Source organism: Kitasatospora sp. NPDC096077 (genome assembly GCF_040303245.1).
Lineage (GTDB): Bacteria > Actinomycetota > Actinomycetes > Streptomycetales > Streptomycetaceae > Kitasatospora.
This window is the reverse complement of sequence record NZ_JBEOSV010000029.1, coordinates 1-54,883: the sequence shown is the minus strand read 5'-3', so window position 1 is coordinate 54,883 and position 54,883 is coordinate 1. Positions and strand designations below refer to the sequence as shown.

53 protein-coding genes are annotated in these 54,883 nt (G+C 75.1%); 25 read left to right on the top strand and 28 right to left on the bottom strand.

Annotated features, from left to right (window positions below):
- Positions 1 to 104: 104 nt before the first annotated feature.
- Together ABTZ03_RS24275 and ABTZ03_RS24270 are read left to right on the top strand one after the other, a co-directional pair.
- Complete coding sequence (locus ABTZ03_RS24275; protein WP_350515164.1) at positions 105 to 476, top strand: zinc ribbon domain-containing protein YjdM; 372 nt, start codon at positions 105 to 107, stop codon at positions 474 to 476.
- Between the two features lie 245 nt (positions 477 to 721).
- Positions 722 to 2,479 carry a penicillin-binding transpeptidase domain-containing protein gene (locus ABTZ03_RS24270; protein ID WP_350515163.1) on the top strand — a complete coding sequence of 586 codons (1,758 nt, stop codon included), beginning with the start codon at positions 722 to 724 and terminating at the stop codon, positions 2,477 to 2,479.
- 41 nt (positions 2,480 to 2,520) lie between these two features.
- Here the strand turns inward: ABTZ03_RS24270 and ABTZ03_RS24265 are convergent, their stop codons facing one another.
- The 5 genes from ABTZ03_RS24265 to ABTZ03_RS24245 form a co-directional block, all read right to left on the bottom strand.
- Positions 2,521 to 3,018 (bottom strand): hypothetical protein, encoded by a 498-nt coding sequence (locus ABTZ03_RS24265; protein WP_350515162.1) that lies wholly within the window; start codon positions 3,016 to 3,018, stop codon positions 2,521 to 2,523.
- A gap of 163 nt (positions 3,019 to 3,181) precedes the next feature.
- The gene (locus ABTZ03_RS24260) at positions 3,182 to 3,589 is read right to left on the bottom strand and encodes an NUDIX hydrolase (protein WP_350515161.1); all 408 of its coding nucleotides are present in this window, start codon (positions 3,587 to 3,589) and stop codon (positions 3,182 to 3,184) included.
- Positions 3,586 to 4,086, bottom strand: coding sequence for a nucleoside deaminase (locus ABTZ03_RS24255; RefSeq protein WP_350515160.1), 501 nt, complete (start codon positions 4,084 to 4,086; stop codon positions 3,586 to 3,588). Before ABTZ03_RS24255 ends, ABTZ03_RS24260 begins: the two co-directional genes overlap by 4 nt.
- Positions 4,087 to 4,157: 71 nt before the next feature.
- Positions 4,158 to 4,628, bottom strand: coding sequence for a cyanase (gene cynS, locus ABTZ03_RS24250; protein ID WP_350515159.1), 471 nt, complete (start codon positions 4,626 to 4,628; stop codon positions 4,158 to 4,160).
- A 107-nt stretch (positions 4,629 to 4,735) separates the two neighbouring features.
- Positions 4,736 to 5,317, bottom strand: a complete 582-nt coding sequence (locus ABTZ03_RS24245; protein WP_350515158.1) for a carbonic anhydrase — start codon at positions 5,315 to 5,317, stop codon at positions 4,736 to 4,738.
- 124 nt (positions 5,318 to 5,441) lie between these two features.
- Here ABTZ03_RS24245 and cynR point away from each other — a divergent pair, with 124 nt between their 5' ends.
- Positions 5,442 to 6,353, top strand: a complete 912-nt coding sequence (gene cynR, locus ABTZ03_RS24240) for a transcriptional regulator CynR (RefSeq protein ID WP_350515157.1) — start codon at positions 5,442 to 5,444, stop codon at positions 6,351 to 6,353.
- Between the two features lie 129 nt (positions 6,354 to 6,482).
- Here cynR and ABTZ03_RS24235 read toward each other — a convergent pair whose 3' ends face one another.
- The 3 genes from ABTZ03_RS24235 to ABTZ03_RS24225 all read right to left on the bottom strand — a co-directional run bounded on the left by ABTZ03_RS24235 (position 6,483) and on the right by ABTZ03_RS24225 (position 9,083).
- A complete protein-coding gene (locus ABTZ03_RS24235; RefSeq protein ID WP_350515156.1) occupies positions 6,483 to 7,466 on the bottom strand; it encodes an alpha/beta hydrolase in 984 nt (327 codons plus the stop codon).
- A gap of 35 nt (positions 7,467 to 7,501) precedes the next feature.
- Complete coding sequence (locus ABTZ03_RS24230; RefSeq protein WP_350515155.1) at positions 7,502 to 8,074, bottom strand: TetR/AcrR family transcriptional regulator; 573 nt, start codon at positions 8,072 to 8,074, stop codon at positions 7,502 to 7,504.
- Between the two features lie 229 nt (positions 8,075 to 8,303).
- Positions 8,304 to 9,083: a VOC family protein gene (locus ABTZ03_RS24225; protein WP_350515154.1), complete on the bottom strand. Its 780-nt coding sequence runs from the start codon at positions 9,081 to 9,083 to the stop codon at positions 8,304 to 8,306.
- Between the two features lie 284 nt (positions 9,084 to 9,367).
- Here ABTZ03_RS24225 and ABTZ03_RS24220 point away from each other — a divergent pair, with 284 nt between their 5' ends.
- Positions 9,368 to 10,108, top strand: coding sequence for a class II aldolase/adducin family protein (locus ABTZ03_RS24220; protein ID WP_350515153.1), 741 nt, complete (start codon positions 9,368 to 9,370; stop codon positions 10,106 to 10,108).
- A gap of 71 nt (positions 10,109 to 10,179) precedes the next feature.
- On the opposite strand, the gene ABTZ03_RS24215 is transcribed toward ABTZ03_RS24220, so the two are convergent.
- The 4 genes from ABTZ03_RS24215 to ABTZ03_RS24200 all read right to left on the bottom strand — a co-directional run bounded on the left by ABTZ03_RS24215 (position 10,180) and on the right by ABTZ03_RS24200 (position 14,883).
- The gene (locus ABTZ03_RS24215; RefSeq protein ID WP_350515152.1) at positions 10,180 to 11,517 is read right to left on the bottom strand and encodes a tetratricopeptide repeat protein; all 1,338 of its coding nucleotides are present in this window, start codon (positions 11,515 to 11,517) and stop codon (positions 10,180 to 10,182) included.
- A 108-nt stretch (positions 11,518 to 11,625) separates the two neighbouring features.
- Complete coding sequence (locus tag ABTZ03_RS24210) at positions 11,626 to 13,020, bottom strand: alpha/beta fold hydrolase (RefSeq protein WP_350515151.1); 1,395 nt, start codon at positions 13,018 to 13,020, stop codon at positions 11,626 to 11,628.
- Positions 13,021 to 13,220: 200 nt separating this feature from the next.
- Positions 13,221 to 14,381 (bottom strand): PQQ-binding-like beta-propeller repeat protein, encoded by a 1,161-nt coding sequence (locus tag ABTZ03_RS24205; protein WP_350515150.1) that lies wholly within the window; start codon positions 14,379 to 14,381, stop codon positions 13,221 to 13,223.
- A 103-nt stretch (positions 14,382 to 14,484) separates the two neighbouring features.
- The gene (locus ABTZ03_RS24200; RefSeq protein ID WP_350515149.1) at positions 14,485 to 14,883 is read right to left on the bottom strand and encodes a heavy metal-responsive transcriptional regulator; all 399 of its coding nucleotides are present in this window, start codon (positions 14,881 to 14,883) and stop codon (positions 14,485 to 14,487) included.
- A gap of 81 nt (positions 14,884 to 14,964) precedes the next feature.
- On the opposite strand from ABTZ03_RS24200, the gene ABTZ03_RS24195 reads away from it, so the two are divergent.
- The 3 genes from ABTZ03_RS24195 (at position 14,965) to ABTZ03_RS24185 (ending at position 16,851) form a co-directional block, all read left to right on the top strand.
- Positions 14,965 to 15,285 (top strand): hypothetical protein, encoded by a 321-nt coding sequence (locus ABTZ03_RS24195; RefSeq protein ID WP_350515148.1) that lies wholly within the window; start codon positions 14,965 to 14,967, stop codon positions 15,283 to 15,285.
- A gap of 175 nt (positions 15,286 to 15,460) precedes the next feature.
- Positions 15,461 to 16,462 carry a phosphotransferase family protein gene (locus ABTZ03_RS24190; RefSeq protein ID WP_350515147.1) on the top strand — a complete coding sequence of 334 codons (1,002 nt, stop codon included), beginning with the start codon at positions 15,461 to 15,463 and terminating at the stop codon, positions 16,460 to 16,462.
- Positions 16,463 to 16,614: 152 nt separating this feature from the next.
- Positions 16,615 to 16,851, top strand: coding sequence for a hypothetical protein (locus ABTZ03_RS24185; protein ID WP_350515146.1), 237 nt, complete (start codon positions 16,615 to 16,617; stop codon positions 16,849 to 16,851).
- 12 nt (positions 16,852 to 16,863) lie between these two features.
- Here ABTZ03_RS24185 and ABTZ03_RS24180 read toward each other — a convergent pair whose 3' ends face one another.
- The gene (locus tag ABTZ03_RS24180; RefSeq protein ID WP_350515145.1) at positions 16,864 to 20,073 is read right to left on the bottom strand and encodes an AfsR/SARP family transcriptional regulator; all 3,210 of its coding nucleotides are present in this window, start codon (positions 20,071 to 20,073) and stop codon (positions 16,864 to 16,866) included.
- Positions 20,074 to 20,369: 296 nt separating this feature from the next.
- Between ABTZ03_RS24180 and ABTZ03_RS24175 the strand changes: the two genes are divergently transcribed.
- The 8 genes from ABTZ03_RS24175 (at position 20,370) to ABTZ03_RS24140 (ending at position 31,160) form a co-directional block, all read left to right on the top strand.
- On the top strand, positions 20,370 to 20,507 hold the full coding sequence (locus ABTZ03_RS24175) for a hypothetical protein (RefSeq protein WP_350515144.1): 138 nt from the start codon (positions 20,370 to 20,372) through the stop codon (positions 20,505 to 20,507).
- Positions 20,508 to 20,639: 132 nt separating this feature from the next.
- The gene (locus ABTZ03_RS24170) at positions 20,640 to 23,846 is read left to right on the top strand and encodes a lantibiotic dehydratase (protein ID WP_350515143.1); all 3,207 of its coding nucleotides are present in this window, start codon (positions 20,640 to 20,642) and stop codon (positions 23,844 to 23,846) included.
- On the top strand, positions 23,843 to 25,201 hold the full coding sequence (locus ABTZ03_RS24165) for a lanthionine synthetase C family protein (RefSeq protein WP_350515142.1): 1,359 nt from the start codon (positions 23,843 to 23,845) through the stop codon (positions 25,199 to 25,201). Before ABTZ03_RS24170 ends, ABTZ03_RS24165 begins: the two co-directional genes overlap by 4 nt.
- A gap of 257 nt (positions 25,202 to 25,458) precedes the next feature.
- Entirely contained in the window at positions 25,459 to 27,177 is a 1,719-nt protein-coding gene (locus tag ABTZ03_RS24160; RefSeq protein WP_350515141.1) for an ABC transporter ATP-binding protein, read from the top strand.
- 93 nt (positions 27,178 to 27,270) lie between these two features.
- The gene (locus ABTZ03_RS24155) at positions 27,271 to 28,065 is read left to right on the top strand and encodes a hypothetical protein (RefSeq protein ID WP_350515140.1); all 795 of its coding nucleotides are present in this window, start codon (positions 27,271 to 27,273) and stop codon (positions 28,063 to 28,065) included.
- A 107-nt stretch (positions 28,066 to 28,172) separates the two neighbouring features.
- Positions 28,173 to 29,141 carry a GlxA family transcriptional regulator gene (locus tag ABTZ03_RS24150; protein WP_350515139.1) on the top strand — a complete coding sequence of 323 codons (969 nt, stop codon included), beginning with the start codon at positions 28,173 to 28,175 and terminating at the stop codon, positions 29,139 to 29,141.
- Positions 29,142 to 29,197: 56 nt separating this feature from the next.
- Positions 29,198 to 29,872: a DJ-1/PfpI family protein gene (locus tag ABTZ03_RS24145; protein ID WP_350515138.1), complete on the top strand. Its 675-nt coding sequence runs from the start codon at positions 29,198 to 29,200 to the stop codon at positions 29,870 to 29,872.
- A gap of 73 nt (positions 29,873 to 29,945) precedes the next feature.
- Positions 29,946 to 31,160 carry a glycosyl hydrolase family 18 protein gene (locus ABTZ03_RS24140; protein WP_350515137.1) on the top strand — a complete coding sequence of 405 codons (1,215 nt, stop codon included), beginning with the start codon at positions 29,946 to 29,948 and terminating at the stop codon, positions 31,158 to 31,160.
- A gap of 30 nt (positions 31,161 to 31,190) precedes the next feature.
- Here ABTZ03_RS24140 and ABTZ03_RS24135 read toward each other — a convergent pair whose 3' ends face one another.
- From ABTZ03_RS24135 to ABTZ03_RS24115, 5 genes are all read right to left on the bottom strand, one after another.
- Positions 31,191 to 31,562, bottom strand: a complete 372-nt coding sequence (locus ABTZ03_RS24135) for a fic family toxin-antitoxin system, toxin component (protein ID WP_350515136.1) — start codon at positions 31,560 to 31,562, stop codon at positions 31,191 to 31,193.
- Positions 31,559 to 31,804: a plasmid mobilization protein gene (locus tag ABTZ03_RS24130; protein WP_350515135.1), complete on the bottom strand. Its 246-nt coding sequence runs from the start codon at positions 31,802 to 31,804 to the stop codon at positions 31,559 to 31,561. The genes ABTZ03_RS24135 and ABTZ03_RS24130 overlap by 4 nt, the downstream gene beginning before the upstream one ends.
- A gap of 72 nt (positions 31,805 to 31,876) precedes the next feature.
- Positions 31,877 to 32,749, bottom strand: a complete 873-nt coding sequence (locus ABTZ03_RS24125) for a glycosyltransferase family 2 protein (protein ID WP_350515134.1) — start codon at positions 32,747 to 32,749, stop codon at positions 31,877 to 31,879.
- A gap of 12 nt (positions 32,750 to 32,761) precedes the next feature.
- Positions 32,762 to 33,397, bottom strand: a complete 636-nt coding sequence (locus ABTZ03_RS24120; protein WP_350515133.1) for an ATP-binding protein — start codon at positions 33,395 to 33,397, stop codon at positions 32,762 to 32,764.
- Between the two features lie 60 nt (positions 33,398 to 33,457).
- Positions 33,458 to 34,441 (bottom strand): ArsR/SmtB family transcription factor, encoded by a 984-nt coding sequence (locus ABTZ03_RS24115; RefSeq protein WP_350515132.1) that lies wholly within the window; start codon positions 34,439 to 34,441, stop codon positions 33,458 to 33,460.
- Positions 34,442 to 34,497: 56 nt separating this feature from the next.
- Here ABTZ03_RS24115 and ABTZ03_RS24110 point away from each other — a divergent pair, with 56 nt between their 5' ends.
- Positions 34,498 to 35,790 (top strand): MFS transporter, encoded by a 1,293-nt coding sequence (locus ABTZ03_RS24110; protein WP_502894567.1) that lies wholly within the window; start codon positions 34,498 to 34,500, stop codon positions 35,788 to 35,790.
- Here the strand turns inward: ABTZ03_RS24110 and ABTZ03_RS24105 are convergent.
- Positions 35,780 to 36,436 (bottom strand): pyridoxamine 5'-phosphate oxidase family protein, encoded by a 657-nt coding sequence (locus ABTZ03_RS24105; RefSeq protein WP_350515131.1) that lies wholly within the window; start codon positions 36,434 to 36,436, stop codon positions 35,780 to 35,782. The two genes, ABTZ03_RS24110 and ABTZ03_RS24105, sit on opposite strands and share 11 nt — an antisense overlap.
- 262 nt (positions 36,437 to 36,698) lie before the next feature.
- On the opposite strand from ABTZ03_RS24105, the gene ABTZ03_RS24100 reads away from it, so the two are divergent.
- The 3 genes from ABTZ03_RS24100 (at position 36,699) to ABTZ03_RS24090 (ending at position 40,162) form a co-directional block, all read left to right on the top strand.
- On the top strand, positions 36,699 to 37,559 hold the full coding sequence (locus tag ABTZ03_RS24100) for an NAD(P)H-binding protein (protein WP_350515130.1): 861 nt from the start codon (positions 36,699 to 36,701) through the stop codon (positions 37,557 to 37,559).
- Between the two features lie 266 nt (positions 37,560 to 37,825).
- Positions 37,826 to 38,626 carry a slipin family protein gene (locus ABTZ03_RS24095; RefSeq protein WP_350515201.1) on the top strand — a complete coding sequence of 267 codons (801 nt, stop codon included), beginning with the start codon at positions 37,826 to 37,828 and terminating at the stop codon, positions 38,624 to 38,626.
- Between the two features lie 171 nt (positions 38,627 to 38,797).
- Entirely contained in the window at positions 38,798 to 40,162 is a 1,365-nt protein-coding gene (locus ABTZ03_RS24090; RefSeq protein WP_350515129.1) for an FAD-dependent oxidoreductase, read from the top strand.
- 35 nt (positions 40,163 to 40,197) lie between these two features.
- Here the strand turns inward: ABTZ03_RS24090 and ABTZ03_RS24085 are convergent, their stop codons facing one another.
- The gene (locus ABTZ03_RS24085) at positions 40,198 to 40,839 is read right to left on the bottom strand and encodes a TetR-like C-terminal domain-containing protein (RefSeq protein WP_350515128.1); all 642 of its coding nucleotides are present in this window, start codon (positions 40,837 to 40,839) and stop codon (positions 40,198 to 40,200) included.
- 140 nt (positions 40,840 to 40,979) lie between these two features.
- On the bottom strand, positions 40,980 to 41,510 hold the full coding sequence (locus tag ABTZ03_RS24080) for a hypothetical protein (protein WP_350515127.1): 531 nt from the start codon (positions 41,508 to 41,510) through the stop codon (positions 40,980 to 40,982).
- Between the two features lie 258 nt (positions 41,511 to 41,768).
- Between ABTZ03_RS24080 and ABTZ03_RS24075 the strand changes: the two genes are divergently transcribed.
- Positions 41,769 to 42,590, top strand: a complete 822-nt coding sequence (locus ABTZ03_RS24075; protein WP_350515126.1) for a lipase family protein — start codon at positions 41,769 to 41,771, stop codon at positions 42,588 to 42,590.
- 246 nt (positions 42,591 to 42,836) lie between these two features.
- Positions 42,837 to 43,550: a DUF2278 family protein gene (locus ABTZ03_RS24070; protein WP_350515125.1), complete on the top strand. Its 714-nt coding sequence runs from the start codon at positions 42,837 to 42,839 to the stop codon at positions 43,548 to 43,550.
- 71 nt (positions 43,551 to 43,621) lie between these two features.
- On the opposite strand, the gene ABTZ03_RS24065 is transcribed toward ABTZ03_RS24070, so the two are convergent.
- From ABTZ03_RS24065 to ABTZ03_RS24050, 4 genes are all read right to left on the bottom strand, one after another.
- A complete protein-coding gene (locus ABTZ03_RS24065) occupies positions 43,622 to 44,305 on the bottom strand; it encodes a response regulator (protein ID WP_350515124.1) in 684 nt (227 codons plus the stop codon).
- Positions 44,302 to 45,618 (bottom strand): sensor histidine kinase, encoded by a 1,317-nt coding sequence (locus ABTZ03_RS24060; RefSeq protein WP_502894565.1) that lies wholly within the window; start codon positions 45,616 to 45,618, stop codon positions 44,302 to 44,304. The genes ABTZ03_RS24065 and ABTZ03_RS24060 overlap by 4 nt, the downstream gene beginning before the upstream one ends.
- A 107-nt stretch (positions 45,619 to 45,725) precedes the next feature.
- Positions 45,726 to 46,574, bottom strand: a complete 849-nt coding sequence (locus ABTZ03_RS24055; RefSeq protein WP_350515123.1) for an ABC-2 transporter permease — start codon at positions 46,572 to 46,574, stop codon at positions 45,726 to 45,728.
- The gene (locus tag ABTZ03_RS24050; protein ID WP_350515122.1) at positions 46,571 to 47,521 is read right to left on the bottom strand and encodes an ABC transporter ATP-binding protein; all 951 of its coding nucleotides are present in this window, start codon (positions 47,519 to 47,521) and stop codon (positions 46,571 to 46,573) included. Before ABTZ03_RS24050 ends, ABTZ03_RS24055 begins: the two co-directional genes overlap by 4 nt.
- Before the next feature lie 190 nt (positions 47,522 to 47,711).
- Here ABTZ03_RS24050 and ABTZ03_RS24045 point away from each other — a divergent pair, with 190 nt between their 5' ends.
- Positions 47,712 to 48,224, top strand: a complete 513-nt coding sequence (locus ABTZ03_RS24045; RefSeq protein ID WP_350515121.1) for a GNAT family N-acetyltransferase — start codon at positions 47,712 to 47,714, stop codon at positions 48,222 to 48,224.
- Positions 48,221 to 48,664, top strand: a complete 444-nt coding sequence (locus ABTZ03_RS24040; protein WP_350515120.1) for a DUF5946 family protein — start codon at positions 48,221 to 48,223, stop codon at positions 48,662 to 48,664. Before ABTZ03_RS24045 ends, ABTZ03_RS24040 begins: the two co-directional genes overlap by 4 nt.
- Before the next feature lie 89 nt (positions 48,665 to 48,753).
- Here the strand turns inward: ABTZ03_RS24040 and ABTZ03_RS24035 are convergent, their stop codons facing one another.
- The gene (locus ABTZ03_RS24035) at positions 48,754 to 49,296 is read right to left on the bottom strand and encodes a hypothetical protein (protein WP_350515119.1); all 543 of its coding nucleotides are present in this window, start codon (positions 49,294 to 49,296) and stop codon (positions 48,754 to 48,756) included.
- Positions 49,297 to 49,511: 215 nt separating this feature from the next.
- Here ABTZ03_RS24035 and ABTZ03_RS24030 point away from each other — a divergent pair, with 215 nt between their 5' ends.
- On the top strand, positions 49,512 to 52,328 hold the full coding sequence (locus tag ABTZ03_RS24030) for an AfsR/SARP family transcriptional regulator (RefSeq protein ID WP_350515118.1): 2,817 nt from the start codon (positions 49,512 to 49,514) through the stop codon (positions 52,326 to 52,328).
- On the opposite strand, the gene ABTZ03_RS24025 is transcribed toward ABTZ03_RS24030, so the two are convergent.
- Positions 52,319 to 52,732, bottom strand: coding sequence for a winged helix-turn-helix transcriptional regulator (locus tag ABTZ03_RS24025; protein WP_350515117.1), 414 nt, complete (start codon positions 52,730 to 52,732; stop codon positions 52,319 to 52,321). The two genes, ABTZ03_RS24030 and ABTZ03_RS24025, sit on opposite strands and share 10 nt — an antisense overlap.
- Before the next feature lie 113 nt (positions 52,733 to 52,845).
- Between ABTZ03_RS24025 and ABTZ03_RS24020 the strand changes: the two genes are divergently transcribed.
- On the top strand, positions 52,846 to 53,715 hold the full coding sequence (locus ABTZ03_RS24020) for an alpha/beta fold hydrolase (RefSeq protein WP_350515116.1): 870 nt from the start codon (positions 52,846 to 52,848) through the stop codon (positions 53,713 to 53,715).
- On the opposite strand, the gene ABTZ03_RS24015 is transcribed toward ABTZ03_RS24020, so the two are convergent.
- A complete protein-coding gene (locus ABTZ03_RS24015; protein ID WP_350515115.1) occupies positions 53,666 to 54,718 on the bottom strand; it encodes a terpene synthase family protein in 1,053 nt (350 codons plus the stop codon). The two genes, ABTZ03_RS24020 and ABTZ03_RS24015, sit on opposite strands and share 50 nt — an antisense overlap.
- Between the last annotated feature and the right edge of the window lie 165 nt (positions 54,719 to 54,883).

The window sequence follows — 54,883 nt, the reverse complement described above, 5'->3', positions numbered from 1 at the left end:
GCCTACGCCCCCCGGGATGTCGATTTGAAAAATTCTTCAAGTTCATACAGGCTGGCGTGCCGCCGACCCCGGCGCCGACCGGACAGACAGGACAGCCAGAGCCCATGAGCGACGCCCTTCCCCCGTGCCCCTCGTGCTCCAGCGAGTACACCTACGAGATGAACGCCCTGATGGTCTGCCCGGAGTGCGGCCACGAGTGGGTGCCCGCCGAGGGCGGCACCGGGACCGGGGCCGGGCAGGAGACCGACGCGGGTGAGCAGGTCGTCCGGGACTCGGTCGGCAATGTGCTGAGTGACGGCGACACCGTCACCGTGGTCAAGGCGCTCAAGGTCAAGGGCAGCGTCTCCGGCATCAAGGCGGGCACCAAGGTCCGCAACATCCGCCTGGTCGACGGCGTGGACGGCCATGACATCGACTGCCGGATCGAGGGCTTCGGTGCGATGCAGCTCAAGTCCAGCGTGGTGAAGAAGGCCTGAGGCCCCCAGGGCCCCACGGCGGAACGGCCCGGACGAGCGACCCGCTCGTCCGGGCCGTCGGCGTCTCCACCACGCACCCCCGGCCGATCCGAACCCCAGGTCAAGCGCACGTAAAGACCCCGCCCTCGACCGGCCGACCGCCGCGGCTTAGGCTGTCCGGGCCCGAACGAGCCGACGGCCGCCGAGCGGCCGCCGGGGAGGGGGCGGGCAGCAGACACCGGATCGACACAGGGGGACACCACACCATGCACCGAGAGCACGAACCGTACGAACGGTACGAACCGTACGAAGAGCCCGGCCACCGGCCCGACGGCTACGACGACGACCACCTCGTCCACGGCGACCACGACCGGACCCCGCGCCGCCCGCGCTCCCGCCGGGTCTGGCTGGTGGCAGTCGGCGGGGTGTTCACCGCGCTGGTGGTGGTCGGCGGGTACGGCGCGTACAACGTCTTCAACGCCGTGTCCGGCGGGTCCTCCGCCGGCGGGGGCGGCAGCACCACGACCGCGTCCAAGGGGCCGCAGACGCCGCCCACCACCGAGCAGGCCGACGCCGTCGCCAAGGACTTCCTGGCCGCCTGGGGCCGTGGCGACATCGGTGCCGCGGCCGGCCTGACCGACCGGCCGGAGGCCGCCCGGATGGCGCTCACCTCCTTCCACGACGGCGTACCGGCCCGCTCGCTCACCCTGACCGGGACGGGCCCCGCGGCCTCCGGCACGCCGAGCGAACCCGTCCTCGGCTACCGGGTGCGGGCCGAGTTCGACGGCACCACCGAGGCCTGGGAGTACGAGAGCACCTTGGGCGTGCTGCGGGCGGCGGACGGGCGGGTGCTGGTGCGCTGGTCGCCGACCGTGGTCCACCCCAAGCTCTCCGCCGGGCAGAGCATCACCGTGAAGGCACTGCCCGACCCGGTGTCGAAGCCGACCGACCGCAAGAGCCGGCCGCTGGACGCCTTCCCGTCCCTGGCCTCCGTGCTGCCGCAGATCCCGCCGCCCGACGGGTCGAAGGCCGTCACCGGACAGGCCGTGGTGCTCAGCGGCGGCGGGCAGCAGTCGGAGCAGCTGTTCGTGCTGACCCCGCCGAGCGCGCCCCAGGTCAAGCTCACCATCGACGCCGACCTCCAGCAGGTCGCCGAGGAGGCGGTGAAGAAGCAGTCGGCGGGCGGCAAGCCCGCCTCGCTGGTGGCGATCCAGCCGAGCACCGGGAACATCCTCGCGCTGGCCTACGCCCCGCAGGGCGGCTTCAACCGGGCCGTCGGCGGCGGGCAGGCACCCGGTTCGACGATGAAGGTGGTCACCGCGGCCGCGCTGCTGGAGGCCGGGGTCACCCCGGACACCGTGGTGCCGTGCAAGGAGACCACCAACTCCCCCCGGAGCTGGCACAACGACGAGCCCGGCAGCCACCCCGACTACACCCTCAGCGACGACTTCATCCAGTCCTGCAACACCGGGTTCATCGACAAGGGCCTGGAGAAGCTCCAGCCCGGCACGCTGGCCGGCGTCGCGCGCGACCAGTTCGGCCTCGGCCTGCAGTGGCGGATCGGCATCCCCAGCCGGGACGCCACCATCCCGACGCCCGGCAGCAAGGACGAGGCGGCCGCCTCGTACATCGGCCAGGGCCAGATCCAGGTCAACTCGCTGGCGATGGCCTCGGTCGCGGCCACCGTGCAGAGCGGAACGTTCCGTCAGCCCGTCCTGCGCGAGGACGTCAAGCGGGTGTCCGCCCCCGGCAAGCTGCCGTCCGACGTCGCCCAGGCGCTGCGCTCGATGATGGCCCGGACCGCCACCCAGGGCACCGCCCGCACCCCAATGTCCGGGCTGAGCGGCCAGATCGGCGCCAAGACCGGTACCGCCGAGGCCGGTTCGGACGCCAACAACAGCTGGTTCATCGCCTACCGCAACGACCTCGCCGTCGCCGCCGAGGTCGAGGGCGGCGGCCACGGCTTCAGCGCGGCGGGCGTGGCGGCCGCCCAGGTGCTCAAGGCGGGCGGCGGCAAGGGCTGAGCCGAACCCGCGCTTGCGCTCAGAGACGCCAGCGCCGGCGCTCAGAGCGGCTGGACCTGCTCCGGGGTCACGCAGTGGGTGTCCTCGCCCACCTCGACGGTGTAGCCCCTCGGCGGCTCCAGCGCGCTCTCGGACCATAGTCCGGTGACGACCCCGACCATCACGGTCGGCCCGCCCTCCACGGCCGGGCCGACCGTGATCCGCACCCGGGTGCCCTCCGGCAGGTCGCTGCGGAAGCGCGGCGGCAGGTCCGTCCGACGGCCGCCCAGCGCGGTCAGGAACTCCGGCCGCAGCCGCCAGGGGCTTCCGTCCTCGGTCTCGACCTCGTAGACGGGCCCCTCGCCCTCGATCCCGCACCCGACCACCACGCCGCGGCTGCCGACCAGTTCCTCCCCCAGCCGGCCCAGCTCCGGCACCGGCGGCTCGGGCGCGGTCAGTGCGACCAGCGCGCCGTACGCCAACCTCGCCTGCTCCGGCCACGGCGTCTCGTCCAGTGGCCAGCGGTACCCGCCGTGCCCGCTCTCCAGGTCCTTGCTCATCACCCGTCGCCCCCTGCTCCCGTCCTCGATACGGCAGGGCCCCGCGCCGGTGGTCCGCCGACGAACCAGCGGGACACGGGCGGCATCGCCGTGAAACCCGGCCGACCTTACGCGGCCGCACCCACCGGCTCCAACCCGCCCTCCCTACGGGGTGCGGCGGGGTTCACCAGCGCAGCAGCCGGCCGGTGGCCGCGAGGCGGTCGAGGACCTGCCGGGTGGTGGCGCTGGCGCGGGGGTGGTCGCCGTGGGTGAGGTGGGCGAGCTCCGCGATCTCCCCGCACGGCTTCGGCGTGCCGGTGACGACGGCGGTGCAGCACACGGTGCGCACGGTCGTACCGGGCGCTTTGCCGTCGGCCGGGGCCTCCACCGTCAGCACGGGGGTGACGGTGGAGGCGTCCAGGGTGACGCCGAGTTCCTCGCGGATCTCCCGGACCAGGGTCTGTTCGAGGCTCTCGCCGGGTTCGGGCTTGCCGCCGGGCAGGTAGAACCGGTCGCGGCCGTGGCTGCGGGCGGCCAGCAGCCGTCCGTCGTCGAGGTGGAGCCAGGCCACCTTCTCGATCACCCGGTTCATGCGCCGGTGGGGGCGCCGGCCACCCGGCGCTCGCCGCCGTTGCGCTCCTGCCAGAAGCGGTACACCTCGACGGCGCCCGCGCGCTCCTCGTGCCGCATCGGCAGTCGGCGCTCCTGCCAGGGCTTGGCGAACTCCTCGTAGAAGGTGGCGAGTTCGAAGTACTTGCGGTCGTCCACGTAGTGCGGCTCGTAGGCGTCGCGGGTGGTGAGGAAGACGACCTCGTCCGGCGAGCAGTAGTAGAGCGAGCCCAGGCACATCGGGCAGGGGTGGGCGAGGACGTAGATGGTGGCGCCGGTCAGGTGCTCGGTGCCGAGCCTGGTGCAGGCCTCGCGGATCGCGAGGATCTCCGCGTGGGCGGTGGGATCGCCGGTCTGGGCCACCCGGTTGGGGCTCTCGGCGAGGATCTCGCCGTCCCTGACGATGACGGTGGCGAACGGGCGGCCGCCCTCGGCGACGTTCTGCCGGGCGAGGTCGATGGTGCGCTGGACGAAGTCCACGGGGTCCTCCAGGAGGGAGCGGGGTGGGCCGGCCGGGCTGCTTCCGGCCCACCCCTCGGTAGCGGCAGGGATCAGAAGGGCTTGGTCGGCAGGTACTTGCCGTCCAGGGTGATGACGGCGCGCTCGCCGCCCTCGGGGTCGGCGACCTTCTTCACGTCGAGCTTGAAGTTGATCGCGGAGATGATGCCGTCGCCGAACTGCTCGTGGACCAGGGCCTTGAGGGTGGTGCCGTAGACCTGGAGCATCTCGTAGAAGCGGTAGATGGTCGGGTCGGTCGGGATCCCGTTCGGGATCGAGCCGCGGGTCGGGATGGTCTGCAGCAGCAGCGCCGCGTCGGCGTCCAGGCCGAGCAGCTCGGCGACGGCCTCGGCGGACTCCTTCGGCAGCGGGTGCTGCCCGAGGACGGCGGCGGTGGTGAAGGCCACCGACAGACCGGAGGCGTCGGCGATCTGCTGCCAGGTCAGGTCCTTGCGGATCTTGGCGTCCACGGCGGCGGCGGCCAGGGCCTCGCGGGCGGTGGGGTCGAACTGGGCGTGCACCATGATCGGTACGTCCTCTCTGGGATGTGCCGTTCCCCGAGCGGGAAGCGGCGGGTGGGGTGGGGTCGGGTGGAATCGGGTGGCGTGGGGCGGGCTCCGGGCCCGGCGGGTCAGGCCGCGAGCGTGGCGGCGGTCAGGTCCTCGACCCGGCCGGTGGGGATGTCGTACACCCAGCCGTGCAGGGCGAGCTTCCGCTCCGCCAGCGCCCGGGCGACCGAGGGGTGGGTGGCCAGGTTCGCCAGTTGGGCGAGCACGTTCTGCCGCACCAGGGCGGGGACGTCGCCCCCGGGGGCGGTGCGGGCCCGGGAGGCGTCCGCGTGCCGCAGCCAGGCGGCCACCGCCGGGGCGCCGCTGAGGTCGTGCCCCTGGGCGAGGGCCGTCATCGCGCCGCAGGCGGAGTGGCCGCAGACCACGATGTCCCGAACCCCGAGCGCGGCGACGGCGTACTCGATGCTGGCCGCCACCCCGTCGGCCTCGGGGCCGTAGGCGGGCACCAGGTTGCCGGCGGTGCGGATGACGAAGAGGTCCCCGGGCTCGGTGCCGGTGATCAGCTCGGGGACCACGCGGGCGTCCGAGCAGCCGATGAACAGCGTGTGCGGTGCGTGGTGCGTGGCCAGGTGGGCGAAGAGTTCCGCCTTGGCGGGGAAGACGTCCCGCTGGAAACGGGCGACGCCCTCGGTGAGGTCCTGCACGGTCACTCCCTTCGGGTGGTGATCGGCCCTGTGGGCTGGTGAGATCCACCATGCATGACCTGCTCCTATAGTGTCCAAGAGTCAATGCCCATGAGAACGATCGATGACACCTATAGTTGCGGGCATGGCTGTCCTGGAACTGCGCCACCTGCGCTATCTGCTCGCCGTGGCCGAGCACGGCAACTTCACCCGCGCCGCCGAGGAGCTGCACATCTCGCAGCCCACGCTCTCCCAGCAGATCAAGCAGCTCGAACGGACGGTGGGCGTGCAACTGCTGGACCGCACCGGCCGCACGGTCCGGCTCACCGACGCCGGGGCCGTCTACACCGAGCACGCCCGGCGGGCACTGCGCGAACTCGCCTCGGCCGAACGCGCCGTCCAGGACGTCCAGGACCTCTCCCGCGGCCATCTGCGACTGGGCGTCACCCCCACCTTCACCGCCTACCTGATCGGCCCGCTCACCGCCGAGCTCCACCGCCGCCACCCCGGCGTCGGCCTCACCCTGACCGAACTGCCCCAGGAACGGATCGAGGCGGCCCTGCTCGCCGACGACCTCGACCTCGGCATCGCCTTCACCGGCCAGCACCTGGCCGGGGTGACCGCCGAAGCACTGTTCACCGAGACCCTCAGCCTGGTCACCGGCCCCGGCCACACCGACGCCGGACAGCCCCGGCCGCTCCCCGTACAGGCCCTGGACGGGCGCCAACTGGCGCTGCTGACCGGCGACTTCGCCACCCGGAGCCATATCGACGACTACTTCGCCCGGCACCGGACCACGCCCCGGATCGCCGTCGAGGCCAACTCCATCCAGGCCCTCACCGAGATCGTCCGGAGCACCCCGCTCGCCACCGTCCTGCCCGACGCCATCACCCACGACCACCCCCACCTCACCCCCGTCCCGGTCGACCCTGCCCTGCCGGCCCGCACCGTCGCCCTGCTCCGGCGCACCGACGCCTACCAGAGCGCCGCCACCCGCGCCTTCACCCGCCTCGTCCAGGACCTCGTGCGGGCCCGCGGCTACGTCCCGGCCCCCTGACGGCGCCCCGAGCGGTCCGGCCGTCGGGCGGCGCCTCCGGTGTCGCAGACCTCGCCACCGGCCGCCACGCCACGCCCGACCTGCGCCGGCGCGTCGGCAGCGTCACCAAGGCCTTCACTGCCGCCGGCCTCACCCCGCCGGACGCTCCGCGCACCTGGTGACGAAGTCGCCGATGGCCTCCTCCATCCGGGTGAGCCCCGGCTCCTCCAGCGGGTAGTGCCCCGCGTTCTCCAGCAGCACCGTCTCCACCGGCACCTTGGTGATCCGGGACAGGAACGGCACGCTCAGGTGGTGCGGGGTCCAGCGGTCCTCGGCGGGCTGGGTGAGCAGCACCGGGCAGGCGTCGAACTCCTCGGGCTCGACGGCGGGGGCGTAGTTCAGGTAGCGGTCGAGGAAGCGGACGCTCACCCAGTTCGCGGCCGAGGTGCGGTCCTTCATGAACACCTTCATCGCGCCCGGGTCGTTGGCCAGCGCGGACATCTTGGAGGCCAGGCTCATCGGGTACTTCAGCGCGGCGGCCGGGGTCCTGGCCGCCACCCCCATCAGCGGCACGCCCGCGCGGACGGTGAGCCTGTCATGGGCGGTCTCCTCGCGGACGGTCCGGTCGCGCTGGTCGAGGAAGGTCATGCCGACGATGCCGGCCAGGGTGCCGCGCGGGGCCTTGGCGGCGACATGGTACGTGACCATGCCGCCCGCGCTCAGCCCGTAGAGCACGATCGGGCGGTCGTCGCGGGTCCGCTCGTACGCGAGGAAGTCCACGACCAGGTCGACCCAGTCGTCGTACGAGGGGGTGCTGCCGGACCGGACCTTGGTGAGGCCGTAGCCGAGGTTGTCCAGGGCGACGGTCTCGAAGCCGCGGGCGGCCAGCGGGGCGCCCAGGATCAGGGACATCTGGCGGCCGTTGGTGCCGACCCCGTGGTGCAGCACCACCTTGGCCTTCGCCTCGGGGTTGCGGTAGCGGTCGAGGTGGACGCGGTGCCCGCGCCAGTTCCAGAACTCCTCGCCGGGTGCGGTGGCGTCGGTCAGCCGCAGCCGGGCGGGCAGGAATTGCTGGAGGTCGCGCCAGGCCTGCTGGTCGCGGTAGTGGGTGGGGGTGGCGGTGGTGGTGTTCATGGTCGGTGGCCTTTCGGGTGCGGCCCGCCGATGGGTCAGGCCGGGGAAGCCTCGGGGCGGTCGAGCGCCCCTCGGGTGATCATCCGTACGCCCTCGGCGAGGTCGCGGCGGGCGGTCCCGGCGTCGCGCAGGTCGTCCTCCAGCCCCCGGGTGAAGGTGAGCAGGACGGCGGCGGCCCGGCGCGCGGTGTCCGGGGCGGTCTCGGCGAGGGCGGCGGTCAGGAGCTCGGCCAGGTCGTCGACGTAGTCGGTGATCAGCTCGGGCGCCTGGGCGGTGGCGGCGTTCAGCAGTTCCTGGGCGTGGGCGGGGCTGTCCCGCCACAGCCGGATGGCGACCTCCAGCTTCACCCCGAGCACGGCGAGGACCTTCTCCTCGGGCGTGTCCGCGGCCGCCGCGGCCGTCCGGGCAGCCGTCCGGGCCCGCTCCAGTGCGGACCGGACGACCTTGACCACCGCCTCGTCCTTGCTCCCGACGTACTTGTAGACCGTCGGGCGTGACATCTGCGCCTCTTCGACGATGTCGGACACGGTGGTGCGGCGGTAGCCGTTGCGGGCGAAGCAGCGGTAGGCGGCTTCGAGCACCAGCTGTGCGGGTGGAACCTTCGGCATGCTACGAATTTAACACTCGATGCCAGATGTGTAAACGCGAAAGCGCCGACGAGGGCCCGAAGGCCACCCGTCCGGCAGCCGGACCACGGCCGGGAACGACGAAGGCGAGGAGTTCGGGAACTCCGAACTCCTCGCCACTACCGAAGCAACGCGCCAGGGGGCCTTGCGGCAAGGCCCCCCTGAGGGCGCAGACCATCGCCCTGGGCCGGACCTTCGGGGGGGTGGGCGGCTACCGCGGGGCGAGCTTGATCATCGCGAACGGGGCGCCCTGCGGGTCGGTGACCACCGTCATCCGGCCGGCCATCATGTCGAAAGGCGGGACGAGGACGTTGCCGCCGCTGCGGACCAGGGCGTCGACCGAGGAGTCCGCGTCGTCGACCGCGAAGTAGCTGAGCCAGTGGGCCGGGGTGCCGGGCGGGTCGTTGCTGAGCAGGGTGGCGCCGCCGACCGGGCGGCCGCCGATCTTCAGCTCCCAGTACTCGACGTCGCCCGCCATCCGTACGATCTCGATGCCGAAGGCCTCACCGTAGAAGGCGGTGGCGCCCTCGATGTCGCTGGTGTGCAGTTCGTTCCAGGTCAGCGCGCCGGGCTCGTTGACCACCTGGGCGCCGGAGAAGTCCAGCGCCTGCCAGACGCCGAACACCGCGCCCTGCGGGTCGGCCGCGATCAGCATCCGGCCGATGGTGCCGACGTCCATCACCGGGACCAGCAGGGTGCCGCCCGCCGCCACGATGGCGTCCTGGGTGGCCTGGGCGTCGGTGCTGGCCAGGTAGCTGGTCCACACCGTGGGCGGCTCCGGCATGCCCTCGGGGGCCATCGCCGGGCCGATGCCGGCGGCCGCCTTGCCGTTCAGCAGGCAGACGGCGTACCCGCCGAACTCGGCCGGGCCGGGCTGGCCCTGCCAGCCGAACAGGTCGCGGTAGAAGTCCAGCGCCGCCTGCTGGTCCTTCGCCATCAGATCGACCCAGCACGGGGTGCCGGTCACGTACGGGGTGGTGACTTCGGGCATGCTCGCTCTTCCTCTTCCTCTGAGGTCCCCCGAGTCACCCTCGCGTCCCGCCCCGGGATCCGCCACCCGAGATGCCCCCACGGCCCACCGCGGCCCTCCCCGGCCGGCCGCGCAGATCCAGCTGCGGCAGGTCGCCGAACCCCACGAGTCGCACCCCGTACCGCCCGCCCTGCGGCTGACCCCACCCCGACTGATCGTCAGGAAGCGCTCCCCCGTAGGTTCGTACCGTGACGGGCGGCCGCGATCGCAGCCGCCCGACGGAACCGCACGCGCAAGGAGCGGCCATGACCATCGACACCCCCGGGAACGACCAGGAGGCGGCGGCGCTGGCCGCGCTCGGCAGCCGGGTGCTCGCCGAGGCCGGGCACGGCGACATGATCTGGGGACACCTGGCGGTCCGCGACCCGGCCGGGCGCGGGGTCTGGATGAAGGCCTCCGGCTGGGGCCTGGAGGAGATCGATCAGGACCGGGTGCTGCTGGTCTCCTGGGACGGCGAACGGCTCGCGGGCGGTGAGGGGCTCCCGGACGGCGGGCGGGTGCACCTGGAGTACCACATCCACACCGAGGTGCTGCGGGCCCGCCCGGACGCCCAGGTCTCGCTGCACACCCACTCCGGCACCGTCAACGCCTTCGCCTCGCTCGGCGAACCGCTCCGGCCGCTCAGCCACGACGCCGTGGCCTTCGCCGAGCACGGGCTGCCGACCTTCGGCGCCACCGCCAACCTGATCCGCACCCCGGAGCTCGGCCGGGCCCTGGCCGCCGACCTCGGCCCGGCCCGGGCCTGTCTGATGCCCCAGCACGGGCTGCTCACGGTCGGCCGGGACATCGCCCACGCCGTGATGTACGCCGTGCTGCTCGAACGCGCCTGCGGGCTCCAGCTCACCGCCCTGGCGGCGGGCGGACCGAAGCGCTGGACCGGGCACCGGGAGAGCCTGGAGAAGGACGCGCTGGTCTGGTCCGCCGGCCAGATCGAGGCCGGCTGGGACTACTGGGTCCGGCGCACCGAGCGCCCGGCGCAGCGGTAACCACGGGGCGCCCGGCCCCCGGCGCTGCGGACACCGGGGGCGCGGACGCCGGGGCCGGGCGACCCCGGCCGTCACGCGAAGCGGGAGCTCCGGACCGGGCCGGACGAGCCGATGCGGTCGCGCGGACCCGCGGCGGGCCAGCCGGCCGCGCGGGTGGCGAAGGCCGTGAGGACGTCGTCCGGGTCGGCCGGGGTCTCGCCGTCGCCCTCCGGGGCGGTCGGGGCGGCGGCCAGGATCGCCTCGGCGAGTTCCTCGGCCGAGCGCCGGTCGGGCTCGGCCTCCTCCGGTTCGCCGTCCTCGTCGAACTGCAGGCCGGGCTCCCACGGGGCGTGCACGATCTGCCCCAACAGCGTGGAGACGTCGGCCGTCACGGCCGGCGGGTCGGTCCAGCAGGTGGCGTGCTCGAAGAGGAGCTCGCCCTCCGCCCGCTCGTTCAGCTGCGCCACCACGGCGGGATCGCACTCGTTCAGGTCGTACGCGACCACCAGCACGCCCGGCGTACCCGGCTGGTACGGCGCGGCCGGCACGCCCAGCAGCCGGGCCGCCGCCAGCCCGAGGGCCCGGCTGCCCCGGTCGGCCAGCAGTCCGACCGAGGCGGGCTTGCGACCGGTGGCGGCCAGCACGGTCCGCAGCCGCTCCAGGCCGTACCGGCAGTGCTCGAAGTCGTCCTGGAGGTACGCCCAACGGCCGGTCATGCCCTGGTCGAACCCGTGCGGCGAGAGAGTGGTGAGCAGGCCGCCGGTGAGCACGTGGTGCCAGCCGCGCAGGTCCCGGTCGTCGACGGGCGGCAGGGCCGCCGCCCGCTCCAGCATCCGGCCGACCCGCCGGCCCGGGCCCACCCAGACGTCCTCGGGGGCCGACAGCGCCCCGTACACCTCGCGGGCCAGCGGTATCCGGCCGCTCATCAGCGCGTTGTAGACCGTCAGGTACCGGTCCGGCCAGTCGTCGAGCCGGGCGTCGTGCTCGCGCAGCACGGCCAGCGCCTCGGTGTGCCGCTCGCAGCCCTCCAGCGCGGAGACCAGCTCCAGCAGCACCTTGCGCAGGCCGAGCTGCCGACCGGCCTCCGCCTTGGGCTTGCGGCGGAACAGGCCGGTGCGCGCCGGAGCGGCGGGCGGCGCCTGGACCAGCCGCAGCGCCTCCCGCAGCGCGGGGACGGCCACCGCGTCGATGCCGCGCTCGACGCAGGCGTAGCCGTACGCATAGAGCCGGTCGGCGTCCCCGGGCCCGGCCGCCAGTGCCCTCGAAGCCTCCGCCAGATCCCGGAAACCGGCGCCCTTGGCCAACTCGGCCACCAGCGGGGCGACTTCGGCGGGCGGGAGGCGGTCCGCGGCGGAGCGCAGCGTCCGCATCGCTCCCTGCGAGTCGCCGGACTCGTAGAGCTCCCAGGCTTCGGACAGTTCGGTGGCCATGTGTCTCCGGGGTTGGGGGGTGTCAGGACCTCAGGATGATCCCCGGCCGACCGCCCTCCGGGCAAATCGATTTCCGCTGGTCGTTGCCGCTGGCCAGGGCCCGGCCCACTACCTCAGCAGGAAGTCGTACACCGCCTGCCTGCCGGCCGGGTTCGTCGCCCGGTTCTGCACCGAGTGGGCCGCCCCGGACACGATCACGATCTCCGGGTCGTGCGCCAACTCGGCCTGCTCGTAGAGCAGTTCGTAGGGCGTGGCGAGGTCCCGGTCGCCGCCGAGCAGCAGCACCGGCACGTCCGGCAGCCTGTGGTGCGGCGACGGCAGCGGCGGCACCTGCTCGCGCGGCCAGTCCAGGCAGACCAGGAGGCTGCCCAGCCCGGTCGCGGTCGCCGGGTCGAACGGCCAGGTCTGCTCGGCGGTCAGCCGCTGCCGGGTGCGCTCCAGCGCCGCCGCGCGGCCCGCGACGGGGGTGTCGGCGGTGCCCCACGGGAAGCGCGAGTCGGCGCACAGGGCGGCGGAGTGCAGGCCCTGGCTGAGTTCCTCGGCGGGCGCGGCGTCGACCACCTGGTGGACGAGCGCGAAGAGGTCCTGGAGCTTCGCGGGCCGTCCGGCGGCGGCCTCGTGCAGGGCTTCCGGGAACCCGCCGAAGTCCGGGTCGATGAACTCGAAGCCGGTGAGCGCGCTCAGGATCTGCGCCCCGTCGCCGTACCGCCGCACCGTGGCGGCGAGGTCGGCGGCCGGGTCGGTGGTGCAGCCGGTGGCCTGGCAGGCGGCCCGCAGCACCCGGGCGGTGGCGGGCATCGCGGCCAGGTCGAGCGGGTCGAAACCCCCGGGCGGCGCCACCGAGTCGAGCACCAGCCGGGCCACCCGCGTCGGGTGGGCGAAGGCGTACCGCTCGGCGACCACGGTGCCGTAGGAGACGCCGTCCAGGCTGAGCCGCCGGTCGCCGAGGGCGCGGCGCAGCAGGTCGATGTCGGCGACGGTGTCCGCCGTGGTGTAGTGGCGGGCGTCCGGGCCGAGGGCGGCGGCACAGTCGGTGATCGACTGCCGGCGCGGCACGGCGAGGTCGGAGGAGCCCATGTCCGCCTGGAGGCCGGGGCATTGGAGCGCGCCCCGGCCGGTGCCGCGCTGGTCGTACATGACCAGGCGGTAGTCCTTGAGGACGGGCGCCAGCTTGTCCGCCATCCGCTTGATCGACGGCACGCCGGGCTGGCCGGGGCCGCCGGTGAGGTACAGCAGGTCGCCCTTGGGGGCGTCGGCGTTGCCGGTCGTCGCCACGTCGAGCCGCAGGGTGCCGGGTGTGGCGCCGCTGTGGTCGAGCGGGACGGTGAGCGTCCCGCAGGTGAACTCCGGGGCGTCCGGGCAGGGTGCCTGCCCGGTGATCCCGCCATCGGGCCCGGGCTGCGGTTCGGCCGACGCCGGGGCGGCGGGGCCGGCCAGGGTGGTGCCGGCGACCACCGCGACGGCGCCCAGCAGGGCGGCGATGCGGCCGCGCGTGCTCGTCATGTTCGTCCTTCCGCTCACGCCGCGTCCGGGCGGACGCGGTCGCGGAAGCAGCCTGCGCCCCGGGGCCCTTCGGGGGCGAGCGTCCGGACGGCACTCGGCCGGAAACGAACCGTCCCGGTGGCACCGGCCCGGAGGGCGGCACCGGCCCGGAGGGCGGCACCGGGTCGGAGGGCGGCACCGGGTCGGAGGGCGGCGTCGGGTCAGACGGCGGAACCCAGGGCGTGCAGGCCGGCCCGGCTGCCGGAGAAGACGGTCGAACCGGTGGCCGTCAGGAACACCCGGGTGTACTCGGTGTCGGACTTGAGCTGCTCCGGCTCGTCCCGCCAACGCGGCCGACCGGTCGCCAGGTCGAAGGCGAACAGCCGGTCGTCGTTCGTCCCCACGTAGACGGTGCCGTCGGCGGCGGTCATCGAGCTCATCCCGCGCCCCATGCCCACCGGTACCCCGGCCGTCCAACGGGTGTCACCGGTGTCCGCGTCCAGCGCCATCAGCCGGTCCCCGCTGAGCAGGCACACCGTCCGGTCGGCGGCCGCGAGCGGGCCCGCCACCGGCAGCCGCCGGCGCTGCCAGCGCACCTGGCCGGTGGCCGCGTCCAGCGCGAGGGCCGTGTAGGAGTCCGGCTGGCCACCGCTGTACCCGAGGTGGACGAGCCCCCGGTGGATCACCGGAGGGGCTTCGACGGCGACCACGGCGTCCTGGGTCCAGAGCCGGGCGCCGCCGCGCGCGTCCAGGGCGAGCAGCCCGCCGTCCCGGCCGGCCACGTACACGGCGTCCCCGGCCAGCGCCAGCACCCCCGTGACGGCCGCCGCCTCCGGGTCGCTGCTCCAGCGCAGGCCGCCGTCGGCCGCGTCGTAGCGGTGCAGCGCGGCGCCGTGGACCGCGAACACGCCACCCGCGCCGATGACCGGCCCCGAGGTCTCCGGGGTCTCGGACCACTCCGGCAACGGCACCTCCCAACGCGGCTCCCCCGAGGCGGCGTCGAGGACCTGCACCCCGGCGGTGGAGACCACGCTCACCACGCCGTCGCCCGCGGCCAGGTGCCACCCGCCCGAGTTGGCCAACTGCCACCCGTCCAGGTGGTTCACCGGCGGGGCCGCCTTGACCGCCCGGCTCCAGCGCACCGCCCCGGTCCCCGGATCGAGCGAGCGGACCGTGCCGTCGTACCCCGAGGCGAACAGGCCCCGCTGCGCCCCGGTCGGCAGGACCACCCGCCCGCCCGCCCCGGACGAGCTCCACAGCCGCGGCCCGCGCACGGCGTCCCGGTGCGCCCACCACCCGGCCCCGCCCGCGACGGCGAGCGCGCCGAGGCCTCCGGCGGCGCTCAGCAGCAGCCGCCGGCGGTTGAGCTGGGGTGCGGTCACGGGCGGGATCGGTTCGTGCTGTGTGGTGTCGGTGTTCACACCGACCAGGACTTCGTGCACGGACTTCCGGTTCCCGGTCCTCGCGGGCAGTACGGGAGGGGCGTCAACGGGGCGAGAGGATCCGGCAGATGTCGTCCTCGGTGCAGGTGGCCGGGTCGGTCGCGGCCGCCGTCCCGGTCAGGCGCAGCAGTTCAGCCCGGGCCCGGGTGAGTTCCGCGATGCGCTGCTCGACCGCGCGGAGGTGTTCGGCGAGGAGCGCCGTCACGTGCCCGCAGGGCGCCTGCCCGTCGTCGCGGATCCGCAGGACCTCGCGGATCTCGCCGAGGGTCAGCCCGGCCGCCTGGGCGCCGCGGACGAAGGCGAGCCGGTCGGCCGCCCGGGGCGGGTAGTCGCGGTAGCCGCCGGGGGTGCGGGGCGGGGCGGGCAGCAGGCCGGCCTGCTCGTAGAAGCGGACCGCCTTGGTCGACACCCCCGCCCGGGCGGCGAGCTCTCCGATGCGCATGGCTCCAGGCTACGACTTGACCTTCCAGTGCACTGGAAGGTCTACCGTGCACGGCGGGGGCGACGAGAGGACGTGACGACGGTGGAGCTGACCATCCTGGCGGTCCCGGACTGCCCGAACGCCCCGCTGCTGCGCGGGCGGCTCGACGAGGCACTGGCCGGGCTCGGGCGCCCGGTGGAGGGGATCCGTGAGGTCCTGGTGACCGACGGGGAGCGGGCGGAGGAGCTGGGCATGCGCGGCTCGCCGACCCTGTTGATCGACGGCGTCGACCCCTTCGCCGGGCCCGGGCAACCGGCGGGCCTCTCCTGCCGGCTGTTCCGGGACGCGTCGGGCTCGCTCTGCGAGGCGCCCACCGTCGACCAGCTGCGCGGGGCCCTGCGCGCCGCCCGGCAGCGGCCGTAGCGGCAGTAGCGGCCGTCAGGTCCACGGGCGCAACGCGTCGCCGAGCTCGCCGACGAGCACCCGCGGGCGTCGGCGCCACCACCACGGCCCGGGCGACGCCGGGAGCCGGTGGAACCTGCCGTGGGCCGGGAGCCGGGTAGGGTGCCCGGATCATGACGACGGAGGGGCGGGGCGGATGACGGCCGAAGTGGCAGCGGTGCGGGAGCAGTTGGCGGGTGCGGCGCGGGCCGCCCTGGGAGGCGGTCGGCGGCTGGAGCGGGCGGAGCGGCTCTCGGGCGGCAGCAAGAAGGGCGTGTACCGCCTGGTGCTGGACGACGGCACGACGGCGATCGCCTACCGCTGGGACGACGCCGAGAACTACTGGCCGGCCGCCGAGGGCGACGACGACCTCGCCGACCCGTTCTCCCCCGGTCTCGGGCTGGACCTCTTCGAGGCCGCCCACGCCCGGCTGGCCGGGCTGGGCGTGCGGGTACCGGCCATCCGGCTGGTCGACCGGGACGGGGTGCACGGGCCGTCCGATCTGGCGGTCGTCGAGGACGTCCGGGGCGAGAGCCTGGAAGCGCTGCTCGCCCGCGACCGACGGGCCGCCGCCCCGGTGCTGGAGCGGCTCGGCGAGGCCCTGGCGGCGATGCGCGGCCACCGGGCGCCCGGGTACGGCAAGGTGGCGGTGGTCGACGCGGGCGGGCGTTCGCACGGCGGCTCGTGCGAGGAGGTGGTCCTGGCCCGGGCCGGGCGGGACCTCGCCGAGGCGGCGGTACGCGATCCGCGGATCGCACGGGCCCGGGGCCGACTGGAGGAGCGGCTGTCGGAGCTGGCGGCGGCGGTGCGCCCGCGGGCGGAGCACGCCGTGGTGCACGGCGAGTTGGGGCCGGACCACGTCCTGGTGGACCATGCCGGGCGGCCGACCCTGATCGACCTCGAAGGCACCATGTACTTCGACGTCGAGTGGGAGCACGTCTTCCTGCGGATCCGACTGCACGACGACTACCGTCCGCTGGCGGCCGCCGGGCTGGACGGGCACCGGATCGCGCTTTACCTGCTGGCGCAGCGGCTCTCGCTGACGGCGGGGCCGCTGCGGCTGTTGGACGGGGACTTCCCCGACCGGGCGTTGATGGCGGGGATCGCCGAGTACAACCTGGAGCGGGCGCTCGAACTGGCCGGTGGCGGGCCCGGATGAACGGTCCCGCGGCGGAGCTGCCCGGGCGTTGATCCTGTGTTGATCGGACCGTGCGAGCGTAGCCCCGTCCACCGAATCCCCGATGGGGGGCTCGGTGTTCGGTCCCGGTAGTTGTCGGTAGACGGTAGTTGTCGGTAGAGAGGCGCACTCGGATGGTCAAGCACCGCAGCAGCACCCGCATCGCAGCCCGGCTCGCCTCACTGGCGGTCGCCGTGGGGCTGGTCGTCCTGCCGCAGGTCGGCGCGTCGGCCTCGGCCGCGAACGCCCCGCGGGTGGGGACGCACCAGAGCGCCGGGGGCGTGACGGGCCCGGGCGGCCGGCAGCACATCGACGAGTGGAACGGCACCGGGGCCTGGTGCGTCAGCTGCGTGAAGCGTCACGGGTCGTAGCCCCGGCCGCGATCAGTCCTCGGCGGGCAGGGTGACCAGCTCGCCGAGGAGGGTCGCGACGTCGGCGGCGTCCGGGAGGCCGAGGCTCTCGAAGATGGCGTGCGCCTCGTGCAGGCGGTCCCGGCAGGCGGCCGGGCGGCCGAGTTCGGCGAGCGAGCGGCCCAGGACGACCAGTGCGTACCCCTGGTCGCGACGGGCGCCGGTGTCCACGGTGATGTCCAGTGCCGTCCGGGCCTCCTCGGCCGCCTGCTCGGGCCGGCCCAGGGCCAGCAGGACTTCGGCGAGCCGTACGCCCGCCAGCGCCTCCCGGTCGCGGCGGCCCGCCGCGGCGGCGACGGCCCGGCACTCCCGGAAGCGGTCTGCCGCCTCCTGGTACCGGCCGAGGCCGTGCAGCGCCAGACCGAGGACGTACAGGGTGTACGCGGTGCCGGCGGTGTCGCCGAGGGCGCGGACCTCGGGCAGCACCTGCTCGCAGGTGACGGCGGCCTCCTCGGCCCGGCCGTGCCGGACCTTGGCGAGCGCGGCGTTGACGGTGCCGGTCACCGCGCCGGAGCGGTGGCCCAGTCGGCGGGCGAGGTCGACGGACTCCTCGAAGCGGCGGATCGCCTCCTCGTTGCGGCGCAGCGTCTGGGCGATCAGGCCGAGGTCGTTGAGCACCTGGCGCAGGATGACGGTGTCCCCGGCGGCGCGGCTGGCCCGTTCCGCCAGCTCCGCCTCGGCGCGGGCCTCGTCCAGCCGGGTGGCGGCGATCCTGAGCCCGCAGAGCAGGAAGCGGGCCCGGCCCTCGGCGAAGCGGTCGCCGCCGGTGGTGGCGGCGCCGATCAGGGCGAGCACCGAGGCTTCCAGTCGGTCGCCGAGTTCGCCCGGGCCGAAGGGGCTGAGGGCGATCAACAGGTCTGTCACCTGGCGGAGTTGGGCGGCCGGGGCCGGTTCACCGGCCAGCCGCCCGGCCAGCGCGATCGCGCCCGGGCCCTCCGCGCGGGCCCAGGCCCGGGCGGCGGACAGGTCCCCGAGCGCGGGGCCCGCTGAGACCTGGTGGCCGGCCGGCTGCGGTGCGGCGGCCGCCGACTCGCCGGCCACCGCGGGTGCCGGGTCCGCGGACCGCGCGACGGGTTCGCCGCCCAGGTCGTGTCCGGTCGGTCGCGCGCCCGGCGGGATCGACCGGACCGGGCCGAGCGCCCCGGCCACCGGGTCACCCGGCACCGCGAGCTGGAAGGCCGTCCGGGCGCCGGCCAGCAGGTGGCCGAGCAGCCGGGCGCGGGCCGCCACCGCCTCCTCGGCGCCGAGGGCGTGCGAGGTACGGCGGGCGAAGCCGCGCAGCAGGTCGTGGTAGCGGTAGCGGCCGGCGGTGAGCGAGTCGAGCATCGCGGCGTCGACCAGCGACTCCAGCAGTTCCTCGGCCTCGTCGGGCCCGAGGTCCAGCAGGGCCGCGGCGGCGTCCAGGCCGAGGTCGGGCCCCTCGGCCCAGGCGGCCAGCCGGAAGGCCCGGGCCTGGTCCCGGGTCAGCTGACGGTAGCCCAGCTCGAAGGCCGCGCCGACGGCCAGGTCCCCCATCCGCAGTTCGTCGATCCGGCGCTGCTCGTCGGCGAGCCGTTCGCCGAGGCTTGCGATGGTCCAGCGCGGGCGGGCGGCGAGCCGGGCGGCGGTGATCCGCACGGCGAGCGGCAGGTGGCCGCAGGCCGCGGCCAGGTCATGGGCGGCCTGCGGTTCGGCGGCCAGCCGCGGCTCCCCGATCACCCGGCCGAGCAGCCGGACGGCCTCCTCGGGGGTGAAGACGTCCAGGTCCAGTTGGACGGCGGTGGGCAGGCTGCTGGGGCGGGTGCGGCTGGTGACCAGCGCGCCGCAGTCGGGTGAGCCGGGCAGCAGCGGGCGGATCTGCGCGGTGTCGCGGGCGTCGTCCAGGACGACCAGCAGGCGCCGTCCGTCGGTGAGCGAGCGGAACAGCGCGGTGCGGTCGGCGGTGCTGTCCGGTACGGCTTCGGGGCGGGTGCCGAGCGCGGCCAGGAAGGCGGCGAGCACGTCGGCGGGGCTGGCCGGTTGGGCGTCGGCACCGCGCAGGTCGGCGTAGAGCTCGCCGTCGGGGAAGGCGCAGCGGGCGCCGTGGGCGGCGTGCAGGGCCAGTGCCGTCTTGCCGACGCCGCCCATGCCGACCACGGACACCACGGGCAGGGCGTCCCGGGCGGGGGCGGTGAGGGCGGCCCGGATCGCCTCGACCTGGACCGCCCGGCCGATGAAGTCCCCCGGTGCGGGCGGAAGTTGGGCCGGACGGGGCGGGCCGAAGGAACCCGCGGCCGACTCGGCCCGCCCGGACGCCTCGCCGGGCGGCTCTTCGGCCGCTCGTGCCACTTCGCCCACTTCTGCCGCTCCGGCCGCTCCGACCGCTCCGACCGCTCCGACCGCTCCGACCGCCGCAGCCGGCTCAACCGGCACGGCCGCCACGGCCGTCCGGGACTCCCCGCACTCCTCCCCGCTCAGGATCCGCCGGTGCAGCTCGGCGAGCTCCGGCCCCGGCTCGACGCCCAGTTGCTCCACCAGCACCTCGCGCACCCGCCGGAACGCCGCCAGCGCGTCCGCCTGCCGACCGCTGCGGCTCAGCGCCCGCATCAGCAGGCCGTGCGGCCGTTCGCGCAGCGGGTGTTCGGTGGTCAGCGCGGTCAGCTCGGGCACGCAGCGGGCCGCCCGGCCGAGCGTCAGGTCGAGGGCGAGGCGTTCCTCCAGCAGCGCGAGCCGCAGCTCCCCGAGCCGGTCGCGCTGGCGTTGCGCGTACGGGCCGGGGATTCCGGCCAGCGGCTCGCCCTGCCACAACTCCAGTGCCTGGTTGAGCAGTTCACGCGCCTGTGCGGGGCTCCCGGCACCCGTCTCGGCCTCCGCACGGACCGCCAGCCGCTCGGCCACCTGGGCGTCCACCGCCCCCGGGGGCAGCACCAGCCGGTAGCCGTCACCGAGCGAGACCAGGACGGTGGGCGTCCGGTGGCCGGGTTCCAGCAGCTTGCGCAGCCGCCAGGCGTAGGTGCGGACGGTGGTGGTCGCGGCCTGCGGCGGCTCCTCCCCCCAGAGTGCCTCGATCAGGTCGGCCGCGCCGGCCGCCCCGCCCGGACGCAGCAGCAGGACCGCGAGCATCGCCTGCTGCTGCGGGCTGCCGAGCCGCAGCGCCACCTCGTCCCGCCGGCCGCGCATCGGCCCGAGCACCGAGAACGCGAGCTCCGCGACTCCTTCGACCACGCCTTGCCCCCCGTTCGACCGCGGGTCACGCGGCTGTCGATCTTCGTTCGTCCGGTGCACAGATTAGGCAGAGGAACTGCTCGCTGCCGAGCCCTTCGCACATCCGGGGCGCTCTCGGTGCGGCCGCGTTGATCGGGCGTCGATCGGCGTCGCTCGGGCGTTGACCTTCGGTCGATCGGGTGTTGATCGGTCCTGCCTAGTGTTCCTGGTGTCGGAAGGGCCACGGAGCCTACGGAACATCGGCGGCCCGCCCTTCCCGACGACAATCCGCTGGATCCCTTGAAAGGTGGTTCGCCATGAACGACATCCTTGAGCTCGACGTCCTGGAGATCAACGCCCCGGCCCAGGAGGAGACCGAGGCGCAGAACGCGGCCGTCGCCGCCTCCTGGCCGTACTCCTGCAACTCGACCCGCAACTCGCGCTGCTGCGACTGAGCCACAGCTCCCGGTGCGGCGGCCACATTCCCCCGGCCGCCGCACCGGGCTTTTCCGTCGGCCGCCGCACCGGGCTCTTCCGCCCCGGGCCGTTCCCGCGTCCTGCCCGCCCCCTTCGTAGGAGAGCCAGCCATGCCGGACACGCCGACCTTCGCCTGCGGCGAGGTCGCCCTGCTGCGGGCCGCCGTCCGGCCGGCCCGCTCCCTCCCCGAGCGCCCCGACCCGCGGGACACCGAGCACCCCGCTCGGCCGAGCACCGCCCCCACCTCCCGGGACACCGACCTCGACCAGCTGCGCGCCGCACTCGGCGACGAGCTGCTGCGCGAGGCCGTCGCCGTGTCCAGCCCCTCGCTCAGCCGGGTGCTCGACCAGGTCGAGGCCGGGCGGCCGGTGAAGCCCAAGCAGCTGCGCAAGGCGGCCCGCGCGGTCACCCGCTACCGACTCCGGATGTCCGACCGGGCCACCCCGTTCGGCCTGATGGCCGGGGTCGCCGTCGCCCGCTTCGCCGACCGCCCCGCGGTGCGGTGGGGCGGGCGTCCGCGCAAGGCGGCCCGCCCCGACCAGGAGTGGCTGACCGGGCTGGTCGCGGCGCTGGAACGCGAGCTCCCGGTGCTGCGCGGACTGCGGGTGACCGCCAACGACCTGTGCCGGGTGCGCGACGACCGACTGGTGCTGCCGTACCTGCCGGTGCCGGGCGCGGAGCAGCGCACCGCCGGGCGGGAGCTGTCGATCCGCCACACCGCGGCGATCCGCACCGTGCTGGAGCGCGCCGCCGGGCCGCTGTCGTGGGCCGAGCTGCACCGGGCCGTACTGGCCGCGCACCCGCAGGTGGAGGGCGCGGCGGTGGACTGGCTGCTCGGCGAGCTGGTGCGCACCCAGATCCTGCTGACCGACCTGCTGCCGCCGGCCGCGGAGCCGGACCCGATCGGGCACCTGCTGGAGCGGCTGTCCGGCCTCCCCGTCGCGGCCGAACTACGCGCCGTCCGGGACGACTTGGCGGCGTACCAGCGCACCGAACCGGGCGCCGGCCTGCCCACGTGGCGAACCCTGACGGAACGGATGCGCCGCCTGCACCCCACCGAACGGCTGGTGCAGGTCGACCTCGGCCTCGACGTCGAGGTGCGGCTGCCGCCGGCCGTCCGCCGGGAGGTCGAGCGGGCCGCCCACGCGCTGTGGACGGTCTCGGCGGGACGACCGGGGCCGGCACACCTACGGCAGTACCACCAGGACTTCCTGGAGCGGTACGGGCTGGGCCGCGCCGTGCCGCTGCTCGACCTGCTCGACCCCGAGCGCGGCCTGGGCGCCCCGGCGGGCTACCTGCTGCCGCGCAGCACCCGGGCGCTGCGGCCCGGCGAGCCCGCCGACCCGCGCGACGAACTGCTGCTGGCGCTCGCCCAGCGGGCGGCCGTGAGCGGCGAGCGCGAGCTGGTGCTCGACGAGGCGCTGCTGGCCCGGCTCGGCGGCACCGCGGGCGACGCCACGGCCGGGACCGCGGCCGACAGCCCCGGCGACACCGCGCCACCCTCGCTGGACCTGCTGGTCGAGCTGCGGGCCGCCTCCCCCGAGGCGCTCGCGGACGGCGACTTCACCCTGGTGGTGAGCGGCACCGGCGTCACCGCCGGGGCGATGGCGGGCCGCTTCGCGCCGCTGCTGGGCGAGGCCGGCCGGCCGCTGACCGAGGCCGTGCGCACCCTGCCCACCGACAACCCCGAGGCCGTCCGGGCCCAGCTGCTCTTCCGGACGCCCCGCGCCCACAGCGCCAATGTGGCCCGGGCGCCGCAGGTGCTGCCGTACACCGTGACGCTCGCCCAGTTCGCCGACCGCACCGACCCGGGCGTGCTCGGGCCGGCCGACCTCGCGGTGGTCGCCGACCACGACCGGCTCGCCGTGGTCTCCCGCCGGCTGGGCCGCGAGGTGGTGCCGACCGTGCCGCACATGCTGGCCACCGATGTGCACGCGCCCAACGCCGCCCGGCTGCTGGACGAGCTCTCCCGCAGCGGCGGGCCGGCCTGGCCGCGCTGGCGCTGGGGCGCCGCCGAGCGGCTGCCCTTCCTGCCCCGGGTCCGCTCCGGGCGCACCGTGCTCAGCCCGGCCCGCTGGCGCCCCGAGGAGCCGGAGCTGCGCGACCCCGCCCTGCCGTACCCCCAGTGGTCGGCGCGCCTGGAGGAGTGGCGGCGGCGCTGGCGGGTGCCGCGCGTGGTGCAGAGCGTCAGCGACGACCAGCGGATCACCCTCGACCTCGGGGACGAGCACCACCGCGAGCTGCTGCACCACGCCTGGACCGGCTCCGCCGACGGCCACCTCCAGGAGGTGCCGGAGCAGCCGGCCGACTGGCTCGGCGCGGGCGGCCGCAGCAACGAGCTGGCCTTCACGCTCCTCCGCCGCTCCCCCGGCACGGCGCGCACCCCGGCGGTGGCACCGCCCCGCCGGCGCACGGTGCACGGCCCCGGATCCTCGCCCTGGCTGTACGCCAAGCTGTACTGCGCCACCGCCCGGCAGGACGAGCTGCTGAACCGGCGACTGCCCGCCCTGCTGGAGCAGTTGCCGACATCGGTCGACCGCTGGTTCTACCTCCGCTACCTGGACCCGGAGCCGCACCTGCGCCTGCGCTTCCACGGCGACCCGACCGCGCTCCGCACCGAACTGCTGCCCGCCCTCGGCGCCTGGGCCGACCGACTGGCCGCCGCCGGCCTCGCCGACCGCCTCGTCCTGGACGGCTACGAGCCCGAGTTGGAGCGCTACGGCGGCCCGGCGGCGATGGCGGCCGCCGAGCAGGTGTTCGCGGCCGACAGCCGCTCCTGCCTCGCGCAGCTCCGGCTGCTGCACGAACGCCGCCTGGGCCTCGACCCGTTGACCCTGCTCGCGGCCAACTACGTCGACCTGGCGCACCACTTCGGCGACCTCGGCCTGCTGACCCGCCGGTACCGCGCCACCGAGCGGCACCACCTGCCCCCGGCCGTACGGGAACAGGCGCGCGCGCTGATCGACCCCGACGGCCACTGGAGCGCCCTCGGCCGGCTCCCCGGCGGCAGCGAACTGCTCGCCTCCTGGGACGAACGGGCCGCCGCGCTGGCCGCCTACCGCGCGCGACTGGACGAGCGGTGGAGCAGCACCGACACCGCGCTCGGCGCGTTGCTGCACATGCACCACAACCGGCTGGTCGGCGTTGACCGCACCGGCGAGGAGCGCTCGCTCGCGCTGGCCCGGCGCACGGTGCGGGCCCACCTGGGCCGGGCGGCCGCGCTCGGTGCGGAATCCCGGGCCGTCCCCGGAGCGCCCGACACCCTCGAAGCCCTCGACACCGTCGCAGCGGCCGACACCGCCGGAGCCGTCGCATGAGCCCGATCACCGATCACACCGCCACCATCACCCCGCTGCGCGAACGCGCCGCGGCGGCCGTCGCCGTCGCCGCCGAGCGGCTCGCCGACCCCGAGCGGGTGGCCGCCGCACTGGCCGCCACCGGCCGTCCCTGGGACCCGGCCGGTCTGGCCGGCGGCGCCCCCGGCATCGCCCTGCTGTACGCCGAACTCGCCCGCCACGACTCCGCCTTCCGCACCACCGCGCACACCTGGCTCGGCCTCGCGGCCCGCGCGGCCCGCACCGCCGCGCCCGGCATCGGGCTGTACGACGCCGTGCCCGCGCTCTGCTTCGTCCTGCCCAGGGCGGCCGCCGGTCCGCAGGACTACCGCGCTGCCCGCGACCACCTGCGTGCCGGGACCGCCGTCCTGGCCGAGCGGCTGGCGGGCCGGGAGCGCCGACGGATCGCGGACCGCGCGGGCCACACCGCACTGGAGTCCTACGACCTGATCTCCGGCCTGGCCGGGCTCGGCGCCGTCCTGCTCGACCAGGACCGACCGGCGACGGAGGAGGTGCTGCGCGGCCTGGTCGCGCTCACCGAGCCGCTGGCCGGTCTGCCCGGCTGGTGGGTGGCCCAGGACGTGGACAGCTACCGCGCCGTCGCACCGGAGCTCGGCCACGCCAACCTAGGCCTGGCGCACGGCGCCCCGGGCCCGCTCGCCGTGCTCGCGCTGGCCTGGCGGCAGGGGCTGCAGGTGCCCGGGCAGGCCGAGGCCATCACCCGGCTGGCCGAGTGGCTGCTCGACGCGGCCCGGACGGACCGGGCCGGACCCTGGTGGCCCACTGCCGTGGAGCTGATGCGCGATGCCGGCGCGCCCGAGCGGAACGCACCCGACGCCGACGCGCCCGAGCGCAACACATCCGACGCCGACGCACCCGGCCAGGAGGCACCCGGGCGGCCGTCCTGGTGCTACGGCTCCCCCGGCATCGCCCGCGCCCTCCAGCTGGCCGGGCTGGCCCTCGACGTCCCGACCTGGCGCCGCACCGCCGAGGACGCGCTGCTCGCCGCCCTCGACCGCGACCACCTCCGGGCCGGCCCCACCGACGCCGGGCTCTGCCACGGCTGGGGCGGCCTGCTCCAGTGCGCCTGGCGCATCGCCCAGGACGGCACCGACCGCCGGACGGCCGAGCGTCTCCCCGGGCTCGCCACCCGCCTGCTCCAACTCTCCGACCCCGACGCCCCGTTCGGCTTCACCGAGCCCCGGACCAGGAACGGCTGGACGGACGACCCGGCCGGCTTCCTCACCGGCGCCGCCGGAGCCGCCCTCGCCCTGCACACCTTCGCCACCGAGCGCGCCCCCGCCACCACCTGGGACCGGGCCCTGCTGCTCGCCTGAGCACACCCCCGCCCGCGCCCACCCGAGGCCCACTCGCCCACCCGAGACCCGCTCGCCCACCCGAGGTCGGAGCAACCCACCCGGCGCTCCGCCCGACCACCCCCACCTGAGCCCCGATCACCCCGCCCGAGGCCCGAATCAACCCACCGAACGCTCCCCCGCCCGATCCGAAAGGCCCACCGATGCCCCCCGCCGCCACACCCCCCGCCTGGCGCTTGCTCGCCCGCCAACTCCGGCCGCAGCGCGGACGGTTGGCGGTGGCCAGCACCCTCAGCCTGCTCGGGGGGCTGGTCGGCCTGGTGCAGCCCGTCGCCGCCCGGGGCGTCCTGGACTCGCTCACCGCCCACCGGCCGACCGCCGCCCCCGCCCTGCTGCTCGCCGGGATCATGCTGGCCGGGGTGGCGCTCAACGCATTCGGGTCCTACCAGCTCCAGCTGATCGCCGAGACCGTGGTCCGCCGCTCGCGCGGCACCCTGGCCGCCCGGCTGCTGCGGCTGCCCGTCCCCGAGTTCGACCGGCTGCGCCCGGGCGACCTGATCTCCCGGGTCACCTCCGACACCACCCTGCTGCGCGCCGCCACCGCCCAGGCGCTGGTCGGCTCGGCCACCTCGCTGCTGCTCACGCTCGGTGCCCTGGTCGCCATGCTGCTGCTCGACCCGGTGCTGTGCGGGGTGACCGTCTCGGTGCTGCTGCTGGTCACCGTGCTGTCCGGCGGGCTGTTCCCCCGGGTGATGCGCGCGGCCAAGCAGGCGCAGACCGTGCTGGGCGAGCTGGGCGCACTGCTGGACCGGTCGCTGGGCGCCTTCCGCACCGTCAAGGCGAACGGGCTGGAGCCCCAGCTCACCGCCGAGGCCGCCGGCGCCGCCGAACGCGCCTGGGTGAGCGGGAGCCGGGCGGCCGCCTGGGAGACCGTCACCGAGGCGCTCTCGGCGCTCGCCGTCCAGCTCGCCTTCCTGGCGGTCCTCGGCCTGGGGGCCGCCCGGGTGGCCGACGGCCGGCTCGGCGTCACCAGCCTGATCAGCTTCCTGCTCTACCTGGTCTACCTCGGCCCGCTGCTCTCCCAACTCGTCGCCGGTACAGGACTGTTGCAGCGCGGACTGGCGGCCGTCGAGCGGATCGCCGAGGTCGAACGGCTGCCCGTCGAGCCGCTGACCCCCACCCCCCGGGCCCCCGAGCCGTCGACCCCCGAGCCGTTGAGCACCGCCGCCCCCAGGCCCCCGCGCGTCCCACCCCGCACCCCCGCCCGGCTCGCCTTCCGGGACGTGACCTTCCGCTACCCCGACCGCGACCACCCCGTGCTCCGCAACCTCACCCTCGACCTGCCGGCCGGCGGCCTGACCGCCCTGGTGGGCCCGTCCGGCGCCGGTAAGAGCACCCTGTTCGCCCTGCTGGAACGCTTCTACGAGCCCACCGCCGGCGCCGTCACCCTGGACGGCCGTGAGCTGCGCGACTGGCCGCTCACCGAACTGCGCGCCGCCATCGGCTACGTCGAACAGGACACCCCGGTGCTGGCCGGCACCCTCCGGGAGAACCTCTGCCTCGGAGCGCCCGGCGACGTCCCGGAGGCCGAGCTGCGCCGCGTGCTGACCCTGACCCGGCTCGACGGCCTCACCGCCACGCTGCCCGCCGGCCTGGACACCCCCCTCGGCGAACGCGGCCGCGCCCTCTCCGGCGGCCAGCGCCAGCGGGTCGCGATCGCCCGCGCCCTGCTGCGCCGCCCGCGCCTGCTGCTGCTCGACGAGCCCAGCTCCCAGCTGGACGCCGCCAACGAGCAGGCGCTGCGCGAGGCCGTCGCCCAGGTCGCCCGCTCCACCACCGTCCTGGTGATCGCCCACCGGCTGGCCACCGCCGCCGACGCGGAGCGGATCGTCGTCCTCGACGCCGGGCGGATCCGGGCCGTCGGCACCCACACCGAGCTGCTCGCCCGGGACGACCTGTACGCCGCCCTCGCCCGCACCCAGCTCCTCGCCGTCTGACCCGCCCGCGTCCCCGCGCCGTCGACCCGCCCACCATCGCCCCCTCGCGTCCCTGCCGTCGGCCCGGCCCCCGCCGTCTGGGAGGATGACCGGATGCCCGAGAACCCCCTGTCGGACCGCTGGCCGCTCGCGCCGTCCGGCGCCGCCGACTGGCTCCGGGAGCTGTGCGCCGACGACGGCGTCACCGGCTTCCTGGCGCCCCCGCTGCCCGACGCCGCCTGGGTGCTCAACGCCATGTACGAGCACGAACGCGGACCGGTCGACATCTCGTACCACGAGCACCGCCAGGCCCTCCTGGCGGCGGGACGCATCGAGCCGCTCTCCGTGGCCGGCATCGACCTGGAGGTCGGCGTGGCCACCGGCGGCGGCCTCGGTCGCGCCGATCACCCCGGCCCCGGCTGGCGGCGGCTGCGCTGGGCCGACCTCGCCCGCCGCACCGGCGACCCGGTCGTCCCCGAGGGCAGGCCGCCCGCCCGCCACTGCTTCCCGTCCGCCCGCAAGGACGGCAGCTGGCCGCTCCACCTCGACCCGCCCACCGAGGGCAGCCTCGACCGGGAGACCTGGAACCGGCTGGTCCGCGTCCTCACCGCGTACAGCCCGGACGGCCCGGACACCCGCTGCCTCGCCTTCTACAACCCGCTGATGCTCCGCGGTGCGGACTTCGAGAACCTGCACGTCCGATCAGGGCACCTCCGCGACGCCGAGGCCCTCTACGACAACACGGACGCCGATTTCAGCCCGTCCAACCTCTGGGCCGAGGACCGCTCCTGGGTTCTGTGCACCGACTACGACCTGTGGGGCACCAAGGTCGCCGGTCCCCCGGCCCTGATCGAGGCTCTGCTGACCGACCCCGAGCTGGAGGCGCTCCGCCTGCCCTGGTCCCCCTGACCCGCCCCTGACCACTCCCCGGCCCGGTCCGCCTACCGCCAGGACGTGGCGGAAATCGTCACCTCCGTGTCCTTGCCGCCATCGGCCCGCCCGAGCAGGCTGGAGGTGTGAGCAGCCCGCGCATCGTCTTCGCCGTCTTCCCGGACTTCCAGATCCTCGACCTGACCGGACCCCACGAGGTCTTCACCCAGGCCGGGCGGCTGACCGGCGGGGTCGTCGTCGACACCGTGGCCGCCGCCCCCGGGCCGGTGCCCGCGAGCAGCGGTCTCGGCGTCACGCCGACCCTGACGATCGACCAAGCCGACCAGGCCGACGACCCGGTGGACACCCTGGTCGCCGTCGGCGGCCGGGGCGTCCACCGGGCCTGCGAGGACCGCCGCTTCGTCGACTGGTTCACCCGCACCGCCGGGCGCGCCCGCCGTACCGCCTCGGTGTGCAGCGGCGCCTTCCTGCTCGGCGCCGCCGGACTGCTCGACGGGCGCCGCGCGGTCACCCACTGGTCGCGCTGCGACCAGCTGGCCGAGCAGTACCCGGGGGTCACCGTCGAACCCGACCGGATCTTCGTCCGGGACGGCGAGCTGTGGACCTCGGCCGGGATCACCGCCGGTCTGGACCTCGCGCTCGCCATGACCGAGGCCGACCACGGCCCCGAGGTCGCCCGCACGATCGCCCGCCAACTGGTGATGTTCGTCCAACGACCGGGCGGCCAGGCCCAGTTCAGCGCCCAGCTGGCCGCCCAGCGGCCGGACCGGGCCCCGCTGCGGGACGTCCTCGACTGGGTCGCCGACCACCCCGAGGGCGACCTCGGCGTCCCGGCCCTGGCCGCCCGCGCCGCGATGAGCGAACGGAACTTCACCCGGGTCTTCCGCGCGGAGACCGGCCGCACCCCCGCCGCGTACGTGGAGAGCGTCCGGATCGAGGCCGCCCGGCGGCTGCTGGAGACCACCGCGGTCACCCTCGACGCCGTGGCCCACTCCTGCGGCTTCGGCACCGTCGAGACCCTGCACCGCAGTTTCAAGCGCAGCCTCGGCGTCACCCCGGGCGAGTACCGCAGGCGCTTCTCCGCCCACGCCTGACGTACGCCCTCACCGCCCGCCCGCCGCCTGTCCACCTCTGATCGAAAGGCCCCGCCATGCGCATCGCCATCCCGCTCTTCGACGGCGTCACCGCCCTCGACGCCATCGGCCCGTACGAGGTCCTCCGGATGCTCCCGGAGGCCGAGGTCGTCTTCGCCGCCGCCACTCCCGGCCCCGTCCTGGACACCGTGGGCTCGCTCGGCCTGCTCGCCACCGCCTCGTTCGACGAGGTCAGCGCGGCCGACGTCCTGCTGGTCCCCGGCGGCCCGGGCGCCCGCCGCGGCCTGACCGACGAGCCGCTGCTCGACTGGATCCGCCGCATCCACGCCACCACCACCTGGACCACCTCGGTCTGCACCGGCTCCCTGCTGCTCGCCGCCGCCGGGCTGCTCGACGGGCTGGAGGCCACCACCCACTGGAGCGCCGTCGACACCCTGGAGTCCTACGGCGCCCGCTACACCGCGCGCCGCGTCGTGGAGCAGCCCGGCGGCATCGTCACCGCCGCCGGGGTGTCCTCGGGCATCGACATGGCACTGCGGCTGGCCGAACTGATCGCCGGACGGACCGCCGCCGAGGCCTTCCAGCTCGCCATCGAGTACGACCCCCAGCCGCCCTTCGACGCGGGCTCCTACGCCAAGGCCCCCGAGGCCGCGAAGGCCTACCTGGCGAACCGCCCCCAGCGCGCCGGCGGCCCGCTGCTCTCCGCCGGGACCGACCGCCACCAGGGGTGACGGCATGTGACATGCTGCTCCCGACCTGGACGCGCCTGCGGAACCCAGCAGGTCGTAGCCGGGAAAGGCCGTCATGTCCGTCAGTCGCCACCTCCGTCCGCACGGCTCCGGCCCGGTCCTCCGGGCGGCCGTCGCCGCCGCCCTGGCCCTCGGGGCGGCCGCCTGCACCGGTGGCGGGGGCACCTCGGCCGCCGGCCCGTCGGGCCCGAGCAGCCCCGCCTCCACCACAGCGGCTCCGAGCTCCCCCGCGGCCGCTCCGGCGACGCCGAGCACCCCCGCCGCCGGTAGTCGCGCCGCCGGTCAGGGGCCGACCCCGGCCCTGGAGGCCTGGGTGTACCCGGGCTCCACCGGCGAGGCCACCTGCCGGGCACCGGCGGAGTACCGGGACGGCCGACTGCGCGACGGTGTCCTGAAGGCGGAGTACTGGCAGGTCGGCAAGGACGGCGCACTGGTGCTGCAGACCGCCGAGAACCTGCCCTGCAACGGCTTCAGCGACGCCAACGCGGCCGACATCAAGGCGCATTCGGCCGCCCAGTACGTCACCGTCTCGGCCATGGACCGGGCCACGGTCGCCGCCCTGGTCGGCGACCCCGGCCGGCGGACCGCCGCCGTCTCGCAGCTGACCGGGTTCACCCGGCGGATCGGCTTCACCGGTGTGGACATCGACTTCGAGGACTTCTGGAACTGGTCCCCGGACGACGAGCGCGGCTACCAGGCCTTCGTCACCGAGCTGGCCCGTGACCTGCACGCCGCCGGGCTGCGGCTCCAGATCGACGGCCCGGTCGAAGTCGCCGACGGCGACTCCCCGTTCGACTACACCGCGCTGATGAAGGCCGGCGCGGACCAGTTGGTCGTGATGGACTACGGCCGGATGTTCAACACCACCGGCGGCCGCTGCCTGGCCGTCTCCCCGCACGACTGGGTCCGGGCCGGCGTGGCGTTCGCCCGCGCCAAGGTGCCGGACCCCGACCGGCTGGTCATCGGCCTGGCCTCGTACGGCTTCTCCGCGCCCGACCCCTGCGACACCGGCAGGATCAAGGACAGCGTGCCGCTCGCCGACCTGCGTGGGCGGCCGGGCTACAGCGAGGACCCGGCCACGGTGGCCGCCCGCCGGGACGCCGGCTCCGGCGAGGTCCGCTGGACGAACGGCGGGACGCTCTACGACTACACCGACCAGGCGGGCATGGACGCCAAACTGGCCGTGCTCAGGGAGGCGGGCGTCACCCGGGTGTCGGTCTGGGTGCTCGGCGGCAACCCCTGGTTCTCCGCCGCCGCCCTCGGCCGGTAGGCGGACCGGGCCCGACCGCCCGGGCCCGGCTCAGCGGTACCAGGTCCGGATGCCGGCCGCGGTGTCGCGTACCGAGGCCTGGCCGGAGCGGATCCGGGCGGCCAGCTCGACGGCCTGCTTGGGTTCGGCGGTGACGATGACGCCCGAGGCGCTGAGGTAGGCGGCGGCGACCACCGCCGCGAAGTGCTCGTTGACGGACTCCAGCGCCGGGACGCGGATCAACTGGTGCATCAGCGCGGCCGCGCGCTGGTGCACCGCGCCGTAGACGGGGACCTCCATCACCTCGTCGGCGTGCCGGGCCACCGCGGCGGTCAGGGTGCCGTAGTCGGTGACGTCGGGATCGCCGGGCAGGAACTGGTGGGCGATGTCGAGCAGCCAGGCCCGGTCGATCCGCAGGATCACGCCGCGTCCGCCGTGGCGTCCTCGCGGCTGCCGCGCGGGTAGGGCCCGAACTCCTCCTCGAAGGCCGGGCCCCAGGCGTGCGCGAAGTGGGCGGCGGCGGTCAGGAAGCGTTCGCGCCGCTCGTCCGCCTCCTCCGCCAGCACCTTGCGCGCGTAGTCCGGCAGGCTCATCCCGGCGGCCTCCGCGCGCTGCTCCAGCGCCTCGTGCACGGCGTCGTCCAGTCGTACGTTGAGCTGCTTCATGGCGGCGAGCGTAGCCAGCTGTACCGCGCGATACAAGGCGGCCTCGGAATGGCGGGGAACCGCAAGGCGGCGTCAGAACACCGGGGCCCGCCCCAGCCGGGTCATCCGCCACACCGTGCGCCAGCTCAGCGGGCGGCGGGGCGGGCACGGGGTGCGGACGCCCTCCAGGAACCCGGCCCACCAGGCCCGCAGGCCCGCCCTCGGCGGACGGCGGCTCAGCGTGTAGAGCGTCCAGGCGGCCAGGTGGAGCGGCACCAATACGGCGGGCAGGTGCCGCTTGGCCAGCCAGACCCGGTTGCGGGCGGTGCGGCGGTAGTAGGTCTCGTGCCGGGCGGGGTCGGTGCGCGGGTGCTGGAGCAGCAGGTCGGCGCGGTAGTGGACGGTCCATCCGGCGTCCAGCACGCGCCAGGCGAAGTCGGTCTCCTCGTGGGCGTAGAAGAACGGCGCGCAGAACCCGCCGACCCGGGCGAACACCTCCGCCCGGATGGCGTGGCCGCCGCCCAGAAAGCCGGTGACCTCACCGGAGCGCAGCGGGTCCGCGGCGCCCGGGCGCGGCACGTGCCGGCGCTGGGTGTGCCCGGTCTCGTCGGCGATCCGGAAGCCGACCACACCCAGCCGCGGGTCCTCGGCGAAGGCCTCCCGGACCAGCCGGAAGGTGTCGGTGCGCGGCAGCAGTCCGTCGTCGTCCAGGTTGACCAGGACGTCGATGCCGCCGAGCCGACGGAGCTTCTCGGCGCCGAGGTTGCGGCCGCCGGGGATGCCGAGGTTCTCGGGCAGCTCCACCGCGTGGACCCAGGACGGGAGTTCGGGCAACGGGACGCCCTGACCGAGGACCACCACGGTCGCGGCGTCGCCCTCCTGGGCGGCCACCGAGTCGAGCAGCGCGCGCAGTTCGCGGGGGCGGTCGCCCATCGTCAGCACCACCACGCCGAGGGTCACGCCCATCCCGCACCCGCCCTATCCGCCGTTCCCCCCGTCCTCCTCCACCCGGACCTCCAGCGCGGGCCAGTGCCGCGCCCACCGCGCCAGCCGGTCCGGGTCCAACGGGCTCGGTACGAACAACGAGTCGTCCGGCCGGAAGGTCACGCAGGTGCCGGTGGTGCCGTCGGGCTCGATCGGGTCGAGTCCGGTGGTGGGGAGGCCGTGCTCGTAGCGCTGGGTCCAGGCGCCGTCGGCCCGGCGGTTGGTGTGCAGCAGCCGGGTGCTGAGCGCCGCGACCACGGACATGCCCCGGCGCGGGTGCCCGTCCGGGAGCGACTCGGCCCCGGGGTGGTCGAAGAAGCGCAGGTCCTTGGTCGCCATGACGGGCTTCTTGACCACCTCGCCGTGCTCGTCGACCCGGGTGTCGGTGCCCCGTCCGTCGTCCCGGACGGAGACCGAGCCGTCGGCGTGCAGGGTGACGGTGCACCGGCCGGCGCCGCGCGCGGCCGCCTCGTCGGCGGGGTAGGCGAGCACCTCCAGCAGCAGGTGGGCGACGCCGCCCGGCGCGAACTCCCCCGGGTCGGCGCGGATCCGGGCGAGGTGTTCGGCATCCACGGCGGCGGCCCAGTCGTGGGTGGTGTTGGTCCAGTCGGCCCTGCTCGATCCGTCCATCCGAGGAGTATGCCGGAGCAGCCGGCCCAGGGTGCGGCTTCGCGGCGCGGGTCCGGTCGGTCAGCCGCCGCCCGCCACCAACCGGTCCCCCAACCCGCTGCGCCGGTACAGCACTTGCCGCCCGTCCCGGGCCCGGGCGACCAGGCCGGTGGCGTGCAGCACCCGCAGCTGCTGGGAGACGGCGCTCGGGGTGACGCGGAGCCGCCGGGCCAGTTCGACGGTGGGCAGCGGTTCCTCCAGCAGCAGGAGCAGTCGGGCGCGCGGGGCGCCGAGCAGGGTGGCGAGGGCGGTCGGGTCGGGGGCCGGCGGGGTGTCCCAGAGGGTGGCCACGCCGCGGCTGGGGTAGACCAGGCGCGGCGGTTCGTCCGGGCTGACCGGGGGCGCGGGCTTGTGGGCGAAGACGGACGGCAGGAGCATCAGACCCTGGCCGGAGGACGCGACCCGGTGGTGGCCGATCATCCGGTCCACGTGCAGCACCCCGTTCTCCCAGCGCAGGTCGGGGTGCATGCCGGTGAACAGCAACCGGGCTCCGCCGAGGGCGAGTTGGCGGGCCCGGTAGGTCATGTCCGCCTCCAGCACCAGCCGCATCCGGGGCCAGAGCGGCTCGATCGCCACCGTCCAGTAGCGGCGCAGCAGTGCGCAGACGGCGTCGCGCAGCGCGAGGACGGCCGCGTCGTCCCCGTCGAGGGCGTCCCGCAGGGCCTCCGGCACCGGGTCGGGCGCGTGGGCGAGCCGCAGATCGTGCCGCAGCACGGCCGCCGGGGCCCGTGCCACGACGGCGAGTTCCTCCTCGAAGTCCGGCGCGAAGCGCTCCGGGGTCGGGGTGAGGACATCGGGCAGGGTGCGCCGGCGGGCGACCAGGGCCAGCAGCAGTTCGGTGTCCGAACCGTCGAGCCGCTGCCGCGCCCAGCGCCGCCAGGGCAGGTGGAGGGCGGAGAGCCCCGGGTCCTGGAGGACCCGCAGGCTGAGGACGGCCTCGTGCAGCGGGGAGAGCGCGAAGCGGGTGTCGGCGAGGTCCTCGACGTCGAGTTCGAAGCTGATCATTAAGTGCCACGCTACATCGATTGGCGCCGCCCAGCGGGTGCCGTGCACTTCCTTCCATGACCCGCTCCATGCCCGGCTCCATGCCCGGCTCCACGCCCCACCCCACGACCCGCGCCATGCCCCGCCGGCTCCTGGCCCTCCTCGCCGTCACCTGCGCCGTGGCGGTCGGCAACCTCTACTTCCCGCAGGCCGTCGGCCCGTTGGTCGCCGCCGGCCTGCACGTGTCACCGGACGCGACTGCCGTCGTGGTGACGGCCACCCAGCTCGGCTACACCGCCGGCATCGTGCTGCTGGTACCGCTCGGCGACCGGCTGCCCAACCGCCCGCTGCTGGTCGTGCTGCTGTCGCTGACCGGCCTCGCCCTGCTCGCCGCCGGCTGCGCCCCGGCACTCGGCCCGCTGACGGCCGCCGGCGCGGCGGTCGGCCTGACCACCGTCGCCGCCCAGGTGGTCGGCCCGCTGGCGGCCGGACTGACCCCGCCGGAGCGCCAAGGGGCGGTGATCGGCGTGCTGTTGAGCGGTTCGACGGCCGGGATGCTGCTGGCCCGCACCTTCGGCGGCACGCTCGGCGAGTGGCTCGGCTGGCGGGCCCCGTACCTGGTCGCCGCCGCCGCGGCACTGCTGCTCGCGATCGTCCTCGGGACCGCCGTGCCGACCACCGTCCCGACCTCCCGCCAGCCGTACCGGGCGCTGCTCGCCGAACCGTTCCGGCTGCTGCGCACCGAGCCCGAGCTGCGCCGCTCCAGCCTGTACCAGGCCTGCGTCTTCGCCGGGTTCTCCGCGGTCTGGACCTGTCTGGCGCTGCTGCTCACCGGCCCGGTGTACCGGCTGGGCGCCCCGGCGGTGGGCCTGCTGGCCCTGGTCGGGGCGGCCACCGTGTTCTGCACCCCGTACGCGGGCCGGCTGGTGGACCGGCACGGGCCGGACCCGGTGAACCTGGTCTGCCTGCTGGGCGTGTTCGGCTCGGCCCCGGTGCTTGCGCTCGGCGCCCGGGGCGGCCCGCTGGGGCTGGCGGCGCTGGTGCTCGGCACGCTGCTGCTGGACGTGGCGATGCAGTGCGGGATGGTGGCCGGCCAGGCCCGGGCGTACGCGGTACGCCCGGACGCGCCGGGCCGGGTCAAGACCGCCTACATGACCTGCGGCTATCTGGGCGGCAGCGCGGGCTCCTGGCTCGGTGTCCGGGTCTGGGGCCGGGCCGGGTGGTGGGGCGTGTGCGCGCTGCTCGCCCTGCTGGCCGCCGTCGCGCTCGGCCGCCACCTGTCGACCGTACGACGGGCCGGGCGGCAGGCACGACGTGAGGCCCGACACGCGGCCCGGCGCGCGGCCGGGACGACCCGGCTCAGCCGGTGACCAGCCGTCGGCCGCTGATCTCGGCGCACCGGATCCGCACCCAGCAAGGCCGGTCGCCGCCCGCCCACGGGGCCGCGCCGGGCAGGCCGTCGAGCCGGCGCACCTCCTCCGGGTCGTCCAGGTACTGCGCCGTGCCGAGGGCGAGCACGCTCCAGCCGCGCCCCAGGTACTCGTCGATCCGGTCGACCTGGAAGGACACCTCGGCCCCCGGCTCGGGCGCGGTGGCGGTGCCGTGGGCGGTGCGGTAGGCGAAGGAGGCGTGGTCGACCACGTAGTTGACGGGGTAGACCGCGGGGCCGGGGCGCACCGGCAGGCCGATCCGGCCGATCCCGTGCGAGCCGACCAGCTCCCAGCACTCGGCGTCGGTCAGGTCGAGCAGCCGGGGCCGGGGGCCGGGCCCGCCGCGCCCGGGCGGGGCGTCCGCGCGGCCCTCCAGGAGCTCCTGCCGGCTCAGCCCGAGGGCGGCGGCGATCCGGACGAAGCCGCCGGGGTCGAACTCGGGCCCGGCCTGCAGCAGGTGGCCCAGGTAGCGCGGCGCCATCGCGGCCCGGTGGGCGAGGTCCTCCTCGGTGAGCCCGAGTCGCTCGCGCCGTTCGGCGACCCGGCGGGCCACGGCGGTGGGGTCGGATTCGGTGGTGTCGTTCACGGTGGTGGCTCCTCGGCTCGCCGAGGGCGGTGCCCCGGCGGCTGTTCGGGCGGTGACCAGGCCGGATCCATCCAAGCGCCCGGCCCACCCCAAGTCGAGGAACGGCAGGGCCCCGTGCGTGTCGGCGCACCCGCCGACCGCCCGCCGCCGGCCGGGCCGCCCCGACCTTGATCGCCCACCGACCGCCTGCGATCATGCCCCTGACGTGGAATCAGTCCGCGTCGCACAACGGGGAACAACGGGGAAGCAAGGGGACACATCCGTGATCGTCGTGACGGGTGCCACCGGTACGGTCGGCTCGAAGGTCGTCGTCGGGCTGCGCGAACGCGGCCGGGAGGTAAGGGCGTTGGTGCGCGCCGGGTCCGCGGGCCCGGCCGAGTGGGACGCGGCGGTCGAGCGGGTCGCCGCCGACTTCGCCGACCCGGCCTCGCTGGACGCCGCACTGGCCGGGGCCGACACCGTGTACCTGCTGGTCGCCGTGCACCCGGAGATGGCCCAGCACGAGCGGAACGTGATCGACGCGGCGGTACGCACCGGGCGCCGACCGCGGATCGTGCTGCACGCGGCCGCCGGTGTCGAGCACCGGCCGGAGGGCGTGCGCTTCGTCGGCGCGCACGTGGCGGGCCTGGACCACCTGAAGGCCTCCGGCCTGCCCTGGACGGTCCTCGCCCCGAACGGCTTCCACCAGAACTTCCTCGGCTCCGCCGCGACCGTCAGGGCCGGACAGCTGGCCGCGCCGGGCGGCGAGGGCGCGGTGTCGTACGTGGACGCCCGGGACGTCGCGGCGGCCGCCGTCGAGGTGCTGGCCGGCACGGGGCACGAGGGCGCGGTCTACACCCTGACCGGTCCGGCGTCGCTCACCCACGGCGAGGTGGCCGAGCAGCTGGCCGCCGCCGCGGGCCACCCGGTCGCGTACACCGCGCTCACCCCCGAGACGGCCCTGGAGGGCCTGCTCGGCCTGGGCTGGAACCCGTGGCGGGCCGAGGGCATGGTCGAGCTGTACGGGCTCTACGCGGCCGGGCACGCCTCGGCGGTCAGCCCGGACGTGGAGAAGCCGACCGGCCGTCCGCCGCGCTCCTTCGCCGAGTTCGCGGCCGAGCACGCGGACGCGTTCCGCGCCTGACCCCCGCCAGGCCCCTGCCCGGCCCCGGCCGACCCCCGGCCGACCCGGGGCCGGCGCGCGCCGGGGAGCAGCCCGTCAACGCTGCGTCAAGATCCTCCTGCACACGCCTTACCGTCCGCGCCGGCCGGGAGCATACTGTGCTGCGCGCGGCGAGCGCCCGGCGACAGGGCCACTCCGGACCCGGCCCGGCCGCGCCGCGACGGGGAGAAGGTAGAACAAGCGTGGCAGTACTCGTGGTCGCCGTCGTGGTCGTCCTGCTGTGGCTGATGACCGGCGTGCGGGTGGTGCAGCAGTACGAGCGCGGTGTGGTGTTCCGGCTGGGCAGGGTGCGCGGGCAGGTCCGCGAGCCGGGCCTGACGCTGCTGGTGCCGGTGATCGACCGGATGCGCAAGGTGAACGTGCAGGTGGTCACCATGCCGGTGCCCGCCCAGGAGGGCATCACCAAGGACAACGTCTCGGTGAGCGTCGACGCGGTGCTGTACTTCCGGGTGGTCGAGCCGATCCGGGCCACCGTGGACGTGCAGAACTACAGCTTCGCCATGCTGCAGGTCGCCCAGACCTCGCTGCGCTCGATCATCGGCAAGAGCGAGCTGGACGACCTGCTGTCCGGCCGGGAGCACCTGCACCAGGGTCTGGAGGTCATGCTGGAGAGCCCGGCGGCCGGTTGGGGCGTGCACATCGACCGGGTGGAGATCAAGGACGTCAGCCTGCCCGACTCGATGAAGCGCTCGATGGCCCGTCAGGCCGAGGCCGACCGCGAGCGCCGGGCCCGCATCATCACCGCGGACGGCGAGTTCCAGGCCGCCGCCAAGCTCGCCGAGGCGGCGGGCAAAATGGCCGAGACCCCGGCGGCGCTGCAACTGCGCATGCTGCAGACGGTGGTCGAGGTCGCGGCGGAGAAGAATTCGACGCTGGTGCTGCCGTTCCCGGTGGAGATGCTGCGTTTCTTCGAGGCCTCCGCGGCCCGGCTCACCGACGGCCCGGCCGCTCCGGCCGCTCCGCCGCAGGCGACAGCCACCCCCGCCGTCCCGTCGCAGGCACCCGCCGCGCCGGTCGAGGAGAGCTGACAGCGCCTGACCGGTACGCCGCCGACCCGGGAAAAGTTCCCGGGTCGGCCATAGCTCCGCTCTATGACGTCATAGATCAAAACCGACTACACCTCCGGCCGAACAGCGGGTTTGCTGCAAGGGTCCAGACCAATCCGCCTTTCGCCGTGCCCGACCGGAGGATCCGTCCGCATGACCCGCCCGATCCGAGTCGCCATCGTCGGAGCCGGCCCCGCCGGCATCTACGCCGCCGACGCCCTGCTGAAGTCCGACGCCGCGCAGGCGCCCGGCGTCTCGATCGACCTGTTCGAGCGGATGCCCGCCCCGTTCGGCCTGATCCGCTACGGCGTGGCCCCCGACCACCCGCGGATCAAGGGCATCGTCACCGCGCTGCACCAGGTCCTCGACAAGCCGCAGGTCCGCCTGTTCGGCAACGTCGACTACCCGACCGACCTCGGCCTGGACGACCTGCACCGCCACTACGACGCCGTGGTCTTCTCCACCGGCGCGATGGCCGACCGCGCGCTCGACCTGCCCGGCATCGACCTGGACGGCTCCTACGGCGCGGCCGACTTCGTCTCCTGGTACGACGGCCACCCGGACGTCCCGCGCAGCTGGCCGCTGGAGGCCGAGAAGGTCGCCGTCCTCGGCGTCGGCAACGTCGCCCTGGACGTCGCCCGGATCCTCGCCAAGACCGCCGACGAGCTGCTGCCCACCGAGATCCCGCCGAACGTGTACGAGGGCCTGAAGGCCAACCGCGCCGTCGAGGTCCACGTGTTCGGCCGCCGCGGCCCGGCCCAGGCCAAGTTCAGCCCGATGGAGCTGCGCGAGCTCGACCACTCGCCCACCATCGAGGTGATCGTCAACCCGGAGGACATCGAGTACGACGAGGGCTCGATCGCCGAGCGCCGCGCCGTCAAGCACGTCGACCTGGTCGCCGCGACCGTCGAGAACTGGGCGATCCGCGACGTCGGCGACCGCCCGCACCGGGTCTACCTGCACTTCTTCGAGTCCCCGGTCGAGGTGCTCGGCGAGGACGGCAGGGTCGTCGGCCTGCGCACCGAGCGCACCGAGCTGGACGGCACCGGCAATGTGCGCGGCACCGGCCGGCACACCGACTGGGACGTCCAGTCGGTCTATCGCGCCGTCGGCTACTACTCCGACGAGCTGCCCAAGCTGCCCTTCGATCCGGTCTCCGGCACCGTCCCGCACCAGGCCGGGCGCGTCCTGGACGGCGACGGCTCGCACGTCCCCGCCGTCTACGTCACCGGCTGGATCAAGCGCGGCCCGGTCGGCCTGATCGGCCACACCAAGGGCGACGCCAACGAGACCGTCGCCTGCCTGCTGGACGACCACGCCACCGGCCGGCTGCCCGGCGCCGTCGAGCCCGACCCGGCGGCGATCGAGGAGCACCTGCGCGCCCGTGGCGTCCGCTTCACCACCTGGGACGGCTGGAAGCAGCTGGACGCCCACGAGCGCGAGCTCGGCCGGGCCGAGGACCGCGAGCGCGTCAAGGTCGTCGAGCGCGAGGAGATGCTCCGCAACAGCGGGGCCTGAGCCGGCGCCCTGACTCAAGACTCAGGGCTCAGGGCTCAGGAACGGACCGGGCGGACGATCGGCAACAGCACCTCGTCGACGATCGCCGCCGGGTCCAGTTCCACCGGCCCCCCGCCGCACATCTTGAACCGGTACAGCATCAGCGCCGGCACCACGTCGGTGACCATCGGGGTGACGGTCCCGGGGCGCACCTCGCCCCGGGCGGTGCCCCGGTCGAGCACCTCGGCGATCAGCGCGGTGGTCGGCTCGACCACCCGTTCCAGCACCAGTTCCAGGAAGGCGTGGGCGCGCCGGTGGTCCAGCTCGCCCATGATCGCGCGGACGGCGGCTCCCAGTTCGCTGAACATCGCGGTGCGCAGCCGGGTGACCACCTCCAGCAGGTCCCCGCGCAGGCTGCCGGTGTCGGGGGCCGGTCCGGACGGCGGCAGGCTGGCCCGCAGCGCGTCCATGACCAGCTCCTCCTTGGAGGACCAGCGCCGGTAGAGGGCGGCCTTGCCGGTCTGCGCGGCCGCGGCCACGCCCTCCATGGTCAGCCGGGCGTAGCCGTCGGTGGTGAGCTGTTGGAGGGCCGCCCCGTAGATGGCGCTCTCCAGTGCCTCGCCGCGCCGGCGGATGGGGGCGGCGTCCGCTGCCGGGTGCGCGGTGCCGCCCGCGACAGTGCGGGCTTCAGCGGTCATGACGGCACACCTTCCGGGGTTCTCTGTTCACCTGGCCTACCCCCAATGTTAGTGAACGAACCCGTTCCCTCCCAAGCACCGTGCGCGACCGGCCTCCGGGGACGTTCCGGCTCGCCCCCCGGAGGCCGCGACAGGTCGCCTCAGCGGTCCGCCTGGTAGCCGTTGATCTTGCTCAGCGGGCCCCGGCTGTTGTCCTCGTAGACCGGCTGCATCTGGACGTCGCCGTAGATCTGGAACAGCTGCTTCGCCGAGTTGACGGTGGTCGGGTTGCAGTTCGGGAAGCCGGTGTACCAGTAGATGCTGGCCACGCCGTCGCCCTCCACCGGCGGTGAGACGGTGGTGTAGAAGGTCACGATGCCGACCTTCGCCTGATTCGGCCCGTTCGGGTCGTGCAGCTCCCAACCGCCGGACACGGTGGCGGGGTTGTTCAACGGGGTGACGGTCAGCGTCATGTCGTCGTTGAACTGGACGGCCGTGATGCCGAGCCACTTGCTGATCCGGTCGTCGAACCGGAACGGCCGCGCCGGGTAGGTGTAGTCGGCCACGTTCCCGCCGCACTGGCCCGCCGCCCGGGTCGCCGCCTGCGCCGTGCCGCCCTGGGCGAGGGTGCCCGCCGCGGCGATCAGCACGGCCAGCGCGGCCAGGCCCCTGCGGGTCGTCGTGTGCTTCATGGTGGAGGTCGTCCTCTGCTCGTCGGTTCTGCTCGTCGGTTCCGTTCGTCGGCGAAACGCCGACCCGACCCAGTGGCTCACCCACCGCCCGCACCCGCAATCGCCGTGCATCCAACGGCCGACACGGAAACGCGCACTGGTATTCGAGCGTCTTCGCGACGCCGTTCGAGTGACTCCCGGGCACCGCCGCCCCGACCGCCGGGGGCGGCTCCGCTACCAACGGAGGATCACGCCCACCCGACGAAAGGCGGTCCCGCCATGGCCGTGCCCACCACCTTCGACCACAGCGCCTCCGGCTACAGCCTCGCCCACGCCTACTGGCTGGCCCGGGCCGCCGACCTGGCGTACCAGGACGACGCCACCGTCGACCGGCAGGCCCGGGACTGGGGCTTCGAGACCGTACGCCACCACGAGACCCGGTTCACCCCGCCGTTCCCGCTCCAGGACACCCAGGCCTACACCATGGCGAGCGACCGGATGATCGTGGTCGCCTTCCGCGGCACCGAGCCCAAGGAGATCCGGGACTGGCTCACCGACTCCAGCACCCCGCCCTGGCCCGGCCCGGCCGGCACCGGCTACGTCCACTACGGCTTCGCCGAGGCCCTGGAGTCGGTCTTCCCCGACGTCCGCAAGGCCCTCGGCGAACTGCGCACCGAGGAGCAGAGCGTCTGGTTCACCGGCCACAGCCTCGGCGGCGCCCTCGCGATGCTCGCCGCCGCCCGGCTGAGCCTGGAGGACCCCCGGCTGACGGCCGACGGCGTGTACACCTTCGGCCAGCCCCGCACCTGCGACCGGCTGCTCACCGCCGCGTACAACACGGCGTTCCAGGGCCGGAGCCACCGCTTCGTCAACAACAACGACGTGGTCCCCCAGCTGCCCCCGGAGCCGGCCTTCACCCACACCGAGGCCCTGCACTTCATCGACTCCTCGGGCGTCGTCCACCAGGGCGCCGGGGGCATGCTCGCGGGCATCGCCAACCGCGCCAAGGGCCTCACCTCCGCCGCCTTCGAACCGACCGGCGAAGGCGTGCGCGACCACTTCATGCGCAACTACCTGGCGGCGCTGGAGAAGAACCTCTGAGCCACCCCACCCCGGAGCCGGCGCCAGGGCCCCCGCCCCGGGCGCCGGCTCCGGCGCTCACTCCGACCGCAGCGCCGGGCGGTGACCCCGCGCGAAGCCTTTGTTCGGGACCGTCGCCCGTGTTCGGCGGAGCGAAGACCCGTACGGGGGACGGCAGATGAACAATCGTCGATTCCCCGGTGCCCCACCCGTCCCATGGACGATAACGGAGGTGCTCCTGCCCACCCCCATCCGAGGAACCGACCGATGCCGATCAACAACTACGGCGTGCTCGCCGCCTCCGCCGTCGACCGGCGCCGCGAGGGCGCCACCGGCACCCCGCACTACCAGATCCACCTGCGCGACGCGGACGGCACCGACTACCGCGCGGCCGTCAACGTGCTCTCCCAGCAGGCCCCTTCGGACCTGCTGTACCTCGCCGACGAGGACTTCCGGCACCCGGTCACCGGGCTGCTGCCGGCCGCCGGCAGCGGCTGGACCGCGCTGGCCTCCCGGCCGGGCACGGCGAGCCTGGACTTCGTCCGCGGCAAGCTCTTCGACCACACGGCGATGCGGGTGCTGCCGCCCGACCTCCCGGGCCCGGACAACGACCTCGCCGACCTGCTCGACCACTACGTGCAGCGCGCGATCGCCGACGCCGACGCCGCGGTGTACGTGTTCGGCCAGCGCTTCGGGCCCGAACCCGGCGTCCCCGACAAGGTGTTCGGCTTCCTGCCCGGCAACGGCGTGCACGACGTGCACATGAACCAGGGCAACAGCGGCCAGTTCCGCGGCGACGACGGGGTCTACCAGGACGGCGGCCTGCTGATCCACCTGCCGGACGAGAACCGCTGGACGGCGGTGTTCCTCGCCTTCCAGTCGCAGTCCTGGCACACCGACGACCGCACCGGCCACGCCCTGCCGGCCACCGTCCCGCACCCGGGCCGGGCGCCGGAGCAGAGCTCCAGCAGCCAGGCGTAGGGCGTGTCTGACAATTCGCGCGCCCGGCGGGAATTGTCAGATACGCCCTAAGGACGTCCCGCGGCTCCGCGTCAGCCGGAGATCGGCGGATTGGGCCGGGTCAGGCCGCGGTCGTAGGCGAAGATCACCGCCTGCACCCGGTCCCGGGCGCCGATCTTCGCCAGCACCCGGCTGACGTGGGTCTTGACGGTCGATTCGGCCAGCACCAGCCGCTGGGCGATCTCGTTGTTGGTCCAGCCCTGGGCGATGGCCACCAGGATCTCCCGCTCGCGCTCGGTCAGCGCGTCCAGCCGGGGGTCCTCGGCGGGTGCCGCGCCGGCCGGGCGGACCGGCAGGTGGTGGGCGTAGGCGTCCAGCAGCCGCCGGGTGATCGCGGGGGCCACCACGGCGTCGCCCTCGGCCACCGCGCGGATCCCGGCCAGCAGTTCCTCCGGCCGGGCGTCCTTGAGCAGGAAGCCGCTGGCCCCGGCCCGCAGCGCGGCGTGGGCGTACTCGTCCAGGTCGAAGGTGGTGAGCACCAGGATCCGGGAGCGGCCGCCGCTGGCGACGATCTGCCGGGTGGCCTCGATGCCGTCCATGCCGGGCATCCGGATGTCCATCAGGACCACGTCCGGCCGCAGGTCGGCGGTGAGCCGGACGGCCTCACCGCCGTGGGCGGCCTCGCCGACCACCTCCGTGTCGGGCTGGCTCTCCAGCAGCATCCGGAAGCCGTAGCGCTGCAGTGGCTGGTCGTCCACGATGAGGACGGTGGTCACGGGTGGCCGCCTGTCGGGTCGGGGGTGAGGTCCAGTTCGGCCTCCACGGTCCATCCTGCCCCAGGGCCGGGGCCCGCCGTGACGGTCCCGCCGTACAGGGCCGCGCGCTCGCGCATCCCCGCCAGGCCGTGCCCCTCGCCGTCCGGGCGCACCGGCCGGCGGACGCCGTCGGGCGGGCCGCTGTCCCGGACCCGCACCCGCAGCCGGGCGTCGTCGACGGTCAGGGTCACGTGCGCGCCGGTCTCCGGTCCGGCGTGCTTGAGGGCGTTGGTCAGCGCCTCCTGGACGATCCGGTAGGCCATCAGCTGGACGCCGCGGTCCAGGCCGTCCGGGTCCCCGCTGACGGTGTAGACCACCTGGGGGCCGGCCGCGCGGATCCGGGCGCACAGCCCGTCCAGGTCGGCGACGCCGGGCTGGGGGTTGAACTCGGCGGACTGGTCGGCCTGGTCGCGCAGGACGCCGAGCATCCGGCGCAGTTCGCCGAGCGCCTGCCGGCTGGTCTCGCCGATCAGCTGCAGGGCCTCCCGGCCGCGCTCCGGCGAGGCCTGGACGGCGTAGGCGCCGCCGTCGGCCAGGGTGATGATCACGGACAGGTTGTGGCCGATGATGTCGTGCATCTCCCGGGCCACCCGGGTGCGTTCGGTGGCGGTGGCCAGCCGGCTGCGCTGGTCGCGCTCGATCTCCAGCCGGGCCGCGCGCTCGCGCAGTCCGGCCAGCTGGGCGCGGCGCACCCGGACCGCGATGCCCACGGCGACGGCCGCGGTGGCGGCGCTGCCGAGGAAGAACAGCGCGTCTCCGACCGGCAGTCCGCCGCCGGAGACCTCCACCGCCACCAGCGCCATCGCCCCGGCCATCACACCGCAGGCCCAGGCCAGGTACCGCAGCCGGCCGTGCAGGGCCAGGCTGTAGAACGCCACCAGCAGGGCGGCGTCGGCGCGCAGCGCGACGCCCAGCGACCACTGCAGCACGAACACCGCCATGATCGCGGCGAAGGCCGCGGTGGGCCGCCGCCGGCGCCACAGCAGCGGCAGCACCAGGCCCGCCTGAAGGGCCAGGGTGGCCGGCAGCGGCGGGCGGACGAAGGTGAACCGGTGCTCGCGCGGGCCGCCGTCGCCGTGGCCGTGGACGAGGTCGGGCAGGCAGAACATCAGGAAGACCGCGGCCACCACGGCGGTGTCCAGCACCCAGGGGTGGGCGCGGTCCGCCTCCCGCAGCCGCTGGCCGATCCGGGCCAGCCGGCCGTACAACGGGTGGCCGGACAGCGCGTCGGCGGGCACGGCCGGGCCGGCCGGGGTGACGTACTCCTCGCTCACCGGTGGGTTCTCCCTGTTGCTCGGACGAAGGACGCGGTGCGGCGCCGGTCGGTCCCGGCGCCGCACCGCGAGTGTCTCAGGCGTCGCTGCCTGCTCAGGCATGCTGCTCAGGCGTCGCTGCGCACCAGCCGTACGGCCGCACCGGCGAGGGCGAGCACCGTCCAGCCGAGGAAGACCAGCAGGCCGGCCGTCGGCGAGAGCGTGGTCGAGTCGTGGTGCAGGGCGAACATCGCCTCACCGGCGTGGCTGGGCAGGTAGGGGCTGATGTGGCTCTGCCAGGAGGTGGGCAGCAGCGAGGTCAGCCCGGGGATCAGCATCAGCGAGGCGACCAGGACGGCGATGCCGCCCGCCACCGAGCGCAGCAGCGCGCCGAGGGCGACGCCGATCACGCCGACCAGGCCGAGGTAGAGGCCCGCGCCCAGCAGGCCGCGCACCACACCGGTGTCGGAGAGCGTCATCGCCGCGCGGGTGCCGGACAGGATGCCGCTGTCGGCCGAGAAGGTGACGAAGACCCCGACGGTGCCCAGCACCAGCGCGATCGCCCCGTACACCGCGGCCTTGGACCAGAGCACCGGCAGGCGGCGCGGCACGGCGGCCAGGGTGGAGCGGATCATGCCGGTCGAGTACTCGCCGGCGGCGACCAGCACCCCGAGCACGCCGAGCGCCAGCTGGGCGAAGTTGGTGCCGAACAGGGAGAGGCTGAGCGCGCTGGCGTCGGCGAAGTCCCGGTCCATCGGGCGGCCGGAGGTGATCCGCGACTTGAACTGGAAGGCGGCGATCAGGCCGAAGGCGACCAGGAACAGCAGCGCCAGGCCGAGGGTGATCCAGGTGGAGCGCAGCGACCAGAGCTTGGCCCACTCCGAGCGCAGCACGCGCGCGGCCGTCACCTTGTAGGCGGGGCGGGCGGGGCGCGGGTCGGCGGGCGTGGCGGTCTGGCTGGGGGCGATGGTGGTCATGCCGCGCTCCTCACGGTCTCGGTCGTGGCGGTGGTGGCGGTGGTGGTGCCGTGGTACTCGACGGCGTCCCGGGTCAGCTCCATGAACGCCTCCTCCAGGGAGACCGTCCGGGGGGTCAGCTCGAACACCGCGATGCCGTGCTCGGCGGCGGTGAGCCCGATCTCCCGGGCCGTCCGCCCGGTGACGAGCAGTTCCTCCGAGCCGGTACGGCCGGTGATCTCCACGCCGGGGCCGGAGAGCACCGAGCGCAGCCGGGCCGGGTCGGCGCTGGCGACCTTGACGACGTCCCCGCCGGCCTGCTGGACCAGCTCCTGGACGGTGGTGTCGGCGAGCAGCCGGCCGCGCCCGACGATGATCAGGTGGTCGGCGACCAGCGACACCTCGCTCATCAGGTGCGAGGAGACGAAGACGGTGCGGCCCTCGGCGGCGAGCGAGGTGAGCAGGTTGCGGATCCACAGCACGCCCTCGGGGTCGAGCCCGTTGACCGGCTCGTCCAGCATCACCGTGGCCGGGTCGCCCAGCAGGGCGGCCGCGATGCCGAGGCGCTGGCCCATGCCGAGCGAGAACGCCCCGGCGCGCTTGCGGGCCACCGACTGCAGGCCGGTCAGCTCGATGACCTCCTCGACCCGACGGCGCGGGATGCCGTGGGTGTGGGCCTGGGCCATCAGGTGGTTGAACGCCGAGCGGCCGGGGTGGATGGACTTGGCCTCCAGCAGCGCGCCCACCTCCTGCAGCGGCGCGGCGTGCTCGGCGTACCGGCGGCCGTTGACCCGCACCGACCCGCCGGTCGGGGCGTCGAGCCCGACGATCATCCGCATGGTGGTCGACTTCCCCGCCCCGTTGGGCCCCAGGAAGCCGGTCACCGCCCCCGGCCGGACCGTGAAGTCCAGCCCGTCCACGGCGGTCTTCTCCCCGTACCGCTTCGTCAGCTGGTGCGCCTCGATCATCGCTCACCCTCACCGTTCAGGGGCCGGTCCGTCCGGCCGCCCACGGTTCCACGCTAGGGCCGGGCGCGGCCGGATCGACGGCACCGGGGACTGATCATCGGAGGGCGCGTAGTACCGCGGTACCACGTCTTCGCCCTACCCCGGGTAAAAGCGCTGTCGCGGGCGGTGCCGGCTGCCCCAGGATGGCGGGATGGACGATCGAAGCGTGACGCTGCGTCGGATGACCGAGGCCGAGTACCGGTCGGCGACCGAGGTGCGGGAGGCCGAGACCACGGCCGAGCTCGCCAAGCTGATGCCCGAGGAGCTGGCGCGCGAGCGCTCCCGCGCGGGCACCGCCACCTTCCTGCCCCAGGGCCGCGCCACCGAAGGCCACCACCTGGTGGTGGCCGAGAACGCCGCGGGCGAGGTCGTCGGCAGCGCCTGGATCGGCCCCGACCCCCGCTCGGGCGCGGGCACCTCCGGCACGGCCTGGCTATACCACATCCGGGTCCTCCCCGAGTTCCGCCGCCGGGGCTACGGCGCCGCCGTCCTGGCCGCCGCCGAGCGGCTGGTCGCCGACGAGGGGATGACCGGCCTCGCCCTGAACGTCTTCGGCGGCAACGAGGCCGCGATCGCCCTGTACCGCCGTTGCGGTTACGGCGTGCAGGCGATGTCGATGAGCAAGGCCGTGGGCGGGACCGCGAACGGAACCGTGCGCCGGTGACGGGCGACGGCCGCTGCGGGGAGTGCGGGGCACGGGACTGCACGTCGCTGTTCCACCTGCTGCTGGCGCTGGACCACGCGCGGGCGGAGCCGTGGGGGCCGTTGCACGGGGTGTCGGTGTCCTGCTTCCTGCTCCAGCACCCGGGCCGGCTGCCCGGCGACGGCGGGGCGGGCGCGCGGGCGTTCCTCCGGGCGTACCTGACGGGCGGGCTGCCGGCGGTGGAGCGGCTGATCGGTCGGGCCCGCCGGGCGAACTCGCACCGGGTGACGGGCGGGCCGCCACGGAGCGTGACGGCGGCCCCGGCAGCGCCGCGGGGCGGGTTCGCGGTCACCATCGAGCAGGTCGCGCTGGACGGCACCTTCCCGGCCGCCGGGTTCCCGGAGCGGGTACGGGACTGGGCGACGGCCACGCTGGCGGCCTGGGACGGCCACGCGGGGTAGCCGGACCGGGACCGGGACGGGGTTTCAGGGAGCCGTGCGGCCCGGGGCCGCGCCCGCTGCGCGGGGGCGCGGACCCGGAGCGCTCCGGCTCAGTTCCAGGGGTTGGCCGGCTGGTCGTTGATGGCCGTCCAGAACCGGGTGTTGTTGGGGATGTTGCCGTAGGCCCAGAAGGTCCAGCCGCCGGTCTGCGCGAGGTCGGGGCCGAAGTGGCCGTCGTGGAACTCGGCCTGGCGCCAGCCGGCGCCGAAGGAGGCCTGGCAGATGCTGTCGGCGGCGGCCTTGCTGTTCAGGCGGTAGCCCTTGACCGCCGGGCTGAGGGCGACGGTGCCCTGCGCCCAGCCGTTGTAGAAGCCGATGTTCAGTCCGGCCGGGGCCGGACTGCCGTCGACGTTGAGGCAGAGCACGGGCAGGGCGACGGAGGGCGCGGTGTCGCCGTGGTAGGCGTCGCTGGGGCTGCCGCCCGGGCCGCCGACCTGGACGGTGCCGTCCGGGCCGTAGGAGAGGGCGGCCCAGGTCATGCCGAGGTGGGTGGCCGGGCCGGTGGCGGCGCCCGCCGGTGCGGCGGTGAGCGGGACCAGGGCGGCGGCGGCGACGGCGGTCGCGGTGGCGACGGCCTTCTTCAGGCGGTTCATCGACAACTCCTCATGGTTGGGCAAAAGGGTGGAGCGTGGGGTGGAGCGCGGTGCACAGGAGGTGGTTCGCGTGCTGTGACCGACTGGTTTCAGCCGGTGCACGACAAACCTCTCAACCGCACGCACACAACTGGCATGATCTGGTCATCGTTCTGTCACATCACGCACTCAGGCGATGCCCCATCGCAGTCGCCGCAGGTCCCGGGGAGGGCCGCTTGGAGTTCAGGATCCTCGGAGCGCTGGAGGTGTGGACCGGCGCCGGGCGGCGGATCCCCCTGGAGGGCTCCCGAACGGAACGGCTGCTCGCGACCCTGCTGCTGAACGCCGACAGCGCCGTCCCGGTGACCCGGCTGGTCGACGCCGTGTGGGACGAACGGCCGCCCGCCACCGCCGGCCGCCAGGCCCGCAACCTGGCCGGGCTGCTCCGGCGCCGGTTCGCCGAGGCCGACCCGGACGCGCCGCCCGCGCTGCTCACCGACGGCCCCGGCTACCGCCTCGCCCTCACCGGCCACCGCCTCGACGCCCACCGCTTCACCGAACTGCTCACCGGCTCCCGCCGCGCGGCCGCCGACGGCCGGCCCGAGACCGCCGCGGCCGCACTCCGCGAGGCGCTCGGACTGTGGCGCGGCCCCGCCCTCGACGGGCTCTCCGGCGCCGTGGGCTCCCCCGGCGCCGTCGCCCTCGACGAACTGCGCCTCACCGCCTGGGAGGAGTGCCTCGACCTGGAACTCGCCCTCGGCCGCCACCGCGCCACCGTGCCCGAGCTCACCGCCCTGGTGGCCGACCACCCGCTCCGGGAGCGCTTCGCCGGACAGCTGATGCGCGCCCTGCACGGCTCCGGCCGCGCGCCCGAGGGCCTCGCCGTGTACCGACGGTTCGCGGACCGGCTGGCCGAGGAACTCGGCCTGGACCCCGGACCGGAGCTGCGCGCCCTCCACCTCGACCTGCTCGCGACCGACCCGGTCCGCGCCGGCTCGGCCCGCGGTGAGCCGGGCCGCGGCGAACAGACCCGCAGCGAACAGACCCGCAGCGACCGGGCCTGCGGTGAGCCGGGCCACACCGATCGACCCGAGCCGCCCGACGACACCCCGCGGCCCGCCCAACTCCCGCCCCCGCTGCCCACGTTCGTCGGCCGGGAAGCCGAACTCGGCGCACTCGACCGGCTGCTCACCGGCCCCGCCGCCGTCCTCGCCCTCTCCGGCCCGGCCGGCGTCGGCAAGACCGCCACCGCCGTCGCCTGGGCCCACCGGGCCCGGGACCGGTTCCCCGACGGGCAGCTCTACGCCGACCTGCACGGCTTCTCCGTCGACCCGCCGCTCACCCCGCACACCGTCCTGGCCCGCTTCCTGCGCGCCCTCGGCCTCCCCGGGGAGCGCGTCCCGACCGCCCCCGACGAGGCCGCCGCGCTCTACCGCTCCCTGCTGGCCGGGCGCCGCCTGCTGGTCGTCCTGGACAACGCCCGCGACGCCGACCAGGTCCGGCCGCTGCTGCCGGGCGCCCCCGACTGCCGCACCGTGGTCACCAGCCGGACCCGGCTGGACGGACTGACCGCCCGCAACGGCGCCCGCTCCCTGGTGCTCGACGTCCTGCCCGCGCCCGCCGCCCTCGACCTGCTCGCCCGGATCAGCGGCGCGCACCGGACCGGCGCCGAACCCGGGGCCGCCGCCGAACTCACCGCCGCCTGCGGCCACTTGCCGCTCGCCCTGGCCATCAGCGCGAGCCGGCTGGCCGCCCGCCCGGACCGCAGCCTCGCCGACCACGCGGCCGAACTGCGCGACGAGGAACACCGGTTGACCGCCCTGCAGATCGACGGCGACGCCACCTCCGCCGTCCGCGCCGCCTTCGACCTCTCCTACCGCTCGCTGCCCGCCGAGGCCGGCGCCCTGCTACGGCTGCTCGCCCTCGCCCCGGCCGCCGAGGTCACCGCGGACGCCGCCGCCGCGCTCTCCGGTGCCCCGACCGCCGCCGTCCGGCCCGTCCTCGACCGGCTCGCCACCGCCCACCTGCTCACCCACCTGGACCGCGACCGCTACCGGCTGAACGAGCTGCTGCGCCTGTACGCCGGCGAACGGTGCGCCGCCGAGACCCGCTGCGGCGAACGCGCGGCCGCCCGCGCCCGGCTCTGCTCCTGGTACCTGCACCACGCCGAGGCCGCCGGCCTGCTGATCACCCCCGAGCGCCGACGGATCCCGCTGCCACCGCCCGAACCCTGGTACGTGCCACCCGGGTTCACCACCCCGGCGCAGGCCTTCCGCTGGTGCGAGGAGGAGCACACCCAGCTGCTCGCCGTGATCCGCGAGGCCGCCCGGCACGGCCGCTCCGACCACGCCTGGCAGCTCCCGGTACTGCTCTGGAGCTACTACGCGGTCAGCCCGCACCTGGACGAGTGGGTCGAGGCCGACCGGATCGCCGTCACCGCCGCCCAGCGGTCCGGCGACCGCTTCGGCGAGGGCCACGCCCGCAACGACCTCGCCACCGCGCTCGGCGCCCTCGGCCGGCCCGACCAGGCCCGCGCCGAACTCCACCGCGCCCGCGCCCTGTTGGCGGCCGCCGGGGACCAGGTCGGCGAGGCCCACGTCATCGGCAACCTGGGCGACCAGTGCCTCGAAACCGGCGAACACCACCAGGCCGCCGCCTACTCCCGGGAGGCCCTCGCCCTCCTGGCGGCCCAACCGCCCGACCGCCGCGACGACTGGGCGATCGGCGCCCTGGAGACCAACCTCGGCATCGCCGCCCTGCTGGCCGGCCGGCCCGAGGAGGCCGCCGACCGCCTCCACCGCTGCCTCGCCCGCCACCGCCGCACCGGCACCCGCGTCCTGGAGGGCATCACCCTCTACTACCTCGGCGAACACCACCGCCGCCAGGCCCGCCCCGCCGAAGCCGCCGCCCACCTCCACCAGGCCCTCGCCCTGCTCGACACCCACACCCCCAACTCCCGGCTGCGCACAGTGGTGTCGACCACCCTCGCCGAGCTCGAAGCCCCACCGCCACCGGGTGCGGGCGTGAGTGACCTGACCATTCGTCAGATCTGAGGCGACTCGTCGGCGAGCCGGTTGCTGCGGTCGATCTCCGCCATGTGCGTCTCGGCCCAGACCCGCAGGGCGGAGAGCGGTCCTTCGAGGGACAGCCCGAGCCCGGTGAGCCGGTAGTGGACGGCGGGCGGCACGGTGGGTTCCACCCGGCGTGCGGCCAGACCGTCGCGGACCAGGCCGTGCAGGGTGACGGAGAGCATCTTCTGCGAGATGCCCGGGATGCGGCGCCGCAGCTCGGCGAAGCGGAGCTCCCCCGGGGCCTGCTCGGCCAGCACCTTGACCGTCATCGACGTCCACTTGGTGCCGAGGCGGTCCAGCAGCCGGCGGGTCGGGCAGAGCGGATCCAGCAGGTCGCCGTGCTCGCCGGGTCGCCGGTCACGTCCGCCGGGCGTCGCCGTGGTCACCTGGGGCTCACCACCTGAAGGGAAAGTGCCGTCTTGGGCAGCCCAGGATAGTTCCCTAGCGTGACCTGGTCACCATTCCTCACCGTTCCTCACCAGGTACCCGGAGTCCCGCCATGCCCGAACCGCACCCCACACCCGAACTGCGCCGCGTCCTCGCCAACGGTGTCGAACTGAACGTCGCCCTCGCCGGATCGGGCCCCGCCGTCCTGCTGCTGCACGGCTTCCCCCACACCTGGGAGCTGTGGACGGACGTCATGGCCGAGCTGTCCGACCGCCACCTCGTCATCGCACCGGACCTGCGCGGGTTCGGCGCCAGCGGCCGGGCCGCCTCCGGGTACGACGCGGGCACCCTGGCCGAGGACGCCGCGGCGCTCCTCACCGCGCTCGGCGTGCACTCGGCCGCGGTGGTGGGCATCGACGCGGGCACCGCGCCGGCCTTTCTGCTCGCCCTTCGCAGGCCCGGTCTCGTCCGGCGCCTGGTCGTCATGGAGTCCCTGCTCGGCCGGCTGCCCGGCGCCGAGGACTTCCTCGCCGCCGGGCCGCCGTGGTGGTTCGGCTTCCACTCCGCCGCGCCCGGCCTCGCCGAGACCGTGCTGGAGGGCCACGAGGCCGCCTACGTCGACTGGTTCCTGAGCACCGGCACGCTTGGCGACGGTGTGCGCCCCGCCCTCCGGGACGCCTTCGTCCGCGCGTACACCGGCCGCGAGGCCCTGAGCCGCGCCTTCTCGTACTACCGGGCCCTGCCGGAGAGCGCCGCACAGATCGAGCGGGCGGTCGCCACCGCCCGGCTGACGGTGCCGACGCTGGCGCTGGGCGCCCGGCCCGTCGGCACGGCGCTGGAACGCCAACTCCGCCCGATCGCCGACGACCTCACCGGACACCTCATCGAGGACTGCGGCCACATCATCCCGCTGCACCGGCCGCACGCCCTGCTCACGCTGCTGCGCCCGTTCCTGGCCGGTACGGACGCGGACGCGGCGTGAAGACGTCCGGGCCGGGCGGCGGGCCCGGCGCGGGCGGCGCCTCCGGGTCCGGCCGGTAGCGCTCGGCGCGGGCGTGGTACTCGAAGTCGCCGCGCAGCAGGGAGCGGTGGTGCCCGGCGTAGAGCTGCACGGCGGCGCGGATCGGCCGGGTGGCGCCGGCGGCCGCCAGTTGGGCGGGCAGCTGCTCCTCGGCGCTGACGGCCCGTTCGACGCAGGCGGCCCGCAGGGCGTCGACCTCGGTGACGGCCTGCTGCACCGTCCCGCCCCGGTGGTGGCGCAGCACGAAGACGGCGTTGTGGTAGTAGCCGGCCGCGCCCTCCTTCCGGGCCGAGCAGATGTCGTTGTAGAGGGCGATGTGGTCGACCACCGCGCCGCGCAGGGCCAGGAGTGCGGGCAGTCGGCGCAGGTGCTCGGGCAGGTCGATGGCGGGCGGGGTCTCGAAGAGGTCCAGGAACATCCCCATGCCGATGGAGTGCCGGCGGTGGGTGAGGTAGTCCTCGGGCAGCGGGGTGTGGCCGGCGGCGCGTTCCACGGCCTCGCGCCAGTACGTCCAGAGCCAGCCGGTGACGTCCGCGCGGAAGGCCCGCCGCCAGGAGGACGACCGGCCGGCCCGGGTGCGCCGCCAGAGGTCGGCCAGCGCGAGCGCCGCCGGGCTGGTGGGGCGGCGGACGCCGTTCACGACACCGGTCAGTTCGTCGATCGCCGCCCGGCTGCGCGCGAGGTCCTGCCCGCAGCCGTCGTCGTCGAAGGCGTCATCGACGACGAACGCCCAGAAGGTCCACTGGCAGCGCAGCGCGAGCGGCCCCGGCCCGGCGGTCGGGTCGGTCAGGGCGCACCACAGCTCGGACCGGGTGCGCAGCATCCGGCGGCGCACCCCGGGCGAGGTGCAGAGGCCGAACGCCTCGGCCCAGGCCCACATGCGCAGGCCCGCCTCCTCCTGGTGCGGGTTGCCGCCGGTGGCCGGGAAGGGCATCCGGAAGGCGGGCAGGGTGATCTGGTCCATGGCGCGCGCACTCCTGTCGGGTGGAGACGGGGGGACGGGGGGACGGGGGGACGGGGGGAGGGGGGGGCGGGGGGCGCGGGGTCGGGGGGGAGGGGGGGGGGTGCGCGGTGTTGGGGGGGGTTGGGGGGTAGAGGTAGGGGGGGCGGGGGGTCGACGGGGGTCGGG

Excerpts from the sequence above, each read along its gene's own strand:
- ABTZ03_RS24110 (WP_502894567.1), top strand. The coding sequence starts at position 34,498 with ATGACCCGCTCCATGCCCGGCTCCATGCCCGGCTCCACGCCCCACCCC.
- ABTZ03_RS24085 (WP_350515128.1), bottom strand. The coding sequence starts at position 40,839 with ATGACCGCTGAAGCCCGCACTGTCGCGGGCGGCACCGCGCACCCGGCA.
- ABTZ03_RS24015 (WP_350515115.1), bottom strand. The coding sequence starts at position 54,718 with ATGGACCAGATCACCCTGCCCGCCTTCCGGATGCCCTTCCCGGCCACC.
- ABTZ03_RS24220 (WP_350515153.1), top strand. The coding sequence starts at position 9,368 with ATGACCATCGACACCCCCGGGAACGACCAGGAGGCGGCGGCGCTGGCC.
- ABTZ03_RS24155 (WP_350515140.1), top strand. The coding sequence starts at position 27,271 with ATGCCCGAGAACCCCCTGTCGGACCGCTGGCCGCTCGCGCCGTCCGGC.
- ABTZ03_RS24210 (WP_350515151.1), bottom strand. The coding sequence starts at position 13,020 with ATGACGAGCACGCGCGGCCGCATCGCCGCCCTGCTGGGCGCCGTCGCG.
- ABTZ03_RS24120 (WP_350515133.1), bottom strand. The coding sequence starts at position 33,397 with ATGGACGGATCGAGCAGGGCCGACTGGACCAACACCACCCACGACTGG.
- ABTZ03_RS24270 (WP_350515163.1), top strand. The coding sequence starts at position 722 with ATGCACCGAGAGCACGAACCGTACGAACGGTACGAACCGTACGAAGAG.
- ABTZ03_RS24070 (WP_350515125.1), top strand. The coding sequence starts at position 42,837 with ATGCCGATCAACAACTACGGCGTGCTCGCCGCCTCCGCCGTCGACCGG.
- ABTZ03_RS24185 (WP_350515146.1), top strand. The coding sequence starts at position 16,615 with ATGGTCAAGCACCGCAGCAGCACCCGCATCGCAGCCCGGCTCGCCTCA.
- ABTZ03_RS24145 (WP_350515138.1), top strand. The coding sequence starts at position 29,198 with ATGCGCATCGCCATCCCGCTCTTCGACGGCGTCACCGCCCTCGACGCC.
- ABTZ03_RS24260 (WP_350515161.1), bottom strand. The coding sequence starts at position 3,589 with ATGAACCGGGTGATCGAGAAGGTGGCCTGGCTCCACCTCGACGACGGA.
- ABTZ03_RS24050 (WP_350515122.1), bottom strand. The coding sequence starts at position 47,521 with ATGATCGAGGCGCACCAGCTGACGAAGCGGTACGGGGAGAAGACCGCC.
- ABTZ03_RS24095 (WP_350515201.1), top strand. The coding sequence starts at position 37,826 with ATGACCGGCGTGCGGGTGGTGCAGCAGTACGAGCGCGGTGTGGTGTTC.
- ABTZ03_RS24125 (WP_350515134.1), bottom strand. The coding sequence starts at position 32,749 with ATGGGCGTGACCCTCGGCGTGGTGGTGCTGACGATGGGCGACCGCCCC.
- ABTZ03_RS24215 (WP_350515152.1), bottom strand. The coding sequence starts at position 11,517 with ATGGCCACCGAACTGTCCGAAGCCTGGGAGCTCTACGAGTCCGGCGAC.
- ABTZ03_RS24265 (WP_350515162.1), bottom strand. The coding sequence starts at position 3,018 with ATGAGCAAGGACCTGGAGAGCGGGCACGGCGGGTACCGCTGGCCACTG.
- ABTZ03_RS24055 (WP_350515123.1), bottom strand. The coding sequence starts at position 46,574 with ATGACCACCATCGCCCCCAGCCAGACCGCCACGCCCGCCGACCCGCGC.
- ABTZ03_RS24275 (WP_350515164.1), top strand. The coding sequence starts at position 105 with ATGAGCGACGCCCTTCCCCCGTGCCCCTCGTGCTCCAGCGAGTACACC.
- ABTZ03_RS24130 (WP_350515135.1), bottom strand. The coding sequence starts at position 31,804 with ATGAAGCAGCTCAACGTACGACTGGACGACGCCGTGCACGAGGCGCTG.
- ABTZ03_RS24230 (WP_350515155.1), bottom strand. The coding sequence starts at position 8,074 with ATGCCGAAGGTTCCACCCGCACAGCTGGTGCTCGAAGCCGCCTACCGC.
- ABTZ03_RS24020 (WP_350515116.1), top strand. The coding sequence starts at position 52,846 with ATGCCCGAACCGCACCCCACACCCGAACTGCGCCGCGTCCTCGCCAAC.
- ABTZ03_RS24225 (WP_350515154.1), bottom strand. The coding sequence starts at position 9,083 with ATGCCCGAAGTCACCACCCCGTACGTGACCGGCACCCCGTGCTGGGTC.
- cynR (WP_350515157.1), top strand. The coding sequence starts at position 5,442 with ATGGCTGTCCTGGAACTGCGCCACCTGCGCTATCTGCTCGCCGTGGCC.
- ABTZ03_RS24175 (WP_350515144.1), top strand. The coding sequence starts at position 20,370 with ATGAACGACATCCTTGAGCTCGACGTCCTGGAGATCAACGCCCCGGCC.
- ABTZ03_RS24035 (WP_350515119.1), bottom strand. The coding sequence starts at position 49,296 with ATGAACCGCCTGAAGAAGGCCGTCGCCACCGCGACCGCCGTCGCCGCC.
- ABTZ03_RS24140 (WP_350515137.1), top strand. The coding sequence starts at position 29,946 with ATGTCCGTCAGTCGCCACCTCCGTCCGCACGGCTCCGGCCCGGTCCTC.
- ABTZ03_RS24080 (WP_350515127.1), bottom strand. The coding sequence starts at position 41,510 with ATGAAGCACACGACGACCCGCAGGGGCCTGGCCGCGCTGGCCGTGCTG.
- ABTZ03_RS24115 (WP_350515132.1), bottom strand. The coding sequence starts at position 34,441 with ATGATCAGCTTCGAACTCGACGTCGAGGACCTCGCCGACACCCGCTTC.
- ABTZ03_RS24090 (WP_350515129.1), top strand. The coding sequence starts at position 38,798 with ATGACCCGCCCGATCCGAGTCGCCATCGTCGGAGCCGGCCCCGCCGGC.
- ABTZ03_RS24170 (WP_350515143.1), top strand. The coding sequence starts at position 20,640 with ATGCCGGACACGCCGACCTTCGCCTGCGGCGAGGTCGCCCTGCTGCGG.
- ABTZ03_RS24190 (WP_350515147.1), top strand. The coding sequence starts at position 15,461 with ATGACGGCCGAAGTGGCAGCGGTGCGGGAGCAGTTGGCGGGTGCGGCG.
- cynS (WP_350515159.1), bottom strand. The coding sequence starts at position 4,628 with ATGGTGCACGCCCAGTTCGACCCCACCGCCCGCGAGGCCCTGGCCGCC.
- ABTZ03_RS24200 (WP_350515149.1), bottom strand. The coding sequence starts at position 14,883 with ATGCGCATCGGAGAGCTCGCCGCCCGGGCGGGGGTGTCGACCAAGGCG.
- ABTZ03_RS24165 (WP_350515142.1), top strand. The coding sequence starts at position 23,843 with ATGAGCCCGATCACCGATCACACCGCCACCATCACCCCGCTGCGCGAA.
- ABTZ03_RS24045 (WP_350515121.1), top strand. The coding sequence starts at position 47,712 with ATGGACGATCGAAGCGTGACGCTGCGTCGGATGACCGAGGCCGAGTAC.
- ABTZ03_RS24235 (WP_350515156.1), bottom strand. The coding sequence starts at position 7,466 with ATGAACACCACCACCGCCACCCCCACCCACTACCGCGACCAGCAGGCC.
- ABTZ03_RS24075 (WP_350515126.1), top strand. The coding sequence starts at position 41,769 with ATGGCCGTGCCCACCACCTTCGACCACAGCGCCTCCGGCTACAGCCTC.